The following is a 57671-nucleotide window of genomic DNA, read 5'->3' on the forward strand; positions in this document are numbered from 1 at the left end:
TCGCGCTCATCATGGACAACCTCAAGCAGGTCAAGCCAGACATCGTCGTCATCGACAGCTTCAAGGCCTTTGACGACCTGGCGACCTCCAAGGAGGAGCTCCGGATGTTCGGCTATGAAATCGCCGTGAACCTGATGGCTTGGGAGACCACCGCGCTGCTCCTCGGCGAATACGGGCCCGCCGACTACGAGAGCAATCCCCTCTTCTCCATCGTCGACGGCCTCCTCGTCCTCTCCCAGCGCGTGTCCCAGGGCGAGCAGCAGCGCTTCTTCAGGATCGTCAAGATGCGGGGGACGGACCACAGCCGGGACGAGCATCCCTTCCTCATCACCTCCAGCGGACTGGAGATGTTCGCTCCCCGCGAGGCCATCAAACGCGAGTCGATTCCGGAGAACTCGCAGGAGCGCTGCAGGACTCACATCACCAAGCTCGACGAGATTCTCGGGCCCGGCATCCCCTGGGGGTCCAGCCTCCTCCTCAGCGGCGTCGCGGGCACTGGAAAGACCGTCCTCTCTCTCGAGTTCATCTACCGGGGCGCGCTCGCGGGCGAGAAAGGCATCCTCTTCTCTTTCGAGGAGAGCGAGGAGCGCCTCCGCGCCGCCGCGAAGGGCCTCGGCTGGGAGCTCGACAGGGAGATTGAGCGCGGCATGGTGGAGATCGTCTTCATCCCCCAGCCCGACATCATGGTGGAGGCCCACCTCTTGATGATTCGCGAGCGCATCAAGGCCCTGAAGGCCCGGCGCGTGGTCATCGACTCCGTCTCGGTGTTCCTGGACAAGGTGACGGACCCGCAGCTCAGCCGCGAGAAGGTCTTCCACCTCTGCAGCATCGTCCAGAACGCCCAGGCCGTCGGCTTCTTTCCCACCGACATCCCCTACGGCTCCCATCAGGTCAGCCGAAGGGGCGTCGAGGAGACCGTGGTGGACGGCGTCATCATCCTCAGCTCCACGGAGGAGGGCCTGGAGCGCGAGCGCTACGTCGAGGTGTACAAGCTTCGCAACACCGCTCACCTCAAGGGCCGACACGCCATGGCCATTGGCGCCGGGGGGGTCTCCATCTTCCCTCGTTACGGAGAAGAGCTCCGCGTGGAGGCTCCTCCCCCCGCGCTGGAGGCATCCTCCCGGCTGCGCTCTGGCACTCCCGGGCTCGACGGGCTGATGGGCGGCGGGTTGCTCAGGCGAAGCGCCACCCTCGTCTCTGGCAGCGCGGGCGTCGGCAAGAGCACCTTCGGAATCCAGTTCCTCCTGGAGGGCGCCAGGGCTGGGGAGCCGGGCCTCTATGTCTCGATGGAAGAGGGGCCCGAGCAACTGCTCGCCAGCGCCGAGGCCCTGGGATTGCCGCTGCGCGCGCAGCTCGACGCGGGCCTCATCCAGGTGCTCTACGTCTCCCGGGAGCACCTGCGCGCGGGGCAGTTCCTGACCGTGCTGTCGGACCGGATCATGGCGCTGAAGGCCTCACGCGTCGTGCTCGACGCCGCGACGCAGCTGCTGACCGCACACACGCCCATCGACGAGTTCCGTCACGTGCTCTACAAACTGGTGGTCCGCTTCAAGACCCTCGGCATCACCAGCGTCCTCACGCTCGAGTCGGCCTCGCTCTTCTCCATGGAGCGAGTCACCGACCAGGGGCTCTCCCCCATCGCCGACAACCTGCTCATGCTGCGCTACGAGGAAGCAGCGGGCCGCCTGGCGCCTACGCTGACGGTCGTGAAGACTCGTGGCAGTGAGCATGATCGACGCACGTATTTCATGACGGTCTCGCGGGGAGGGCTGCGAATCGGTTCGTCCGTGAGTGAGCTCCCGACGCCTTCCTGGTCCGCCCCCGAAGACACGAGGCGCTGATGAGCTCTGGTCGGCGAAACAAGGGACCCCACCCTGATTCGCGAGAAGAGACAGGCGGGCAGCGCACGCGGGACCCGCCCCCCGCCGACCCTTCGTTCGCGAGCCTGGAGCAGGCCTATCGGCGGCTCGAGCACCTGTATGAAATCAGCAAGCTCTTCGCGAGCTTCGAGAGCGTCGCGAAGTCCTTCGACCCGGCGCTTGGCATCCTCGCGAAGTCGCTGCCCCTGCGCAGCGCGGTCCTCATCGAGACAGAGAACGGCCGGTCGAAGATGATCGTCTGGCCGTCCGAACTTCAGGATTCCGAACGGCTGCGAGCGGTCAAGGAACACGCGGAGGCAGCCTACGCCTACCTCGTCGGCGCGAAGTCGACCGAGTCCCTCGGACTGAGTGAGCAGCCGGGTGAGACCCTGCTGCCCTGGCAGGAGAAGCTTGAAGGGAACGAAGAGAAGCGGTTCATCGTCATCCCGCTCGTGGTGGCCCAGCACTCACTCTTCGGTGCCCTTCAGCTCGAAGGGGCCATGTCCCTCGACAAGAAGGACCTGATCTTCGTCAATGCCATCGCCAATCAGCTCGCGATCGCGCTCGAGCGCGACCGCGCGTGGCGGCGCGACATCACCCGACGCGAGAACGCCGAGGAGGAGCGTTCCCAGGCGGAGACGCGAGGCGCCGCGGCCGACCGAGACCGCCTCGTCGCCGAGAGTTCGAGTGACAAATACGAGGCGCTCGCCAGGGAGAATGCCCAACTCTACAAACAGGCGCAGGTCGCGGTGAGAGAGCGTGAGCAGATCCTCGGGGTGGTGTCTCACGACCTGAAGAACCCCCTCTCGACCATCATCATGACCGCCGGCGCGCTCACACAGCAGGGAGCCACCGCGAGGCGGCGGACCGAGCTTCCTGTTCCCCTGGGGGTCGAGCGGATCCAACGCGCGGCCGAGCGCATGATGCGGCTCATCGACGACCTGCTCGACTTCGTGAACATCGAGCGCGGGCACCTCTCCATCAAGCGTCAGCCGAATGACGCGGGCGCGATGGTCAACGAGACGCTGGCGAGCTTCGAGCGCGTCGCGCAGGAACATCTGCTGACGATGACCGCGGAGGTCGAGCCGCGCCTCCCGCCCATTCTTTGCGACAGCGTTCGCATCCTCCAGGTTCTGTCCAACCTGGTCGGCAATGCCACCAAGGTCACCGCGGAGGGCGGGAGCATCACCCTCAGCGTCGAGGCGCGTCTGCACGAGTGCATGTTCGCGGTCGCGGACGATGGTCCGGGGATTCGGAGGGAGGACATCAAGCACCTGTTCGACCGGTACTGGCGCAGCGGCGAGACCCGGTACGAGGGGACGGGCCTGGGGCTCGCCATCGCGAGTGGAATCGTCGAAGCACACGGTGGCCGCATCTGGGTGGAGAGTGAGTGGGGACACGGCGCGACGTTCCGCTTCACGGTGCCTTTCGCCGAGGACGTCGGCGTGGCCGCCACGCCGTGACGTCACGCCCAGGGACTCCCTGGGGGCAGTCCTGGCGAAGCGCATCGACTGAGTCATGTCTCGCGAAAGCAGTGTCATTCCCGAGGCCTCGCGGGCTCGCGCGCTATATCGGGCGATTCGGAATGTCAAAACAGTCACCACACCTGGCATGCCCGTCGCGACGTCCCCTGTGACACCCTGGCGTGTCTCCTGAAACAGGGTATTGGCGCTCAACCAGCGGTTCCACGGTTGCATCAGTTACGGCCGTACCGTGGCTCGCGCCGGTTTCCAGCGGAGACAACTCGGATGAGAACGTTATTGATTGCAGCATGTACGCTCGGGCTTCTGGCCTGTGGCGGCGAAGAGGCGGTTGTTCCACAGGAGCCGTCCTCCCAACTCCAGGCCGCCAGCGGCTCCATCGACCTGGATGGCGTCTATCCACCGCGCCCGTGGACGGCGCCAGCGCTGCTCGTGGACAGCAACTTCCCGAATGGCGTCCTGAACTTCGGGACGGCCAGCAACTTCATCGCCTTCTATGCCGCGATGGACTCAGTCACCGGCGGGAGCACCGGCAGCAGCGGCCTCACTCCCTTCAGCGCCTCCGCCACGACGAGCACCACCACCAACTCCCCGAGCTTCCAGGTGCGACTGTACGCCGGACAGATGCTCGAGGTCGGCACCTGCGACCTGGACGGCGCCTCCTTCACCGGAGACACCCTCCTGCGCCTGGCACTCGTCGGGGGCGCCGAGGTCGCGTCCGGCGACGACGCGTGTGGCGGCACGGGCAGCCGCATCTCCTACACGGCCCCCAGCGACGGGGTCTACGAAGTCCGGATGGGCTGCTATTCGGACGGCGCCTGCAGCGGCACCGTCAGCTACTCGGTCCTGTCGCCCGACGCGAACGGGGCGCTCATCGGCGCACGGACCTTCACGGGCTCGAACACGAACAACGCCAGCACCAACTACTCCACCCTGGTCCTCCACCTGACGCAGGGGCAGGTGCTCGACGTTGGCACCTGCGGCCTCGCGGGCTCCGGTCTGGTGGGTGATACGTACCTGAAGCTCATCGACGCCGACGGCAATGTCGACCTCTTCGGCAGTGACGACGCCTGCAGCGACCACGGCAGTCGCATCGCCTACACCGCGGACCGCACGGGTACGTTCGAGGTGCGGCTCGGCTGCTTCTCGACGGGCACCTGCCAGGGAACGGTGGTCTACAACATCACCGCGGCTCCCAGTCAGGACCAGATGCTGCCCGCCGGGTTCGTGAGCGCGAAGACGTATCTGGACAACGCCCGCCCGGGAGAGCAACCGGGTGACGCCATCGTCGACGTCGACTACGCCGAGTTCGTCGACGACCTCAAGGCCTTCCTCGCCGAGGACGACACCCTGCGCCGCCTCGTCGACCAGGAGCTCCAGGTGATGGTCGAAGGCCAGCTCTACCAGCTCACCAACCTGGGCGTGTTCCAGGTCGACGCGGCGTCCATCCCCGCCTATCGCGCCTGGCTCAACACCCATGCCTATGCGATGAACACCGACCCCAATTTCCAGTCGATTCCGGGAGAGGTCGCCCTCCCCAACGGCGCGTATCAGGTCCTGCCGGGCGTCATCCGCAAGGTTGGAAACTTCGGCACGCCGTCGGTGAAGCTGCTCGGCTTCGACGCCGAGGGTGGCGGCGGCGGAGGCACCACGCTGGCCATGGCGGACTTCGCCGACGAGCCCTCCGCCGCGAGTGGGGCCACACAGGTCGCGGACTTCCTCGGCCGGCAGCGGGGCGCGCCCCAGGCAGAGGATGATTCGCGGGTCCGGGCGCTGGGCGGCACGGAACTCGGTCGAATCTCGTACTGGTCCGGCAAGGTCAACGCGCACAAGGCCGCGGGCGGAGCCTGGCTCAAGGACTCCGATTGCACCTCGGGCGCCAGCATCGCGCCGCTCACGTACTGTCGGAAGTTCTTCCCGGGGACGAGCTCGGTCACCGCGGTGTCCGTCACCGCCAAGCCCCCCAACCTGTGGAACGTCGCGGGCTGCGGTCAGACGTACTCCGGCAACGGCCTCCAGGAGTGGATCTGCGATGGCGCCTCCACGCCTCCGCCCAGCTGCAACCTGACGCCGCCCGCGTTCAACATGCCTGCCTATACGGTCGGCTCGAACTTCAGTCGCTCCGAGTCGGTCGGCATGCCCGGCAACAGGCGCTTCGTCTTCAAGGCCCAGTCACCCGGCTTCCAGTTCAAGCTCTTCGGCGTCGAGGTCGGGTTCCACAAAATCGACATCAAGGCCAAGCTGCAGCGCAAGAAGCGCTTCCTGGGCATCGGCTACTGGGGACCGTCCTACGGCGATGAGATTGTCGTCGGCATGGACAACATGAAGCTCGATACCAGCTACATCGTTCCCTATCCCCAGTACTTCAACACCCTCGTCAAGCCGAAGCTCAGCAGCCTGGCTGACTACAAGATTGGCAACTGGGTGGTGAAGGCGGCCAACATCGCCGTGAACTTCAATCCTCCCGGCCCTGGGGGCCCCATCACCACCCAGAACGTCGCGGACTGGATCAGCGGGGCCATCAACACGCTCATCGGAAGTGTCTACACCAACGTCTGGAAGGCCATCGAGCGGAACGTCATGGATGCCATCGACTGGACCTACAACACGCGGTACGCGGCGCACACCAAGATGGTGAGCGACATCAACGAGGCACACAAGCTCCGGTGGGTCTCCGGCCAGGGTGAGAAGCCCCAGTGCTACAGCCACCAGAACACCTGGTGGTTCGACGCGAACGCGGGCATCCGCTACGTCCAGAATGGCGGCGTCGCCGGGCCGCCGGGCACCCCGCCGACCCAGGTCAACTACAAGTACTCGATGAAGGCCGGTAGCTTCTACGGTCGCACCCGCATCGGCGGCTCCTGGTACGGCCTGCGCTTCGTTCGCCTCCCGTAGCGGACCAGCGGGCTGACCCCTTCGCCATGAATACGAGGGCCCCGGCGCACTCAGGCGCTCCGGGGCCCTTGATTCACCACTTCATCGTCGGGGTGGCTCCACTCGAGTGGCGACCCCGGAGCTGCTCCAACAGATCATCTTGCTCTTGAGGCTCGGTGCCCCCTTCGGGTGCCCATCGTAACCACCCATTCAACTTGGATGGTTGCATCCGCCCAGCACCGGGGCTACCTTCATCGAAACCACTTAAATCAATACGACGGTTACCCATCCGTCCGCGGAGTGCCCATGCCACCGCCCATCGCCCTCATCGCCGCGCCCTCTGGCCTTGGACTCAGTCGCCCCGACAGGCGGACGCCTCGGGTGGACCTGCTTCCGGGGGCCCTGCTGGAAGCGGGCCTGGGACATCGGCTCAAGGCCCAGGTCGAGCACACCGTGAAGCCCGGTCCCTATGAGCCCCAGCGCGACAAGGAGACCCGGGTCATCAACCCACGAGGAATCGCGGAGTTCAGCTCGCGGCTCGCCGACGTGGTGGAAGGAGTCGTACGCGACAGGCGCTTCCCGCTGGTGCTCGGAGGCGATTGCAGCATCCTGCTCGGCTGCCTCCTCGGCCTGAAGCGCACGGGCGCCCACCACGGCCTCGCCTTCATGGACGGGCACACCGACTTCTGGCCCCCCGAAGCCTCCGAGCTGGGCGGCGCGGCCGGCATGGACCTCTGGTTCTCCTCCGGGCGTGGCCCCGCGGTGCTGTCCAACCTGGAGGGACGCGGGCCCCTGGTGCGGGATACGGACGTGGCGGTGCTCGGCGTCAGGGATTTGGAGCACTGGGGCGCACAGGTCTCCGCCGAACATGTGCGCGACACCGCCATGGGCTGGATGGACCTGAACACGTTGCGCCAGGACGGCATCGCCGCCAGCGTGGAGCAGGCCCTCGCGAGGTTCCGCGCCTCCGGCGTCAGCGGCTTCTGGATGCACCTGGACGCGGACGTCATGGATGACGACGTCATGCCCGCCGTCGACTCCCGCCAACCCGACGGACTGAGCGTGGAGGAGCTGGGCGAGCTGGTGGCCCACCTCGTCGCCTCCGGGCTCGCGGTGGGAATGGACGTCACCATCTACGACCCGAGCCTGGACCCCGAGCGCCACGCGGCCCGCGCGCTGGTGGACAGCCTGGCCACGGGGCTGGGGGCCCTGGTGCCCACGCCCAGGACGCGATAGGCCCCGGCCATGGCCGATGCGCACAGCCCCGGGCTCCCGACGGATGTCGTGCTGCTGCTCGACTTCGTCAACACGCTGGACGTGGAGAAGCTCGTCGACGCGGTGCCCACCTCGGACGCACTCACCACCTGGTGCCGCGCGCGCGGCCTCCTGTCTTCAGCGGAGACCTTCTCCCCCGAGTCCTTCAAGGCCGCCATCGAGGCCCGTGAGGCCCTGCGCGCCGTGCTGCTCTCCCATACCGGAGAGCCCCTGCCCGCCTCCGAGCCGCGCATCCTGGACCGCGTGGCCGCCTCCAGTCCCCTCACCGTCGGCTTCGGCCCCGACGGCGTGCGGCTGCGTCCCGCCGGCACGGGCGGATGGAAGGCCCTGGGCGGACTGTTCGCCGCCGTCGTCTCCACCCAACGCGACGGCCACTGGCCCCGGATGAAGGTCTGCGCGGCGGGCGCCTGCCAGGAAGCCTTCTACGACACGTCCAAGAACCGCTCCGGACGCTGGTGCTCCATGGCCGTCTGCGGCAACCGCACCAAGCTCCAGCGCTTCCGCACCAGCCCCCCCAAGCGCTGATCCACCGCCACGACACGGCGTGAGCACCAGGCACACATCCGGTGCCCACCTTCGCTCCACGTATGGGTTCCGCCCCGATTTCTCACTCCGTGACAGGGCTCGGCCCGCAAAACCCCACGAACTTCCAGCCCGTACGCAACCTCTCGCTCCTTCTCCCGAGAATTGGGAAATTCGTACGACTTCGAGGAGAGACACCATGGGTACCGAGCGCATTGGTGACGGTGGGGCAGCAGAGGCGGCACGACGTGCGGCGGAAGCGGCTCGCAGGGCCGCGGAAGAGGCGGCGCGTCGGGCAGCGGAAGCCGCTCGTAAGGCGGCGGAGGCCGCCGCGAAGCAGGCCGCCGAGGCCGCTCGCAAGGTGGCGGAGGCGCAGAAGAACAAGTCGACCTTCGAGCCCGCTGGCGCGAAGAACAAGCTGAACCTGGACGGCAAGAGCGCGCCCTCCACGTCGCTGTTCTCGGAGAACAGCAAGGACGGCAAGGTCAACTGCCTCGACAAGGCCGCGGACTTCGTCAGCAAGTCCTCTCCGGAGCTGCAGGGCCGCTCGGACCTGGTGTTCCTCAAGGACTCGCGCCCGGGTGCCGAGGGCCAGTCGGGCCACGTCGTCGTCCGCCAGGGCGAGCGCGTGTTGGACCCGAGCAACGGCAAGAGCTACGAGGACATGCCGGCGTACCTGAAGGAGCAGCCTCACTACAGCGAGGCGGGCACCATCCCCGGCACGTCCGCCGCGAAGATCTTCTCCACCGAGGCGGGCTCGCTCGAGCGCACCCAGGCCCTGGCCGACGCGAACGTGTCGCCCGAGCTGCAGAAGATGATGGTCGCCGACTACCCGGCGGACATCGGCGGCGCGCCCAACCCCGTCACCACCGAGCCGTACGAGACGAAGATTCCGGGCCAGGCGGGTCCGGTGTCCGTCGAGTTCAGCGACACGCTCGAGAAGGACGTGAAGAAGGAGGACGGGTACGTCACCGTCTCCATCAACGCCGAGACGTCCGTGTCCGCGTCCGGGACGGTGGAGTTCACCAAGGCCAAGGTCGGCGTGGGCGCCTCCGTGGAGGGGAGCGTCGAGGCCGGCAAGACGATGACGTACGAAGTGAAGATGAAGGAGGCCGACTACGAGAAGCTGAAGCGTGGCGAAATCGCGCCTCCGCATCCGCTCAACGCCGAGACGATTCCGGACGGCACCTCCGTGAAGATGGAGCAGGGCCAGTTCGCCGGCTACGGCCTGGACGTGGGCCTGTCCTACCACGCGGCCGAGCTGGGCATCTCCGGCGACGTGAAGTCCGGCAAGGGCATGTCCATCGAAGTGAGCCGCGATGGCGACAAGCTGTCGATGACGGCGGGCCCCACGGAGTTCATCGAGAACAACGGCAAGGTGAGCCTGGGCGTGGGCCCGGTGTCGGTGAGCATGGGCCGCTCCGACACGCTGAAGGAGTACAAGCTGCGCACCGCCGAGTTCGACCTGTCCAACCCGGACGGGAAGAAGGCGTACGACGCCTTCGCGAAGGACGGCCGGATGCCGGAGAAGGAAGGCCCGGGCGTGGCCAACACGCTGCGCTTCGACAAGATCAACTACGAGTCGACGGGCGGCAAGGTCGGCATCGACGTGGGTCCCTTCAGCATCGAGTCGGACGGCACGACGAACACGGGCGAGTACCTCATCACCCACCACCCGGATGGGACGAAGTCGATGACGTCCGACATCACCTACGGTGGCGACCACCCGGACGTCACCATCGAGCAGAAGTACGGCACGGACGGCAAGCTCATCCCCGGCTCCGAGAAGTTCGCGATGAAGTTCGACACCAAGGACGACAACGCGCGCGAGCTGCTCGTGTACTCGTACACGGGTGACTCGGCGAAGGCGAAGGCGGCCCGTGAGAACGACAAGCCCATCACGCTCAACCTCACCGCCAGCGACATCCAGGAGATGCAGCGGCGCTCCGGCATCCAGGCGGAGAACGGCGGGCACATGGGCATCAACGTCCTGCTCACCGACTACGACGGCAAGCCGAACGACCCGCTGATGGCGGTGCGCAACATGGCCTGCTCGCCGGCGTACAACGAGTACAAGCTGGCGGAGAGCTACTTCGGGCTGTTCCAGGACGGTGGCAAGAAGCCGCTGCCCGGCGAGCTGGTCATCGGCTGAGCCTGACCGCTTCGCCCAAGGCCCGGGTCCCCGAGAGGAGGCCCGGGCTTTGTTGTGTCTTGAGCGGAACACGCGCGCGACAGGGCGCTCCGCGCACTGGACGTGGGTGACCTCACGGGAGAGGGTCCGACGGGCACTTCATGTTCCTCCTGGAGACACCCGATGGCGCAGGCCCCTGGTTCCGAGCACGGTCAGTTCGTCGAGTACCCCCTGGCGTCCGCGTCCACGGGCCCCTATGGAATCGTCAAGGGAGCGGACGGGGCGCTGTGGTTCACCGAGGTTCACTCGGGCCGAGTCGGACGCGTCGACGTCCAGGGCCAGGTGACGAGCTTCCCGCTGCCGACACCTGAAGCCGGGCCGTCCATCATCACCGCCGGGCCCGACGGCGCGCTCTGGTTCACCGAGCAGAAGGCGAACCGCGTGGGCCGCGTGACGATGAGCGGAGAGGTGACCGAGTTCACGTTGCCGACGCCGCAAGCCGGTCCGTTCGGCATCTGCGCCGGACCTGACGGTGCGCTCTGGTTCACGGAGATGTCCGTGCATCGGATTGGGCGGCTCACACCGGACGGCGGCGTCACGGAGTTCCCGCTCCAGGCCGGTTGTTATCCCTCGTTCATCACCGCCGGGCCGGATGGCGCGCTCTGGTTCACGGAGAATCAGGGCAACCGCATCGGGCGCATCACCGTGGATGGACAGGTCACCGGCTACGACCTGCCCACGGCCAAGGCGGGGCCCGTGGGAATCACGTGGGGCCCCGACGGCGCGCTCTGGTTCGTCGAGATTCTCGCGGACCAGCTTGGACGAATCACGACGGCGGGGAACATCACCGAGTACCCGTTGCTCCGCTCAGGAGCACGTCCCCACGCCATCGTCACGGGGGCCGACGGGGCCCTGTGGTTCACGCAGTGGGGCAGCAATCACCTCGGGCGGATGACGACCTCCGGGGTCGTCACGGAGTACGCCATCCCCACGCGGAAGGCGGAGCCACACGGAATCACCGTCGGCCCGGATGGAGCCCTGTGGTTCGCCGAGGAAGCAGGACGCATCGGGCGCTTCTCTCTCCCCTGAGGACCGCTACGCCCGCTCCGACAGCGCGACGCTCAGGCCGCGACGACCGCTTCCGGCTCGCGACGCACCTTCGCGAGCGCGGCCACGACGACCTCCGGACCCGCGCCCGGCTTGTGCGCGTTCTCGCTCAGGTGCCTGCGCCACGCGCGCGCACCGGGTAGCCCCTGGAACAAGCCGAGCATGTGCCGAGTGACGGCGCTGAGCGGCGCGCCCCGCTGACGGCTGCGCTCGATGTACGGGAGCATGGCCTCCACGACTTCGTGCCGCTCGCGCGGAGCCTCCTGCCCGCCGAAGAAGCGACGGTCCGCGTCCGCGAGCAGGTAGGGGTTTTCGTAGACGGCGCGGCCAATCATCACCCCGTCCACGTGCGCGAGGTGCTCGGCGGCGGCATCCAGCGTCTTGATGCCCCCGTTGATGCTGATGTCCAGGTGGGGCAGCTCCTGCTTGAGCCGGTGGACCAGGTCGTAGCGCAAGGGCGGCACGTCCCGGTTCTCCTTGGGACTCAAGCCCTGGAGCCACGCCTTGCGCGCATGGACGATGAACCGCGTGCAGCCCTCGGCGGCCACCAGGCGCACGAAGCGCTCCAACGTGGACCACTCCTCCATCTCGTCGATGGCGATGCGCGACTTCACCGTCACCGGGATTTTCACCGCCGCGCGCATGGCGCCCACCAGCCGCGCCACCAGCTCCGGCTCCGCCATGAGACACGCGCCGAACCGGCCGGACTGCACCCTGTCGCTGGGGCAGCCCACGTTGAGGTTCACCTCGGCGTAGCCCCACGACTCGGCGATGCGCGCGGACTCGGCCAGGGCCTCCGGCTCCGAGCCACCGAGCTGGATGGCCACCGGATGCTCGGCCGCTTCGTAGCCCAGCAGCCGCTCGCGGTCGCCATGGAGCACGGCGCCCGTGGTCAGCATCTCCGTGTACAGCAGCGTGTGCTGGCTGATTTGACGGTGGAAGTACCGGCAGTTGCGGTCCGTCCAGTCCATCATCGGCGCGACACACAACGGCATGGGTCGGGAAGGCATCGGACCTCCTCTACCCGGCTTTCCCTCCCCTGCCCACCCCCCAGTGACGCCCGGGGGCCCGAAGGGAGAGGAGCCGGACAACCGTCCCGGTTAGGCTGTCCGCGTGCCGCCGAGCCCGCCCCTTCTGGATGACATGCTCCTCTTCTCGGAGGTGGTGACCGCGGGCGGCATCACCGCCGCCTCCACGCGACTGGGGCTGCGCAAGTCCACCGTCAGCCGCCGGCTCTCCGCCCTGGAGGAGCGCCTGGGGGTGCGACTCCTGGAGCGCAACGCCCGACATTTGAGGCTCACCGAGGCCGGGCGCGACTACCACGCCCACTGCGCGCGGCTGGTCGCCGAGGCCCGCGAGGTGAACCGCGCGCTGGGTGAGTCCCGCACCACGCCCCAGGGCACCCTGCGCATCGCCACCCTCTCCCTGCTGGGCGAGCTGCTCACGCCCGTCATCGCCGAGCTGCTCCTGCGCCACCCGCTCCTGCGCGTGGAGGTCTCCCTCGCCGAGGCCCACGTCGACCTCATCGCGGAGGAGTACGACCTGGCCCTGCGCACGGGCCCGCTGGCGGACTCGTCGCTGGTGGCGCGCAAGCTGGGGCGTCTGCGCACCGGCTACTACGCCAGCGCCGCCTACCTCTCCCGGCAGGGCACTCCAAAAAGCCCGGCGGAGCTCCAGGGCCACGCCTGCGTCGTGCTGGCCGAGCCCGGCACCGACGAGGTCTGGTTCTTCGGAGAGGGCCGCACCGCGAGGAGCGTCCCCGTCACCGGAAGGCTGCGGGTGCCCAGCGTGCGCGCGGGACAGGCGGCGGCTCGCGCGGGGCTGGGCGTGGTGAGGCTGCCCGCGTCGCTCGTTGTCGACGACGTGAGGAACGGGCTGCTCGTCCCCGTGCTGGAGGCAGAGACACCGCCGGGCATCCCCATCTTCGCCGTCTACCCCAGCAGCCGGCAGCTTCCCCCCAAGGTGCGCGCCTTCCTGACGCTCCTGGGTGAGCGCGGCACCGCGCTTCCCTGGGAAGAGGCCACCGCGCCGGGCCGCGCCCGTTAGGAGCACTTCCCGCAACGAAGCGTTCCGTCAGGGGCTCTCGTTCCAGGGCCCTGGGGCCACTACACCTTCCCTCCACACGCAAGGCGCGGCCCCACGGGCCGTGCCCCCACGAGGAGGACAGGACATGGCGGCGGACGTCATCGAGCTGGGAGACGCGGAGTTCGACCGGGAAGTACTGGAAGCGAAGGGGCCCGTGCTGGTGGACTTCACCGCCGCGTGGTGTCCCCCATGCAGGTTCATCTCCCCCATCCTCGATGCGCTGGCGGTCGAGTACCGGGGCCGGCTCAAGGTGACGAAAATCGACGTGGACGCCCACCAGGAGGCGGCGCAGCGCTACGGCATCCGCGCCTTGCCCTGCCTGCTCGTGTTCAAGGAGGGCAAGGTGGTCCGCCAGCTCGTGGGCGCGATGCCCCGGGCGCGGCTGGAGCAGGAGCTGCTCGCCTGGCTCTGAGACAGGCCCCGGCTAATGGCTGGAGACAGAGGGGCGCCAGGACGACAGCAGCCCACCCCTGGCGCGCCCGGCCTGTAGCACCGGCCGGGAGTACGGCCGCCCTCTGTGGTGACTGGCTTTCAGTTGCAAGTCAAAAAGGAAGGCTGGCGATTATCCCCAGGTGAGGTAGTCACGGGCGCGCCACGGGAGCGTCACGACCAGGTGACACCCCGGGCATGCCCAACCGGGAGGTAGCCATGCTCGAAAGGCTGATGCCCAAGTCGGACGAGTTCTTCGACGACTTCGACAAGCAGTGCGCCGCGACAGTCCAGGGCGCGAAGATGCTGTACGAACTGTTGAGCGACTATCGCGATGTGCCCGCACGGGTCCGCGCGCTCAAGGACGTGGAGCACCACGGCGACGAAGTCACCCACACCGCCTTCAATCGCCTGCACAAACAGTTCATCACCCCGTTCGACCGGACACAGATTCACTCGCTGCTGTCGCGCATCGACGACGTGCTGGACCTGGCGAACGCGGCCGCGTCCCGGCTGCACTACTACGAAATCCAGAGCAGCCTGCCGGATGCGACGGAGCTGGCGCGCCTGCTGGTCCTGTCCTCGGAGAAGGTGCAGGAGGTGGTGGCGGCGCTGCGGCTCATCAAGAAGCCCGAGCAGATTCTGGCCGGCTGCAAGGAAATCAAGCGGCTGGAGACGCAGGCGGACGAGGTGCTGCGCTCCGGGCTGGGCCGGCTCTTCAAGAGCGGGGTCGACACTCTGACCATCATCAAGTGGAAGGAGATCTACGACCTCATCGAGACCGCCACGGACAAGTGTCAGGGTGTGGCGAACGTCATCGAGGGTGTGGTGCTGGAGCACTCCTGAGATGCTACTCGCCGCCGTCATCCTGATCGTCGGAGTCGCCCTCATCTTCGACTTCATCAACGGCTTCCACGACGCGGCGAACTCCATCGCCACCGTGGTGTCCACCCGGGTGTTGTCACCGAACCTGGCCGTGGCGTGGGCCGCCTTCTTCAACTTCATCGCCGCCTTCAGCGGGGGTGTCCATGTCGCCAACACCATGGGCAAGGGCATCATCAACTTCGACATGCTGCGCGGCGCGGGCCCCTCGGCCGTGCTGTCGGTCATCTTCGCCGCGCTGATGGGCGCCATCGCCTGGAACCTCCTGACGTGGTGGTGGGGCCTGCCCTCCTCCTCGTCACACGCGCTCGCCGGAGGAATGATTGGCGCGACGGTGCCGGTGCTGGGCTTCAAGGGGCTGATGGGCGCGGGCATCGCGAAGATCGCCGCCTTCATCGTGCTCTCGCCCCTCATCGGCACGTTCCTGGGCATGACGCTGATGCTCATCAGCACCTGGGTGGTGCACAAGCAGACGCCCACCTACGTGGACCGGTGGTTCCGCCGCCTCCAGCTCGTGTCCTCCGCCATCTTCTCGTACAGCCACGGCACCAACGACGCGCAGAAGGTGATGGGCATCATCGCGGTGGTCCTCTTCGGCACCATCTGGAAGGACCGCCCGTTCCACATCGACTGGTGGATGATCATCTCCTGTCACGCGGCCATCGCCCTGGGCACGTTCTTCGGCGGCTGGCGCATCATCCGCACCATGGGCCACAGCCTCACGAAGCTGGCGCCCATCGGCGGCTTCAGCGCGGAGACGGGTGGCGGCGTCACCATCATCGCGCTGGCGGAGCTGGGCATCCCCGTGTCCACCACCCACACCATCACCGGTGCCATCGTCGGCGTGGGTTCCACGCGCGGCTGGCGCGCGGTGAAGTGGGGCGTGGCCGGCCGCATCATCTGGGCCTGGGTGTTCACCATCCCCGCCGCCGCGCTCATGGCGCTGCTCGTCTACGGGCTTACCCAGGTGGTCGTCCGGCTGGTGGGTTGAGTCCGGCCTCCCCCTGCCCGCCCGCGCCGGCCACTTCCTTCGGGAGGCCCGCGGGCGGGTGCTAGCATTCCCTCCTCCATGCGTCTCATCCTCAACCCCGGGCGGGAGGGAGAGCAGGAGCTCCTGCTCCCCGAGGGCACCACCACCATCGGCAGGACGGACGAGAGCTCCGTCTGCGTGCTCCACAAGAGCATCTCGCGGCGCCATGCGCGGCTGGAGCGCCAGGGCTCGCGCGTGGTGCTGGTGGACCAGGGCAGCAAGAACGGCACGTTCACGGGAGAGGTCCGCGTCGAGCGGCACGTGCTCCAGGAAGGCGAGGCCTTCCGCTGCGGCGAGGTGTGGTTCCAACTGCTCGCGGGCGACCCCGAGCGCGAGGAGGAGCTGAGTCCGCTGCACACGCGCACGCTGGACACGCGCTTCACCCTGTCTCCCCTGGAGACCCTGCTGGACGCGGACGCGCCCCGGCTGCGGGTGCGACCGGAGCCCGAGGGCGACACGACGCGGGAGCGGCTCCAGGTGCTGCTCGCCGTGGCGCAGCTGCTCGCCTCGCCCGGCTCGCTGGACACGCTGCTGGAGCGCATCCTCCAGCTCGTCTTCCGCATCCTCGGCGTGGACCGCGCGGCGCTGTTGCTGGTGGACGAAGCCACCGGAGAGTTGCGCCCTCGCGTGGCGCGCGCGGCGAGCGGAGAGACGCTCCCGGAGCGCTTCTTCAGCCAGCGCATCGTCGACTTCGTGCGCACCCACGGCCTGGCGTCCCTCTTCGCCAACGCCCAGCGAGACGTGCGCCTGGACAGCTCCGCCTCCATCCGCTCGCAGGCCATCCTCTCCGCCATGTGCGTGCCGCTGCGTCCGCGCGACACCTGGCTGGGCGTGCTCTACGTGGACAACCGCTCGCAGGGCGGGCTCTTCACGGAGCAGGACCTGGAGTTCCTCACCGCCTTCGCCAACCAGGCCGCGGTCGCCATCGACAACGCGCGGCTGGCGCGACGGTTGGAAGAGGAGGCCGTGCTGCGCAACACGTACCTGCGCTTCTTCCCTCCCGCCGTGGTCCGCAGGCTCAACGCGTCACCGGGCGCGTCGCTGGAGGTGGTGGAGACGGAGGTGACGGTGCTCTTCGCGGACATCTCCGACTTCACGCCGCTGTCGGCGTCGCTGCGTCCCCGGGAAGTCGTGGACATGCTCAACGAGTACTTCCCGGTGATGGCGGATGCGGTCTTCCGTCACGAGGGGACGCTGGAGAAGTACATCGGCGATGCGCTGATGGCCGTCTGGGGCGCGCCCTTCTCCCGGGACGACGACGCGGACCGGGCCGTGCGCGCGGCGGTGGACATGCAACGCGCGCTGGTGGCGCTCAACGCACGCTTCCGCGCGAAGGGCCACCCGGAGCTGCGCATCCACGTGGGACTCAACAGCGGCCCCGCCGCGGCGGGCAACATCGGCTCCGGGCACTATCTGCAGTACGCCACCCTGGGTGACGTCACCAACGTGGCCAGTCGCGTGTGCGGCGTGGCGAAGGCGGGAGAGGTCGTCCTCTCGGAGGCCACCCGCGCCCGACTGCGCGAGTCGACCTGGCGCCTGACGACGCTGCCGCCCACCCGGGTCAAGGGCAAGCAGGACGCCCTGACGCTCCACCAGGTGGCGTGGGACTGATGGAGCGACACGGCCCTCGCCCGCTCGTTCGGGAGGGTGGCTTGACTCGCACCGGGGTCATCGGTCAGCGTTCCACTTCGTGAACGGCATGCGCCAGGACTTCGCGTGGACCCGGGGACAGACGTCCTCGTCCTTCGCGCGCGCGGCGACCGCTCCCTCCACTCGCACGACGACGACGACCACTACCACCACGACTCCTCGCGGAGCGCGGGAGGTCTAGCTCGGAATCGGCAGTGCTTCCGACCTGGCCCCGCGCTCCCCGGCGCGGGGCCTTTTTCGTTTTCCTCCACCCACCTGGAACGCCATGCAGACCCAGACCTCGACGACGCCCCGCCAGTCCGCAGTCTCGCGCCGCCCCGCCCTCCACGAGGTGCCGTCATGCGCGTGATGAAATTCGGCGGGACGAGCGTGGGCGGCACCGCGCAGATTCGGCGCGTGGTGGACCTGGTGGAGCAGGCCCGCAAGGAGACACGGGTGATGGTGGTGGCCTCGGCCGTCACCGGCATCACCAACCTCCTGGTGGACACGGCGCGGCTCGCGCAGGAGGGCGGCGCGGTGGACGCCGCGCTCTCCCGCTTCGAGCAGACCCACCTCTCCATCGCCCGGGAGCTGGGGAGCGAGCTGGAGGCGCTCGCGCCGCTGGAGCTGGGGCTCGCGGCCATCTCCACCGAGCTGCGCGGCCTGCTCCAGGGCGTGGGCCTCCTGCGCGAGTGCTCCCCTTCCGTGCTCGCCCACCTGTCCGGCCTGGGCGAGCGCGCCTCCTGTCTGCTGCTGGAGGCGCTGATGTCGGCGCGCAAGCTGTCCCCGCACGCGGTGGAGCCGCGCCACGTGCTCATCTGCACGGGAGACCCGCTCCAGGCCACGCCGCGCATGGACGAGATTCGCGCGCGCTTCGCCCCGCTGCGCGACGCGAGCGGCCCCGGGCTGATGCTGATGCCGGGCTTCTTCGGCGGTGACGAGCGCGGCAAGACGCTGTCGCTGGGACGCGGCGGCTCGGACTATTCGGCGGCGCTGGCCGCGGCCGCGCTGGATGCCCGGCTCCTGGAAATCTGGACGGACGTGGACGGCATCTTCAGCGCCGACCCGAGGCTGGTCCCGGAGGCCTTCCCGCTGGCGGAGGTGAGCTTCGAGGAGGCGATGGAGCTGGCGTACTTCGGCGCCAAGGTGCTCCACCCCAAGACGATTGCCCCCGCCCGCGAGCGCGGCATCCCCGTGCGCGTGTGCAACAGCTTCCGCCCCGAGCACCCCGGCACCCTGGTGACGGACTCCGCCGCGCCGCCGGACCACCCCGTGCGCGGCCTGTCCTTCCTGCGCGACGTGGCGCTCATCAACATCGCCGGCGCGGGCCTCAAGGGCGTGCCGGGCACCGCCGCGCGCGTCTTCGCGTCCATGGCCCGCACCGGCATCTCCGTGGTCCTCATCACCCAGGGCTCCAGCGAGTGCTCCATCAGCTTCTGCGTGCAGCAGTCGGAGTCCGACGCCGCCGTGCGCGCGCTGGAGACCGAGTTCGAGGTGGAGCGCGAGGCCGGCAAGGTGGACACGATTGAGCGCCAGGGCCAGCTGGCGGTGCTCAGCATCGTCGGCGACGGCATGCGCCACCGCGTGGGCGTGGCCGGCACCTTCTTCAGTGGCCTGGCCGACGTGGGTTGCAGCATCGCCGCCATCGCCCAGGGCTCCAGTGAGCGCAGCATCTCCGCCGTCATCACCGAGGCGGACGGCCCGCGCGCCATGGCCCACGTGCACCACCGCTACTTCGGCACCACGGAGGTGGTGGAGCTGCTGGTGGCCGGCGTGGGCAGCGTGGGCGGGGAGCTGATGCGGCAGATTCGTCAGCAGGCCCCCCACCTGCGCGCCCAGGGCGTGGACCTGCGGGTGTGCGCCATCGCCAACAGCCGCAAGGGCGTCATCGAGCCGGCGGGCATCCCCCTGGAGCAGTGGAAGGAGAAGCTGGAGGCGGGCACCGCGTCCGCGTCGCTGGACTCCTTCCGCGAGCAGGCGCGCGAGAAGCGCCCGGGCCGTCCCATCTTCGTGGACTGCACCAGCAGCGAGGACGTGGCGCTCGCCTACCCGTCCCTCCTGGCCTCGGGGCTCCACGTCGTCACCGCCAACAAGAAGGCCAACGCGGGACGCATGGCCCACTGGCGCGCCATCCGCGAGACGGCCTCGCGCCACCAGCGCCGCTTCCTGTACGAGACGAACGTGGGCGCGGCGCTGCCCGTCATCGACACGCTGAAGAACATGCTGCGCACCGGAGACCAGGTGCACCGCATCGAAGGCATCCTCTCCGGCTCGCTGTCCTTCATCCTCGGCCTCACCGAACAGGGCGTGCCGCTGTCACAGGCGGTGGGCACCGCCATGGAGAAGCGCTTCACCGAACCGGACCCTCGCGACGACCTGCAGGGCACCGACGTGGCGCGCAAGGTGCTCATCCTCGCCCGGGAGCTGGGACGCGAGGTGGAGCTGGAGCAGGTGGCGCTGGAGTCGCTCCTGCCCACGGACTTCGACGCGGACGGCCCGCTCGACGCGTTCCTGGAGCGGCTGCCGAGCATCGACGCCGCCTTCCAGCGCCGCGTGGAGCGCCTGCGCGACGAGGGGAAGGTGCTGCGGTACGTGGGCAGCGTCGGACAGGAGGGCTGCGCGGTGGGCCTGAAGGCCGTGCCCCTGGAGAACCCGCTGGCGGCGGTGAAGGGCGGAGAGAACGCGCTCAGCTTCCTCTCCGAGCGCTACAGCCCCACGCCGCTCGTCATCCGGGGCTACGGCGCGGGCGCGGCGGTGACGGCGTCCGGCGTGTTGGCGGACGTGCTGCGGCTGGTGGAAGGCCCGCTGACGTGAGTCCACTGGGGCAGCTCGACGACGAAGCGGGCGCCCCGCCCCGGCTCGCTCTCCACCCACACCCGGCCACCGTGGGCCTCCACGATTTGTCGGGTGATGAAGAGGCCCAGCCCCAGCCCTCCGTAGTTGGGTGAGGCAGCGCGCTCGAAGCGCTCGAAGATGCGCACCTGGGCCTCGCGGGGGATGCCCATCCCCCGGTCCTCCACGCTCAGCCACACCCGCTCGTCGTGGGAGGCCAGCCGCATCCAGATGGGCTGGCCCGCCCCATACTTCACCGCGTTGGTCAGCAGATTCATCATCACCTGCTCCACGCGAAGCCTGTCCCAGCGGCCCGGCAGCGACGGTGGCGCCTCCAACACCAGCTCGCAGCCCGCCTTCTCCAGTTGCTCCCGGAGGTGGGCCGCCACGTCGCGCGCCACCACCGACAGGTCCATCTCCTCCAGGCGCAGCGCGAGCCGCGACTCGTGGATGCGGGAGACATCGAGCAGGTGCTCCACCAGTCGGGACAGCCGGGACAGCTGGCTTTCGCAGACGAAGAGCATGCTGGACAGTCTGGCGGCGAGCGTCGAGTCGGGCCGGGGCCGCGACAGCAGGGCCGCCATCTGCTGCATGCGCAGCTTCATGGACGTCAGCGGCGTCTTCAGCTCATGGGAGGCGATGGAGAGGAACTCGTCGCGGACGCGAATGGCCTCCTGGGACTTGCGGTACAGCTGTGCGTTGTCGATGGCGAAGGCCGCGCGGCGCCCCAGCTCCTCCGCCAGCGCCACCTGGTCCGCGCCGAAGCTTCGCGCGGACCGCGACGTCGACAGGAGCGTCAGCACGCCCAGGCTCCGGCCGCGCGCCTGGAGCGGCACGCTGAGGGAGGGCCGACCGCCCAACGCGCGCACGCGGCGCCACTGCCTCGCATCCAGCCCATCCTTGTCCAGGATGCCCCCAGGCAATCGCGAACACTCCGAGCGCCCCGTCGCCATCACCGCCACCGGGCCCCGGTGGACGTCTGGAAGCAGCGGGTGGGCCGAGAGCAGCGCTCGCACATCCTCGGCCTGCCCGGGCTCTCGGGCCGACACCGCCACCGGACGCAGTCGCCCGCCCTCCCCCGGGATGAAGACGACGCACACGTCCGCCAGCCGGGGCACCGTCAGCTCCGCGACGCGCTGGAGCGTCGTCTCGTAGTCGAGCGACGTGCCCAGCTCGCGACTCGCCTCGGCGAGAAACCGCTGCGCTTCCTCCAGGCGCTTGCGCTCGGTGATGTCCGTGGAGATGCCGCAGACGGCATAGGGCACGCCCAGGGCGTCCATGAGCGGGAACTTCTGGGTGATGTACGTGTGGAGGCCGTCCTCCTGGGGGATGCGCTCCTCCTGGACCAGCGGCATCCGTCGCTGGAGCACCGCGTCGGTCATCCGATGGAAGCCGTCCGCGACCTCCGGCGGGAAGAGGTCGTGGACCTGTTTGCCGATGACGTCCTCGCGGGTGCGGCGGAACATCAGCTCCCACTGCCGGTTGACGAAGACGTAGCGGCCCTGGGTGTCGAGCAGGAAGAAGATGGAGGTGGCGTTGTCCAGGATGGCCCGCAGCTGCTGCTCGCTCTGCAGGAGGGCCTCCTCCGCGCGCTTGCGCTCCGTCACGTCGAGCAGCACCGCCAGCGAGCGGACCCACGCGCCGCTCGAGTCGCGCTCGGCGATGGCGGACAGCAACACGTCGAGGTACTCGCCGTTCTTCTTGCGAAGCCGGTACGGGACGTCCTTGCAGAAGCCCGTCGCGAAGAAGGCGGGCAGCACCTTCTCCCGGGCAAGCCGCGTGGACTCCTCGGACAGGAACTCCACCGAGTCGTGGCCCAGCACCTCCTCGCGCCGGTAGCCCAGCGTGGACAGCCAGCAGTCGCTGACGCTGATCAGCCGGCCCTCGCGGTCGATGGAGTGCATCATCACCGGCGTGTTGTTGTAGAGCGTCCGGTGCTTCTGCTCACTCTCGAGCAGGGCCTGCTCGGCCCGCTTGAACTCGGTGATGTCGGTGAAGACGGCGACCCCGCCGCGCGGTGCTCCGCTCGCGTCCCGCACGGGTCGGCAGCTCACCAGCAGCCAGACGCCCGAGGGCTTCTCGGGGTTGCGAAGGAAGATCTCCACCTGACTCATCGACTCGCCCCGGATGGCGCGCGCCAGCGGCAGGTCCTCCGGGGGATACGGCGTGACCTGGTCCGGCAGGAAGAGGCCGAAGTGCGACGACCACTCGGAGAGCGCCGTGCCCGAGGCGTCCACCCCCATCAACTGCGCCGCGGTGGGGTTGATGAAGACGAACCTCCCCTGCTCGTCCGCCACCACCACGCCCTCCGCCATGCTGGTGACGACGGACTGGAAGAAGCTCTCGCCGCCCTCGACAGGCACATCCCTCCCGACGGGGTGAGGCAGGCTCGGACTGTCGGTCGAAGAGGGCATGGCGAGGAGACGATGGGCCAGGGGGTCGCTCGCCCCCCGCGCGCGCGACGCCTGCGTGAACGATGCGCGCGCCCTGCTCCAACGCCAACCCACACCTGGGTCCGAGGCGAGGCCGGCCTGCCTGCCGAGCCTCGAGGACGGGCCCGCACGCCCGGACGCTCCCGGCCAGAGTGCACACCCTTCCCCGACAATTCGCGGCTCACGGGCCGCATCCGCCCTCCAACGTTTGAAGTTCCAGGAGGACCCGCCGAGAATGCCCGCCACCCATCGAAAGCGAAAGGAAGGGGGAGGACGGAATGTACGTGTCTCGCAAATCGGTCTGGGGCCGCACCAGCGCGATGCTGGCGCTCGCGCTCAGTCTCACCATGTTCGGCTGTAGCGACAACGGCAACGACGACGAGCCCGACGGCGGAGGCAATCCCGATGCGGGGGTGCCCGAACCCGATGCGGGCCCGCCGGTCACCGCCACCCTCAGTGGCAGGGTGACGTACGACTTCGTTCCAGCCATCCTCACGACCACGCCCACCCGTGGCGGCATGCTGGCCTTCGCACAGACGAGCGTGCGGCCCGTGCGCAACGCCACCGTCCAGGTGATGCGGGGCACCACCGTGCTCGGCACGGCGACCACGGACGAGGACGGCCGCTACCAGCTCACCTACACCGCCGGCACCGGCGCCAACCTGACGCTCGCGACCCTGGCCAAGACGACCACGCCCGCCATCCAGGTGGAGGACAACACGGCGCGCAACGCCATCTGGGCCGTGTCCGCCACCATCACCGGCGGCACCACGAGCAGGGATTTGCACGCGGGCCACGGTTGGACGGGCTCCTCCTACAACCCGAGCCAGCGTGTCGCCGCGCCCTTCGCCATCCTGGACAGCATGTACACCGCGTCACGGGCCTTCCTCGCCGTGCGCACGGTCCCCTTTCCACCGCTCAAGGTGAACTGGAGCCCGAACAACATCGCGGAGCGCAACAACAGCGGAGACACCTCCACCGGGCAGATTGGCACCTCGCACTTCTCGCCCTCGGAGAACGAAGTCTACGTGCTGGGCAAGGAGGGCGCGGACACCGACGAGTTCGACAACCACGTCATCGTCCACGAGTGGGGGCACTACTTCGAGTCCAACCTCTCCCGCTCGGACAACCCGGGCGGCCAGCATATCGGCGGCGACGTGTTGGATCCGCGCATCGCCTTCGGCGAGGGCTACGGCAACGCGCTCTCCGCCATCCTCCTGCCGGACCCCCTCTACGTCGACACCTCCTGGGGAGCAGGCCGGCAGACCGCCTTCGGCTTCGACATGGAGACGGCGGCCGCGGACGACCCGACGCCAAGCGTCTTCTCCGAGTTCAGCGTCATGCGGCTGCTCTATGACATCTTCGACGCCTCGAGCGCGGCCGAGGCTTCGTATGACCAGGTGAACATCGGTCTCGGCACGTTGTACGACGTGCTGGTGGGACCGCAGAAGACGACGCCCGCGCTGACGACCATCGGCTCCTTCATCCACGGGCTCAAGGCGCAGCCGGGCGTCAACGCGGCGGCCCTGGACACGCTCGCGGCCCACTACCAGATCGGCTCGATTCGCTCCGCCTTCGGCGAAGGCGACACCCAACTGGCGGCCATGTACACCACGGTGTCGTCGCTGCCGTACAACGCCAACGGCACCCTCACGGGTGGCAAGCCCTCCAACCAGCAACAGCAGAACCGGTACTACGTCTTCAACGGCACGGGCAGGACGGTGATCGTCTCCGCCAACTCGACCGAGGACGTGGGCATCCAGGCCCTCCAGCAGGGCACCCGAGCGGGCTTCGCCGACGATTTCCTCAGAGGCACGGAGTCCTTCCGCTTCTCCAGCCAGGCGGACCGTCAATACGTGCTCATCGTGACGGGCTTCAAGGACAGCACGGGCACCTACAACTACTCCGTCTCCATCACCAGCCCATGAACGGACCTCGCCTCTTTCAGTCTCCCCAGGAGTTCTCATGAATCGCATCGCACCCGCGCTCCTCTCCGGCCTCCTCGCGCTCGTGGCGCCGGTGGCCTGCACGTCTCCCGCGAAGAGCAGCCCCGCCGGGAGTGGCACGGCGGACACCGCGTCGCAGGCGAACGGGGCCACCACCGGCAAGATCAGCGCGCCCGTGGAGGTGGGCGCCAGTCTGGCCGGCGACAAGGCCACCGTCACCCTGCGCTTCCAGGGCCCCGCGGACGACGTCCAGGTGGACATCTCCGGCCTGGACGGGCTGCGCGTGACGAGCGAAACCACGCCCATGCGGGGCGCCCGCTTCGAGCAGGCCACCACCACCACCCTGGACGTGGACTTCACCCCGGGCGACGGGCGCTCGCTCCTCGTCGTCGCCATCAGCGGCACCTTCCGAGGCGCTCCGATGACGAAGGTGGCCACCTTCTCCGTGGGAGAGCCCAGCGTGCAGCAGCAGAAGACCACGGGTGACGTGGTGACGGGCGACGACGGTCAGCCCATCAAGCTGATGCCCTCGTCCGACTCCGCGCGGTAGCTCACGTGCGGCGGGCCTGGACAGGCCCTGAAAAGAACCGCGGGGAGCGCGCCCCCTCGACGCGCTCCCCGCCGTATGGACTGCTCGAATTCGAACTTCCGGTCCAACGTCGGGCACGCCCCTCGGCATGCCCTCCGGAAGCCACGCCCCTCCCCAGGGGCGCCCCCTCATAAGGTCAGAGGCGAGCCCCCCGGCGCGCCTCGTCCCCCCTCGAACGCAGTGCGTTCGAAAACTCGAGTGCCGGCAAACCGCCCGGACACTCCCCCCAACCGCCCTTCAGACGCTCTGCGTCTGAACCCCTTGGACACCCCGGCTCTGCCCGGGTGTCCCCACCTTTCGAAATATCCAAACGCGACGGGTCCAAATCCTTGAGCGCGGGATTTCCGCGGCGATTTTCAGCCCGGGGGGTTCAGTCGCGGCGGCGCTTGGCGCGAGAGACTTCCCAGCCAATCATCGTGCGGCCCTTTTCGAACTTGCGCTGCTCACGCTGCGCGGCGGGGCTCGTCTGGCGCGACTGGAACGCCTTCTCCTTCTGGAGCTTCTCGAAGCTCGAGAGCCGCTCCTCGGGAAGTGTTCCGGCCTTGACGGCGGCGCGCACGGCGCACCCCGGCTCGCCCTGGTGGGTGCAGTCGTTGAAACGGCACCCTTCCGCCAGCTCGAGGATGTCGGCGAAGGTCTGCTCGATGCCTTCCTCCTCATCCCCCATCAGCCCCAGCTCGCGCATCCCGGGGCCGTCGATGAGCAGTGCGCCGTGGGGCAGGAGGAACAGCTCGCGGTGCGTCGTCGTGTGACGCCCCTTGTCATCCTCCACGCGAACCGACTGGGTGGCCAGGCGCTCTTCGCCCAGCAGCCGGTTGACGAGGGTGGACTTGCCCACGCCGGAGGAGCCCAAAAGCGCGCCCGTCTTGCCGGAGGGCAGCAGCGCCCGAACCGCGTCGAGCCCCTCGCCAGTCCATGAGCTCAGCGCGAGCACGGGGACCCCGGGGGCCAGTGCCTCCACGGCCTGGACGAGCGACGTCGCGTCGTCGTGGAGGTCCACCTTGGTGAGCAGCACCGCGGGGGTGGCGCCGCTGCTCCAGGCCAGGGTGAGCGCGCGCTCGATGCGGCGGGGGTTGAAGTTCGAATCCAGCCCGGCGACGAGCAGCACGACGTCCAGGTTGGCGGCGATGAGCTGGCCGCCGCCCTGCTCGCGGCCGACCTCCCGGCGCACGAGCAGGCTTTTGCGCGGCAGGACGGCGTGCAGCATTCCCTCCCCTTTTCCGGGAGGCATGAGCATCGCGACCCAGTCCCCCACGGTGGGCAGCGACTCGGCGCCGGGGGCCTGGTGGAGCAGCTTTCCCGCCGTGCGCGCCCACAGGGTGCGCTCGGCGGTCTGCACGGAGACGAGCCCTCGGTGCTGGCGCACCACGCGGCCGGGGACGAGGGGCAGAGGGGACGATGCGACGACGACGGAGAAAGCCTGGGCCAGCTCGGGCCCCCAACCAAAGGTTTCAAGTGACACGTGGAAAGACTCCGGACAGAGCGGTGCCTGCGGCGCACCTCGGTTCTTCAGGGGCACCCGGGGGGACGTGGACCGCGCTGTGACGGGCCTTCACGCCGGCCTTACCAGGCCCGCGTCCTCCGGGTGAACAGGACTCCCACCGCGGCAAGATGAATGTCGGCGTGCATGGGGCCTCCAGGGGACACGCGGGACGACGACGACCGTCGTCCGGCGCCCCCTGCATATCAACGAGGCCCGCCCCGTGCACGGGGGATGTCGTGGGGGGCGGGTGGTACAAAACGTCCCGCCCGTCGTCTCGGTAGAGAAGGCCGCGGACACACGAGCCTGGGAACGCCGATGCGCGAGGACTACGAGGCGGAGCTGCGGGCGGTGCTCTTCGAGGGCCTGCTCTCGGACAGCGAAGTGGAGGCGCTGCGGGCGGAGGCCCTGCGACGCGAGGCCGCGCCCCTGGAGCTGTTGCGGGAGCGGGGGCGACTGTCCGAGCACACGCTCGCCTCGCTGCGGAGCGCGTCGCGCGCGGCCCTCCAGGGCGCGCTGGTGGGCGCCCCCACGGCCACCGGCCACGTGGGTCCCCCCAAGGCGCTGGAGCCGGAGCCGGAGCCTGCCTTCCCCGTGCCGGGCTGGGAGCGCTACGCGCCCATCCGCTTCCTGGGCCAAGGCGGCATGGGGCGCGTCTTCCTGGTCCAGGACCCGGTGCTGCGTCGCCCCGTGGCGCTCAAGTTCGTGCGGGACGACGACTCGGACCGGGCGCGGCACTTCGTCGCCGAGGCGCAGGCCCAGGCGCGGGTGGACCACGAGCGGGTGTGCAAGGTGTACGAAGTGGGCCAGGTCCAGGGCCGCGCGTACATCGCCATGCAGTACGTGGACGGGCAGCCCCTCCACCAACTCGCGGGCGTGCTCAGCCTGGAGCAGAAGGCGCTCATCCTGGCCCAGGCCGCCGAGGGCGTGCACGCCGCCCACCGCGCGGGCCTCATCCACCGGGACCTCAAGCCGTCCAACATCCTGGTGGAGCGCACGGCCGACGGGCAGTGGAAGCCGTACGTCATGGACTTCGGCCTCGCCAGGGACCCGGGAGAAGGGGCCACCGCCACGGGCTCCATCCTCGGCACGCCGCACTACATGGCGCCGGAGCAGGCGCGCGGAGAGGTGAACCGCCTGGACCGCCGCGCGGACGTCTATGCCCTGGGCGCCACGCTCTACGCGCTCCTGGTGGGCCAGCCGCCCATCCCCGGGGGCAACGCGCTGGAGGTGCTCAGCCGCATCCCCACCGAGGACCCCACACCGCCTCGTGTGCTCGCGCCGGAGGTGCCCGCGGACCTGGAGGCCATCGTCCTCAAGTGTCTGGAGAAGCAGCGCGCGGCCCGCTACGACTCGGCGCGCGCGCTCGCGGAGGACCTGCAACGCTTCCTCGACGGGGAGCCGGTGCTCGCGCGCTCGGTGGGGACGGCCTGGAGGCTGGCGCGGCTGACGCGCAGACACTGGCGTGGGTTGCTGCTCGCGGCGGTGGCGGGCCTGCTGATGTTGCTGGCCGGAGTGCAGGCCGTGCTGGCCCGCCGGGACGCGGACGTGCGCGAGCACCTGGCGCGGCGCTTCTCCGAGCTGGCCGAGCACGTGGAGTCCCGCGCGCGCTACACCGCCCTGACGCGACTGCACGACACCCGGAATGAGCGGCACGTACTGGAGACGCGCCTCCAGGACATCGCGGGGGAGATGCGCGAGGGCGGCGAGCACGCGCTCGGGCCGGGCAACGAGGCGCTGGGCCGGGGCTGGCTGGCGCTCGGAGAACCGGCGCGGGCCCGGGAGCACCTGGAGGCCGCGTGGAAGCATGGCACCCGCACGCCTCGCGTCGCGTGCGCGCTGGCGCTCGCGCTCGGGCAGCTCTACCAGGAGCGGCTGCGCGCCTACGAGCACCTGCCCGCCTCGGAGCGACAGGCGCGGCGGCGCGAGCTGGTGACGCTCTACCGGGAGCCCGCGCTGGCGTGGTTGCGACAGGGCAGCGGCGCCGACCTGCCCCCGGCCGAGTACGTCGCGGCCCTGCTCGCGTACCACGAGGAGCGATACGAGGACGCGCTGGAGCGGCTGGATGCGCTGGGAGACCGGCTGCCCTGGTTCTTCGAGGCCCCGCTCCTGAGGGGTGACGTGCTGGTGGCGCGCGCCACCGGGCACTGGGACGCGGGACGTCGCGAGCGCGCGCAAGAAGACCTGGAGGCGGCGAGGAAGGCCCATGTCCGCGCAGCGTCCCTGGCGGAGAGCCTGCCGGAGTCACACCTGGCCCTGGCCGGCGTCGAGCAGGTGGCCCTGCGCATGGGCTTGTATGGCCAGGGTGACGTGACACCGCACATCGAGCGGGCGCTCAAAGCCCTGGAGCGCGCGCTCACCGCGTCGCCCCGACACCTGCCGTCCCTGGTGCGCAAGGCCCACCTCCATCGCAGGCTCGCCGAGTTCCGGAGCCGACAGGGTGGCGACGCGGAAGCCGCGCTCCAGGCGGCGCTGAAGGCGGCCCGGGCCGCGCTCGACGTGGACCCCGCCAGCAGCGAGGTCCGCCACGCGCTGGGGCTGGTGCTCTGGCAGCGCGCCCGGATTCAACAGGCGCGCAGCGAGGACCCCTGGGAATCGCTGAAGCAGGCCATCGAGGCCTTCGACGGCGTGGCGCTCCAGGAGCGCGGCTACGACTACCACTCCAACCTGGGCCTCATCTTCAAGGTGTGGGCGGACCACGAGGACGCGGTGGGCGAGGACTCGCTCGGCCATCGCAAGCGCGCCATCGACGCGTACCTCACCGCCATCCGCATCGACGAGGCGCTGCCCGACGCGTGGATCAACCTGGGAAGCGCCTGGTTCAAGCGCGCGTCGAACCCTCGCAACCCCGACGCGGACGCGGACCTGGAGCGCGCGCGACAGGCGCTGGAGAAGGCGCGGACGCTCAATCCCCGCAACCTCGTCAGCCACTTCTACGAGGCCCAGGTCCACGCGCTGCGCGCCACGCGACTGCGCGACGGTGGAGGCGACGCGGGCCCTTCCCTGGACACCGCGCTCGCGTCGTACCGGAGCGCGCTGGCCCTCAACGCGGACGTGCCCCAGCTCCACGGGGGCGTGGGGCTGGTGCACCTGGAGCGCGCGCGGGCCGCGTGGCTTCGCGGCGAGCCCCCCTTCCCCGCCCTGGACGAAGCGCATGCATCCTTCAGCCGCGCCCTGGCCCTGGCCCCGAAGCAGGGCCTGCCGCACAGCAACCTGTCGGAAGCCCACGCCACCCGCGCGGCCCATCGCCTGGCCCGGGGAGAAGACCCGCGAGACGACGCCCGCGCCGCGCAACGCGAGGCCCGCGCCGCGCTCGCGCTCCAGCCGGACCTTTCGACGGCCTGGGCCAACCTGGGACAGGCCCACCGGGTGCTCGCCGCCTTCGCGCTGGAGCGAGGCACAGACGCCAGGCCCGAGCTCGACGCCGCCGAGCAGGCCCTGGGTGAGGCCCTGCGACGCAACCCCCGGGACGAGGAAGCACTGCGCTACGCCGCGGAGGCTCGCGGCCTGAGCGCGGCCTGGAGTGTCCTCCACGCGAAGGACTGGGAGGCCGCCTTCACTCGCGCCGAGCAGGCCCACGAGGCGGCCCTCGCCGTCAGCTCCCGTCCCCACGATGACCGGCGCGCGCTGGCGCGGCTCCACCTGGACTGGGCGCTGGCGCGGCGGCTCGCGGACAAGGACCCTCGCGAGGTGCTGGAGCGCGGCCTGTCATGGGTGGCCCCGGTGCTGAAGGCGCGCCCCCACGATGAAGAGGCGCGCGCGCTGCATGCGGCGCTGGAGCTCACCCAGGCCCGGGCCTTCCCGGCCGAGCATCCCGGTCAGCAGGCACGCGCGCGGGAAGCCCTGTCGAGCGCGCTCACCGCGCGCCCCCTGCTCGCTCGGACCTGGGCGCCCCTGCTCACGGAGCCGGGCCGCTCCCGCGCGACGCCTCCGTGAAGAGCTGGAGCGTCACTCCTCCTCGGGCTCGTTGGGATCCCTGACCACTTCCAGGTCCCCGGGCTGGCCCTCGCCCGTGTCGGTCGAGACGACGAAGGGGTAGTCCTTCCAGACCGCATTGCGACGGACCCTGCGGCACCAGCTCGACATGGGCCCCGCCACCAGCTTGATGTCGTCCTTGTTGTAGTTCTCGAAGATGGCGTCGGCGCCCTCTCCATGGAACTTGAGCAACGCCCAGGGGACACCCGGGGCGAGCTGAAACTTGAGCAGGTGTCGCTGCCAGACGCAGCTTCGGGGAGGCGTCACGGGGTCGGCCCCCAGGGAGATGGTGATGAAACACAGCGTCCCCTCCTCGGGCTTGGGGCAATCCCCGTCCACCATGGGACAGGGCACGGCATGGAGCTTGGCGCAGGCGGAGGCGTCGTATTCCGCCTGGGACTGCACGCCCCGCGCATCGACCTCCGCGGGCCCCGACGTGTCGGGCGCGCAGCTCCACCCCAGCGACAACATGACGACGCCCGGCCAATGCTTCAAGTGCCCATCCATGGTGCAAGCCTCCCCGCCACGTCGCTTGGGATGCGCGGGACTGGCCCGACCCGGACGGTGGCCCGTGGAGCTTGCCACGCCCCACGGCTTCATGACTCGGGAGGCTCGAGGCCCAGCTCCCTGACCCGCCGCTGGAGGGCGCGACGGGACACCTCCAGCTTCCGCACCATGGCGTCCAGGTCGCCACCGCAGGCCTGGAAGCAGCGGGTGATTTCCTCCGCGCCCAGGTCCTTCACCGTGCGGATGTGGGGACTGCGGTCGACGAGGTTGTAGAGCGACGCCCGGGTGATGCCGAGCTTCTCCGCCGTGTTCTTCAAGTCCCAGGAGCACTCGCGCAGCGCCTCCAGCAGCTCGGGCTCCGTCACGTCCGAGGGCTTGCGACGGGCAACAAGCGTGGGCTCATGGATTGGCGCCTCCTCGCCCGAGGGCTTCGGTGCCAGCTCCGCCTCCAGCGCGGCGTCCACCTGGAGGCGAGCCTGCCCCCGGCCGCTGATGACGAGCTGGCGGGCCACGTTGCGAAGCTGGCGGACGTTGCCGGGCCAGTCGTGCCGCAGCAGCCGTGACGCCAGGGCGGCCGGCAGCCACGGCTCCGCATAGGGGTCCGTGGGCTCCAGGCGCCAGGCCTCCCCCAGCCCCTCCAACTCCACCCGCGCGAAGTGGTGGAAGAGCAGCGAGATGTCCTCCCGCCGCTCGCGCAGCGGGGGCATCTGGATGGAGTAGCCGGAGAGCCGGTGCAGCAGGGGCGCCCGGAAGCGGCCCTGTTCGATGAGGTCCTCCAGGGGCGCGTCCGTCGCCGCCACCAGTCGCACGTCCGTGGCGATGGGAGTGTGCGCGCCCACCGGGTACACCTCCCCCGTCTCCAGCACGCGCAGGAGCGCCACCTGCACCTCGGCGGGAGCCTCGCCCACCTCATCCAGGAACAGCGTGCCGCCATGCGCGGCGCGGAAGAAGCCCTCGCGGCTCTGGGACGCGCCGGTGTAGGCGCCCCGCTGCGCGCCGAACAGCTCCGCCGCGGCGAGCTCGCGGGCCAGCGTGCCCAGGTTGACGCTGACGAAGGGCCCCTTGCGACGAGGGCCACGCTGGTGGAGCGCGCGCGCGACCAGCTCCTTGCCCGAGCCCGTCTCGCCCCGGATGAGCACCGGCACGTCCAGGTCCGCCACCTGGCGGACGCGCGTGCGCACCCGGCCCAGCGCGGAGCTCTGCCCCACCATGCCCAGCGTGTCCGCGGACCGCTCCTCGTCCACCGCCACCCGGTGCAACAGCAGCACCACGCGCCCGGCCAGCTCCAGCGTCACCCCCGCCGCGAGCGCCTCCGGTCGGAAGTCCCAGCTCACCCCTGGCACCCCGCCCACCATCACCTGGGTCCCCTCGGCATCCCCTTCCAGCCGGACACCGCCCTCCGGACGCGGGAGGAAGCGCAGGGGACGGCGGCTCACGAACGGGTCCGCCAGCGGCCTGCCGATGACTTCCCCCACGCGCGTGAAGAGCGGCTCGTTGCGCGACAGGGCCACCTCCTTGCCGCGCGCCAGGGACTCCAACACGAACCGCTCCCCCACCCGCGAGGCGAGCGGATGGGAGACCAGCGTCAGCGCCGGCAGGTGCGCGGTGGCCTGCGAATCACCGCCTTGCCGCTGAGGACTCGCGGTGGAGACGTCGTCGAGGAGTCTCTGCTTCATGAGGGGGACGCTCTGAGCCAGGGCCCGCGTTCTCCCTCAGGCTACACGAGCCCGAAGCGCGACGGACCGTGGGAGCCCCCAGGCTGGCACACGCTGACATGTCAGCCGACGCCGCTGACATGCCAGCCGAGCACCGCGCCGCCCGCCCCTGCGCCCTTCTCCGAGGGAGCACGCCCCGGCACAGCGGTTGCTCTAGGAGGCGCTCGGAGGGGTTGCCAACGGTGAGAACCCTCATGGAAGCGAAGACGACTGGATTCTGGGAGCTGTGGCTGTGCCACCACCCGAAGCTCCTCGCGAAGAGCCTGCGCCACCTGGGTGGCCACCAGGCCGACGCGGAGGACGCATTGAGCACCGCGATGCTGCGAGCCGCCGAGGCCTGGCCCCGGGAAGTCCAGCGGCTGCGAAACCCCGAGGCGTGGCTGACACGCATCCTCCACAACGCCTGCGTGGACCTGCATCGCATGCGGGCCCGGCGCGCGGAGGAGCCGCCCGAGCAGGACGACGAGGCCCCGTCCGAGGCAGTGCAGCCGGCGCATGCCCCATCGCCGGAGCAGCTCGTCCTGGAGCAGGAGCAGTCCCAGTTGCTGTGGCGCCACGTCCACCGGCTGCCGGAGCCCTTGCGGCGGGCATGCCTGCTGCGCTTCGAGCGGGAGCTGGATGGCCGCAGCATGGCCGTGGAGCTGGGCATCACCCATGTGAATACCCGCCGCCGGCTGCTTCGGGCCTATCAGGTGCTGCGCCTGGCGCTCGGCACCTCGGCGCGCGGCACGGACCTGGAGCCTCCCGTGCGCGGCGGCGCGGAGCAGTCCCTGCCTCCGAGCCGGGCGCCGCGCGCCAGACGGGGGCCGACTACGCGTTGGCGGAGCGGACGAGCGCGCCCACCCCGTCCCGCGCACCGTCGAGTCGGCGGATGAGGCGGCGGCGGACGACCTCGATGTGCTCGCGGAAGAAGTAGAGGTTCTCCGCGTAGGCGAGCGGCATGGGGATGCGGTTGACCTCGCGCTCGGCCTCTTCCAGCCGCTTGAGCATGTCCTCGAGCATGTCCCGCCCGGGGTTCTCATCGAGCTGGATTTCAATCTCCTTCAACCGCGCGTACCAACGGACGATGCGCGAGCGGATGCGCCACTGGTACAGCGCGGGAACGGCGCGGAACAGCGGCACCACCACGGCGATGATGGGCACCAGCATCACCCACAACCGGTCCACCAGGTTCGCCGCCCAGAACGGCAGGTAGCGCTGGAGCAGCGGGATTCCCGCCTCGTAATAGCGTCGGGCCTCGCTGCTGAGGGCGAAGCCCGTCTCGCGCGGCGCGGGGAACTCGCTGGCGCCATCGAGCAGGCCCGCGCTGCCGTGGATTTGGCTGGCCGCGCGCATGAGGAGGTAGGAGAGCGCGGGGTGCAGGGAGTCGCGCGCGACGAGGTTCGCCGTCGGCGCGAGCACCACCACGTCCCGCGCGGGGATATCCGAGGCGAGGTTGAACACGCCGCGCGGCAGCACCAGCCGGGTCAGGTACGGGAAGCGGCGCGCATACGCCTCGCCCCGCGCGAAGCTGAGCAGATTCACACCGGGCACCGCCGCCAGCTTCTGGATGGGGGGCGACTCCGCGGGCGAGATGAGGAAGATGGCGTCGAGGTGGCCCTGCTTGAGCTGCTCGATGGCGGCCTCGCGCTCCAGCGGCAGCAGCTCCGTGGGCGCCTGGTCGATGCCATTGGCCTTCAGCAGCGTGACGGCGAGCGCGCGCGTGCCACTGCCCTCCGGCCCCACCGCGATGCGGCGGCCCTTCAGCTGGCGCACGTCCTCCAGGGGCTCGCCCCGGTAGAAGACCCAGAGGGGCACGTAGGAGAGGCTGCCCAGGGACACGACGCTCGCGGCCTTCTCGCCGCCCGCGGTGCCGCTCTGCACGAAGGCGACGTCGACGTCGGAGTTCTCGTCCGACAGCAGCGCGACGTTCTCGATGGAGCCCTTCGTCGAGCGCAGCTCCAGGGTGACGCCGTGCTTGGAGAGGAAGTCCTGGTACTTGCGCGCGTAGTAGCGGAAGCCGCCCTCGTCGGGCGACAGGGCCAGCACGAGCTTCTTTGGAGGCGCGGGCTCGATGAAATGGAACGCGGCGGCGAAGGCGATGCCGATGAGGAGCACCGCGGGCGCGAGGGTGAACCACAGGTCGCGCCGCAGCGTGCGCCGCAGTTGTTGCTTGAGGGAGTCCGCCGTCATGGTGGGCGCGGAGTATACGCACCTCTCCGCGCCCACTCCCATGCCTGCCTGCGCGAAGGAGGGCTAGCAGTCAGCCGGGCACGCGGCGGGCGACTCCCAAGGCTGGCACACGGCATCCCCGCACGAGGAGTTGAGGAACGTCTCCAGCACGGCCCGGCGGTGCGGCAGGAAGACGGCGTTGAGCGCGGGGGAGATGCGGAATCGCGGGCCGAACGGGCCGGGGGCCGGGTCGAACTGCTCACCCACATGGACGAAGCCGCCCGACGGAGGCCAGACGAGGCCGCCGCCCAGGTTCGCCCCGTTGCTCAGCTCGTGACAGCCGCCGCACGACAGCGCCATCGAGCGCTCCACGATGTCCTGGGGCAGCAGCGGGCTGCCCAGCAGCAGCAGCTCGTTCTGGATGTTGGTGCGGAAGGGGCTGGGGTTGGGGCCGAACTGGAAGCGGTAGTCGTTCTCCGGGCCCTGCGCGTTGCTCTGGCCGCTGTTGAACATGTCCGGAATGGTGTTGTTGAACAGGTTGATGTCGGTGACGGCCAGTGCCGGCACCTGCGAGGGGAACAGGACGTTCTGGAAGGACGGCGCCAGCGGGTGCCCGGAGACGGGGTCGAACAACGTGCCGCCCGGGTTGACCTTCACCGTCACCGGCCGGAAATTCAACTGGCAGGGCACGCTGCCGCACATCGTGCGCCGCACGCTGAACTCTCGCAGCGTCCACGGCGGCTGGATGAACTGGTTGGTTCGCACCTGCCCGGTCGGCACGCTCCCCGTCGTCCGGTTGCCGTAGTTGTCGATGTGGACCACCGGCATGAAGCCCGGCAGGCCCGTGAAGTAGAAGTTCTGCAGCCCGCCGATGCGGGTGGCCAGCGCCGCGCCCGTCAGCGAGGCCCAGAAGTTGGCCACCGGCGCACAGCCATTGAGGCCGGCGCTCGGATTGGGGTTGGGCAGCACCGCCTCGAAGATGAGCAGGTTGCGATTGCCACCGCCGGGGATGCCGGAGCGCTTGCCATAGACGATGCGGTACTCACCGCAGTCCACGCCCGACGCCGGCGCCAGGTCGAAGCGGTTGACGAGCGCCAGCGGGACGTACTCGTCGGGGTTGGTGCCCGGACTGAGGAAGGGATTGACGAAGGCCTGGTTCCCCTCGATGCGAGGACACTGATACTGGAAGCCGTTGAAGAGCGGGCCGCAGTTGGGCGGGTTCGCCGTGTTCCACCAGTCCTGGAAGAGCGCCAGCGGCGTCAGCCCCGCGACACCGGACTGCGTCACCAGCTGACTCATCACCCGCACGAGCGGGAAGTTCCTCACGATGGCGTCGTCGGTGATGATGAGCGACGAGCGCGGGTCCACCGTGACGACCATCGCCGACGGCCCCATGGGTGGCAGCGCCATGGCACCGATGCCGCGGCGCTCCGGGTGCCTCGTCGGGTCCACCGTCACTTCCTCCGCCGGGTCCATCCCGGTCGGCTCCGCCTCCGGCGCCGCGTTGTCACAGCCGGCCGCCAGGGCCACCACCGCGCACACGAGCATCCCGCGCCAGGCCAACTGGCTCTTCTCAACCATGCGTTGCATTCGAGGTCTCACACCCGCGCGGACGGCCGCGCCCCCTGCCAGGGATGAGCACTCCGGCACGTTGCCGGATTCACGGGTCGGCAAGAAATCCCATGATTCCGCGTTTATACATTGTTCACTGACACAAAATCCACAAAGAGGATGAGTCAAACGCAAACATGGGTTTGCGAGCGTCGGCGACAGGGCTTGGGTCTCGATACACCCTTGCGCGCCGTCCCATCCAAGACGTGTGACGTGTGGCGAGTGTTACTCCCCGACGTCGGAGGGTGGACATCGAGGGCGATGCACGCGACCTGGAAGGCAGGATGCGCCCGGGGCACCGAGGACACCGGCCCCACGCGGCGGGAGGACTCGCCACGTCTGTCGCTGGAGTTGGGGGGCAATCAGGGTGGCGAACAGCAGGAGCGTCAGCTCACGCGCACAGCCGGCTGAGCCCGTGAACATCGACATCCCGAGGACTGGCGCATGCCCACGAGGACCGTGCCTACTCCTGCGTCGCCTCCACCATCCGCGGGGGCGGGGACAGCATGAGGATGCTGCTCGCCCCCGGTGCGCTCCGCGCCAGCACGCGGCCGTCGGAAGACACCACCACCGCGATGCCTCCCAGCGAGGCTCGCACCGCGGGCATGTGCAGCTCCACCGCCCGCATCACCACGCCGCCGATGGCCTGGTCCATGGCGAAGCGACTTCCAGCCAGGGGCAGATCACTGGCCAGGACCGCGAGCAGCTCTCCTCCCGCCTCCCGTCCACGCAAGGCGGTGGCGCGGCTGAAGGCCTCGTAGCAGATGAGCGGAATCACCTTCCGCCCCGCGAGGGACAGCAGCGGTCGCGCCTGGCTTGCGAGCAGCGGCTCCCCTCTTCCCTGAAGCCCGAAGATGGAGCGCTCGCCGATGGGGACGAGGATGGACTTCCCTCGGGTCTCCCGCAGACGCCCGTCCGCATCAAAGGCGGCGGCGGCATTGAAAAAACCCTCGGGCGTTCGGAGCATCAGCCCCGCGATGGCGGGGACCGGCAGGCGCGCATCGAAGGCCTCGAGGACCTCCGGCCGTGACACACGCCCCTCGGTCCCCCGCTGGAGCCCCCGGACCGTGGACTCTGGCCAGATGAGCCGCTCCGTGGCCTCGGGCACCGACTCCGGCACCCGCACGGAAGAGGCCATGTGGACCACGCCCGTCCCCTGGAGCGCATCGTCCGCCACGGGCAGCCGGGGCAGCGCGGCCAGGGCCAGCATGACGCCCACGGCCGGCAGCAACAGGCGGCGCGAGCGCAGGGCCACGGCCTCTCCAACGCACACGGCGGCGAGCAGGCAGAGCACCAGGGTGGGCACCCACCCCACGAAGCCCACGGCCCTCAGGATTGGCGGCTGCATCCACTGGGAATGCAGCACGTGCGTCATGGAGAAGCCGCTCCACGCCTCCAGCCCCGCCTCGCCCAGCACCCAGCCCAAAGGCAACCAGTACCTTGGAGGCACCCGCTTCACGGGCAGCGCCGCCAGCGCCAGCAGCGGCACCTGGGACAGCGCCCCCGTGGCCGTCCAGCCCAGAAACGCCACGATGAACGGAGGAGGAAGCCAGGGGGCCGTGTAGAACTCCGCCGTCCCCACCCACCAGTGCAGGGCCACGCCCTGGCGCACCAGCGCGGACAGCAGCAGCGCCGCAGCGGCCTGGCGCCAGCCGTTGGCGCGGTGGAGCGCCCACCCCAGCAGCGCGATGCCCACCCAGGCCAAAGGCTGCGCCCACGTCCACAGGAAGGCGACGCCCAGCGCGACACCCGAGCCCAGGGCCAGGAGCAGGCTCATCGCTTCCGGAACCTCTCGGGCGGAACGGGGACCAGCGCCGTGGCCTCCCCCGGGAGCGCCACCTTCACGAGGTTGGGGTGCTTGCGCGCCAACCGGGCCTCCAGCACCTCGGGCTCCCAGCGCGACACCTCTTCGAGCGCCGTGTCCATGGCCTTCGCATCCAACCGCCACAACTCGAGCGCCTTGCCAGAGCGCGTCCGGACGAAGCGAGCGCGCTGCTCGGGGCTCCCGGCCTGGAAGAAGCCCTCGTCATAGAGCAACCCATCGAGGGGCAGCTTGTACGTGGAGCCCAGCACCCAGGCCCCAGGCGCCTCTTCCGCGAGCGCCGTGAGCAGCGGCGTGGAGAAGCCGTAGCAGGTATCCAGGACGATGAGGTCCGGGCGATAGCACCGAACCACCCGCGCGAGGTCCTCCGGAGACGCGTTGAGATAGCTCGGCGGCAAGCTGTGTCCGCTGAGCACGAGCACCTCGGCCCTCACTCCAGAGGGACAGGAGAAGTCCTCGAGGGCCACATGCGGGCAGCGGGCATCCGAGCACGGCGACTGCTGCAACTCGGCGACATCCACTCGTGAGTAGATCGCCACGACGCGCTCCTGCACTCCGGGGGCCTGCCGACACGCGCAGGCCCCCAGAAGCAAGGCCAGGAGCCAGTGCCTTACCAACACAGTCATGGACGGTTCCAGTTCCTGGCTCGAAACACCGGGAGGCCTGCTAGCAGCGGCACCAATACGAGGCGCACCACGAGCGGCAGTAGTTGCTCAACCCGGTGAGCCTGCAGCCGTTCCGCCGGTACTGCTGGGAGCAGCCGACGGTGGAGCCCACGTACCAGACGCCCACCGCGATGAGGACGACCACCGCCGCGGCGCCGCCCTTCCCATTATTGTCCTCGGGAAGGTACTTGCTGATGACTTCAATCATCGTGAACAGGGAGTACTCGGAGACGGCTTCCAGCGCCCCGGTCTCGAGGAGGATACTGGCCGCTTCCTGCTCGTTGGCGGCCAGCTTGTCACCCACCAGGATGGTCTTGTCCGCGTTGAAGACCATGTGCAGCTTGCCGCCTTCATGGTGGACCCAGGCGTCGCCCGTCTCGTTGTTCACCGTGTAGATGGTGCGCTCCCCGGTCTTCTCGTCATACACCTCGAGGACGGCGTCCTCCGTGCCGCGGACGAGCGTCTGCCGCAGGACGAAGTTCATGAAACGGGGCACCTCGTCATGCATCGCGATGCCCAGCCGGCCAAACCGCTCCAGGCTCCCGTCAACGACTTGCGCGGGCTCCACGGCGCTGAAGACGATGTTCTCGGCCAGGGCCTCGCGCGCCTTGGTCATCGGGTTGGCTTCGGGAGCACGGCTGCAGCCGATCTGAACGGTGAAGACCGCGAGCATCGCGAGCGTTGCCGCGCGCATGCCGTTGGAAGAACCACGGTGTGACTCAGCCGGATGAAACATGTGGGGACACTCCTCTTGCTGTGGGGAACTCGCACCTGGCGCAAGGCCGGGTGCGATGGTTGCTGCACTCCCCGTGAAGGCAGGAAGTAGGCCATCTCTGGCTTCCCTCGGAATCTGGGGTGCTATGCCGGTGCCGTTGTTGCGTCCGCCGCAACAAATCTTCACTCTCCGTGACACCCAGCGCTACAACCCCACTGCACATCCAGTGGGCGTAGCGGCGGCCGCCTCAGTCCTCGTCTCAGTGGAGGAAGCCGTGCGCGTCGCCCTCGATGAAGGGGGCAGATGCTGCTTCCGTTTCTCGCTCGTTGGGCAGGTCCGCCCTGCTCCACCAGTCCTGGGTGCGAAGCTGAACGAAGGCCCTGCCCTCGCGCGCCGTCCCGTCCACGACGTGTGACATGTGGCGAGTGTTACTCCTCGACATCGGAGACGGACGTCAGGGGCCACACCCACGACTCGGAAGGCAGGATGTGCCCAGGGCGCCGAGGACACCGGCCCCTCGCGGCGGAAGGACTCGCCACGTCTGTCTCTGGAGTTGGGGGGTCATTCAATGAAGACGTCTCTTCGCGCCGCGTTCGTCGGCACGAGCATCCACCTCGTCATCCTGGGAGCAGTCCTCGCGGCCTGCGATGGACCCGGTGAGTCGCCACCCCAGGAGCCGCGGACAATGGCCCCCCAGGCCGTCCAGCGTGCGTACCAGGACTATTACAGCGTGGCCCTCGCGCCGGGCGGTCCCACGGGCAGCAGTCAGCTCAGCCGGGGCACCGTCTTCGTCCCCATCCTCCAGCCCGTCACCCATGCGCCGCTCCTGGGTCTGGATGGCACGCCTCTTCGCTACACGTGCGGCGTCACGTTCATCTCCCCACGCAGGGCCATCACCGCCGCGCACTGCCTGGACGACGTCAGCGTCTGGGACCCCGCGAACCAGTCGCTCGAGGTCCGGATGTATGACCCGATGATTGACGCGGAGGTGAACTGGGAGGCCACCGCGGAGAGCCTGTCGGGCACCTTTCCCGGCTTCCACCGGACGCCGCTCGGCGGGGGCTACAGCACGTCGTCCTATTCGTGTCGGGTGATTGCCCGCTGCGGCGACTCGTTCGGCAACTACCAGTGCCCCGCATCGTTCCCCCGGGCCGACACCGCGTTGCTCGACTGCGGCGCCGAGAGCCCCGGCTGTCGTTACGACTACCTGGACGTCGCCGAGTCGGAGGGCCTGGGCGTCCCCGTGTCCATGGCGTGGGCCCACGAGGTCTACTCGATTCCGGAGGACCGGAGCACCGAGCTCTGGCAGCGCTACACGCGCTACATCGACTACGAGCCCGCGCAGAACTACCACTACTACGGGGTGAATCAGCTGCTGCCCCTGCTCTCCAGTCCCTGGAGCAATCCGTCGCGGCCCCGCGTCTCCCTGGGCCTCTCCGGCTTCGGCACCGACGCGCGGCTCACGGAGCTGCATGGCTGCCATGGCTCGTCCGGCTCCGGAATCACGCAGCTCAACGAGCACCTGGGCACCCAGGAGTTGCTCGGGCCCGTCGCGGTCTGGGCCCACTGGGTGTTCCCCGCGCACGACTACGACTTCCTCTGTGAAGACCCCGCGCGCACCGCGCGGCTCCCGGGCGACGCCGGGCTGGGCTATGCCCGGCTGGCCTTCACCCGGAAGCTCGTCGAGTCGAGGAGCCCGGACGATGTCTGCGACACCCTGGTGCCGGGCCTGTTTCCCAATCCCCTGCTCTGGTTGACGCACGACGTGTGGCTCCTGCGCCGGGGCGCGCTGGGCACACAACCCTTTCCCAAGCCCTGGCCGTGCACCGCCTCCTCGTGCTCCGCCTGGGAACGATTGCGCTTTCCCAATGAGCCCCTGGTACCCCTGGCGCGGGGAGAGTCCCTCACGCTGCCCTCGGCGGAGGTCATCGCGGGAATGACCTATCGCGTGACGGTGCGCGTCCGGGCCCTGGAGAGCACTCCGGCGACTGTCACGCTCTCGCTCGGGACTCAGTCCCTCCTGAGCAACGCGAGTCCCGTCGCGCTCCCGGGCGAGGCCGCGGGGCTCATCGCCACCACCTTCGTGCCGCTGTCCGGCGCGGCGCAGCCCTTGCGGCTCGCCCCAGGCGAGGACTCGGGGGCCTTCGCCGTGACGGAGGTCGTCGTCGTCGCGGACCCGCTGGCCAACGGCTTCGAGTATCGCTCGCAGCGCGTGGGCATGGGCATCCTCGAGCCCGGCGCTCGCACGCCCGTCCCGGCGACCTGGACGCGACTCCCTCCCTCGCGCTTCGCGGCCCTCCTGCGTGGGGGCCAGCGGTTCGTCGTGACACGACAGGCTTTCGTGTCGGGCCGCGCCTGGACGGTCGAATTCGACACGTCACGCGACACGGTGGGAGTGTCCTGCGGCTTCATCACCGCTGACGGGCGGGAGCTGCGCACGCGCTGCAACGCGGTGCGTGGACGCGTCCGCACCCACTTCCAGCTCGGCGCGGCACAGCCCGTGGCCTTCTTCGTCGACCTGCCGGCCGGACAGCCCGACCTCATCCTGGACAACCTCCGCCTCGTGACCCGCTGAGCGACGAGCCGGAAGCCACATCGCGCCTCCGCCCGGAGTCAGACCCCTGGCTCCGGGTGGAAGCCGCGTTGGGCGCTCAGTCGCGCACGTCGCACGAGCCGGCATCGGAGAGGAGCCGGCCGACCTGGACGTGGAAGAGGTCACTGGGGAGGAACGGCTCATACTGGTGCCGCACGAAGTAGAGCGTGCGGTGGTCCGGCGAGAGCGTCGGATGGTACTCGTCCAGCGCGGTGTTCACCGTCGGCCCCAGGTTGCGGGCCGGCTGCCAGCCGCGCCACGTGCGCGTGGCCACGTAGAGGTCGCCGTAGCCGTAGCCCTCCGGACGACCGATGGAGGCGAACAACAGCGTGTCGCCGTCCGGCAGGACGTTCGGGTTGAACTCCCACAGCTCGGTGTTGACGGCGGGGCCCACGTTCTCCGCGGGCCCGTAGCTGCCATCCGCGCGGAGCTTCGAGCGCCACACGTCCCAGCCGCCGAAGCCGCCCTCACGGTCCGAGCCGAAGTACAGCGTGCCGTCCTCGTCCACGCTGGGGTACAGCTCGTCACCGAGGCTGTGCACCGCGGCCCCCAGGTGACGCGGCGCACTCCAGCCGCCGTCCCTGCGTCGCTCGACGACCCACATCTCCACATCCTCGCGCGGCGCGCCGTTGACGGGACGGATGGAGGAGAAGAACAGCCGACGTCCATCCGGCGAGACGAACGGGTCGATGTCCGAATACACGCCCGAGAACGACGCGGGGCGGGGCTCCGTCCATCGGCCATGGCGCAGCTCGGAGAAGACGATGGTGGCCTGGCGCGTCTCGGGGAAGAAGCCGGGGCTCACGCCCCAGAAGGCCGTGCGCCCATCCGGAGTGAAGGCGATGCGCCACTCCTCCTGGCCCGGAAGGGAGACGAACCCCGGGGCGAACACCTCGGGCGTGCGAGGCGCGGAGGCCGAAGCGGACATGGCGGCGCACAGCACCAGCGCCGCGAGCACCACGGGGATGCGACGAAATGACGATGACATGACGGATTCCTCTCGAGATGTGGCGGGAGGAAGTGACGTCGTTCCCGCCATGGCCCAAGAGGTACGCGCGTTGCCCGCCGCTGTCCGGGAAGCGGGGATGAAGCGAGAGGGACGCGGGACGGACGGGAGCCCCTCGGGGACGCGCCTCAGCGCGCTCCGTCCGAACCTGGACCCAGTCCGAGCGCGGACTCCACGCGAGCGCGATGGCTGCGCCCGGTGCGCACGGCGGTGCCGCCAGGGCCCAGCACCAACAGGTATTCGCCCTGGGACAGGGGCTCCATCTCCCGCACCTGGTCCAGATTGACGAGTACGGAGCGATGCACGCGGAGGAAGCGACGTGGGTCCAACCGCTCCTCCAGATGCGTCAGCGTCTCTCGCAGGACGTGCTGCTCGCCCCCGACGTGGACGCGGACGTAGTTGGCCTCGGACTCCACGTGGGTGATGGTGGAGCAGTCGACGAAGCGGATGCGCCCGTCGACCTTGATGGGCAGCCTGCGCAGAGGGGCCTCCGCCATCGCGAGCCCCGACAGCAGGGCCTCCTGGCGCGCCACGGCCTCGCTGCGCCGCACGAGGCGCACCTGCTCGCGTGCCCGGACCAGCGCGGCGCGAAAGCGCTCCTTGTCATAGGGCTTGAGCAGGAAGTCCAACGCCTGCGCCTCGAACGCACGCACGGCGTGCTGCTGCCACGCGGTGACGAAGACGACCACGGGGAGCGACTCTGGAGGCAGCGCGCGGAGGACCTCGAAGCCGTCACCCGCGGGCATCTCGACATCCAGCAGCAGCACGTCCGGCGACGTGTGGAGCACCGCGCGCACCGCCTCCGCGCCGCTGGTCGCCTCGGCCACCACTTCGACGTTCTGCTCCGCCGCCAGCAGTGCGCGCAGCCGGGAGCGCGCCAGCGGCTCGTCGTCAGCGAGCGCCACGCGAAGCAGCGTCGACTCCACCGGTTCCACGCTCATGCCGCCACCCGAGCCCCCTCGGAGCCCGCGTCGAGCGGCACGCGCAATTCCACCACCGCGCCCCGGGGCGTGCCCTGCCGCAGCTCCAGCCCCGCCCTGCCCCCGTAGAGGGTCGCCAGTCGCGCTCGCAGGTTGGACAGGCCCACGCCTCCACCGCGAGGCGGGCCTCCCACGGGCGGCCCCATGCCGTCGTCCCGCACGAACAGCCGCAGCACGTCCCCTTCCCGCTCGGCGGAGATTTCAATCCGCCCCGGCTCCGCGCGCGGCGCCAGTCCGTGACGGATGGCGTTCTCCACCAGGGGCTGCAACGCCAGATAGGGCACCCGTGCATCCAGGACGTCCGGAGCCAGCCGCCACGACACCTCCAGGCGGGGCCCGAAGCGAATCTGTTCGATGTCCAGATAGGGAGCCAGCGCCGCCTGCTCCTCGCGCAGCGTCACCTCCTGTCGTGCATGGGACTCCAGGCTGTGGCGCAGCAGGTCGCCCAGTCGCGCCAGCATGCGCTCCGCGGCATCCGGGTCCGCGTGGACCAGCGAGGCCACGGCGTTGAGCGCGTTGAACAGGAAGTGTGGCCGGAGCTGCGAGGCGAGCGCCTGGAGCCGAGCCTCCGCCAGCTGGGCCTGGAGCTGGTCCGCGCGACGCTGACGCACATGCGCCCGGCGGGCGAGGCCCAGGGCGTGGGCGCCCGCCGTCAGCAGCACGAAGGGCAGCAGGTTGTTGACGACGCTCTGGGCCAGCACGTCGAGCACGCGGGGCTCGCGCTCGTACCAGCCGATGAGGTCCTGGGTGAGCACGACGAAGGTCGCCCTGCCGAACACCACCAGAAGCAAGGCCACCAGATGGAAGCCCAGGGCGGAAGGCAGGCGCCCGCACGCCAGGGGGACACGCTCCGACAGGCGCAGACACATCACGGTGATGGGCACCCACAACAGGGAGCTGGCCAGGGACATGCGCCACAGCGCGCCCCCGGCGACCTCCGCCTCGCCGATGCGCTGGAGGAGCTGGACCTGGCTCACGGAGATGAGCGCGTCCGCGAGCCACCAGCCCAGGGCGCCCGGCCACACGGCCCAGGATGGCAGGGGCGCCACCTCACCAGCCCGGAGTCTCGCCGTCTCCTCTTCGCGCATGACGGGCAAGGGTAGCGGGCCCCGGGGATGGCTTCCACGAGGCCTGGGACAAACCGCTCGCGGACAGGGACGAACGGAGCGTCGCTCAGCCGCCCTGGCTCGACAGCCACTGCCGCCACTGCTCGGGACGCTCGAACTTCTCACCAGAGAGCAGTTGGAGCACCAGCACCGCGGGCTCGCGATTGATGGGCTGCTGGTAGGCCGACATGTCCACGAGCAGCGTGCCGACCTTCTGGAGCACCTCCGCGCGGCGGGCCTTCAGCTCGTCGGGCGAGAGCTTCTGGAGCACCATCTCCAGCAGGTAGGTGCCTTTGTTCCGGTCCGACACGTCCGGCATCGTCATCGCCTCGAAGACCTTGGACAGGTCGACGACCGGCCGGTCCAGGCCCTGCTGGAAGGCCAGCACCGAGCGGACGACGTTGTTGCGCACGCCAGAGTCCGGGTCCTTGAAGAAGGGCAGGAGCCACCCGATGACCTGCTCCGGCGTGCCGGCATAACCCAGCACATAGGGGACCGCCGAGCGGCGGTTCGCATCGGCGTCCTCGCGCAGCACGCGCAGCAGCGCCTCCCGAGCGGCGGGGGCCTTCTCGACGAAGCGCGGCTCGTAGGGAGCGAGCTCGGGGTGACCGAACCCGAACGAGCAGTGGGCGACGCGACAGGACGGAGGCTGGTCGGTGTTCAGCGCGCCGGAGCGCATGAGGCGCACCACCTTGTCTTCGTACTCCAGCCAGTGCGCGATGAGCCCCTCCGGGTCCTCCACGTGTCCGGTGGGTGCGGGGAGGAAGCTCAAGCGGTGCGAATCCTCGGCGTCCACCAGGTCCACGCTGGCGAAGGCCTGCCCCTTCAATTCCTCCGCGAAGAACGCGATGACGCCCACGTGGGTGTAGGCGAGGTTGAAGCGCTGACGCAGCGCCTCCTCCCGCTTCTTCATGAGATGACGGCTGCGGACGATGGGCTTGCCCACCTCCAGGCCGAGCATCTTGATGACCTCGGCCGCGGTGGCGCGACGCGAGCGCGACACGTCGATGGTCGCGAGCACGGGGATGGGCATGGGTGGGGTGCCCGCCTTGTCCAGGTTGGCCTGGACGCCCGCCACCACCTGCGCCCAGCCCGGCAGCGAGTGGAGCGAGGCCAGCTCGGGGTCGAACTGGAGCTGATCCACGGAGGGGAAACCACTGTCGGCCGCGCGCTTCAGGAAGGCCATCGCGTCCTCGGTGCGCCCTCCGAGAGAAGCGCAGCCGGCTGCGGAGTAGTACTCCTCCGCGCGAAGGTCGGGGTCCGTCAGGGCCTCCGCGGACTGGCGCCGCAAATCGGCGCAGGTGGCGAAGTCCTCGGCGTCGTAGGCCTTCTCCGCGCGCAGGGACAACTCCTGCGAGGTCATCGCGCCCACGGTGGACACCACGTCCTGGGGCTTCCCGGACGAGTGCGCGCAGCCCAGGCCCAACATCAACCACAGACTCAGTCCGACGGACTTCCTCATGAGCGCCTCCCCTTCGAAACCCCGCACTGTGGCGCGACAGTGGCCCCGGGTTCAATGTCTCACGGAACGCCCTGTCTTGAGCCCCAACCCCTGCCGGCATACCGCAAACAGTTGCAACTCAACAGCGCCTGTCATCTGGAGGCACCAGGGACATATCCAGCCACACGGCCCCAACAGCCCCTACTGGGGCGTCGGGACGACGTCGTGCGAGGAGACGTGCGTCTTCAAGCGCTCCACCACCGGTACCTACTACCGCAAGCACGTCCGGTTCCGCGTGACGGATGCGACGGGCGTCACCTCCGCCCCCGCGGAGACCGGTCAGTTCTGCTGGAGCCCCAACTGAGCACGGGGCCCCAGCGCGCGCTCGTTCACTCCGCCTTCTTCGGAGCCGGGGCGGGGCTCACCACGCGGTGCACGGGGTAGAGCCCGCCCACCTCCAGCATCGTGTCCAGGAACTGCCACCGGCAGAAGCCATCGTCCGAGTGCGGCTCCAGCAGGTACACGGCCAGCGTGCCCGCGCGCTGCGCCGTGGGCACGTAGAGCGTCCCCTGGGCGAACTCGCGCTTCGTCCGCTCGGAGGACACCGTCAGCACCGTCTCGAAGCGCACCGGCTTGGGCTTCAGGCTCAGCGGCACCTCGGCCTCGCCGGGCGCGGGCACGTTCGCCGCGACGTCGGGGCTGAAGGTCTCCTCCCGCCGGGCAATCCGGTAGCTGTCCACCAGGAAGTGGCGCGCCTTCGGGAGCACCTCGAACCGGATGCCCTGCCCTTCCAGCCGGGGCGCCAGCTCCGCGGGCACCAGGTACGCCTCCGGCGTGCTCACCGCCTGCGTCGGGATGAACGTGCGGTAGTGCGGCACGCGGTAGACGCGGCGCTTCTTCCCGGGGAAGCGATGCTCCGCGATGCTCTTCTCGTCGAACGCCTGGATGCGCGCCAGGTCCCCGTCCTTCGCATAGGCCGGGTAGTCGAACGTCAGCGCGCCCTGCGCGTCCCGGGTGGCGACGCCGTAGTTGATGCCCACCAGCGACTGGAGGTCCGGCGTCTTGCCGCGCGCGATGATGGCCGCCTGCTGGGCCTCCGTGACGGAGAGGAACGCCTTCGAGCTCCGGGCCGCCTCGCGGAACAGCTCCAACAGCCACGCGCGCGTCACGGCGCAGCGGCGCGGGAAGTCGATGTAGCTGTACGTCTCCAGCAACACGTCGAGCCGGCCAAGCAGGCCCCGGTAGTGACTGCCGAAGCGCGGCAGCGCCGGGTACGTGTGCCAACCCGAGGCGGGCACGTCCTCCTCGCGGTAGTTGCCGTACCAGAAGCTGTCGAACCCGTGGCGCTTGCTCACCGATTCGGAGACGCGCTCCAGCATCGCCCGGTTGTAGTCGCGCAGCTCCTGGAACAGCGGCTCGTTCGAGTGAGACGTGTCGAACGTCAGGTCGAAGGCGTGGATGCTGCCGTCCGTGGTGTGGCAGTCGATGAACAGCTCGGGCCACCACGTCTGGTGCAGCTTCGCCATGGCGCGCGTCTCCGGCGCCTCCTGCTTCGTGCTGTCGCGGTTGAGGTTCCACCCCTCGCCCGTGTAGCGCGTGCCCACGCCGCCCTCGGGATTGACCTGCCCCTCCAGGCTCTTGAGGTTGAGCTTGCGGTTGTTGGGGCTGATGCGGTCATTGCCGTCCGGGTTGAAGTTGGGGACCAGGACCAGGCACAGCTTGTCGAGCAACTTCGCGCCCAGCTTCGTCAGCGTCAAATCCCGCGCGAGCGCGAGCAGCGCCTCCTTGCCCTCCACCTCGCCGGCGTGGATGTTGGCCTCCACCAGCACGACGACCTTCTTCTGCTTGCGCGCCAGCTCTGGCGTGAAGCAGTTGCGGTCGCTCACGACCATCGCCACCAACGGCTGACCCTCGCCGCTGGTCCCGAAGTCCACCCGTCGGGCGAGCTTCGTGCGGCGGCAGAGTTCATCGATGAAGGCGAGCACGTCGGAATGACGCGAGGTTTCGGCGTAATTCGAGGCTTCAGCGCGGGTGAGCAGCTCGGACATGGGCGCGCATCCGAGCGCCGCGCTCCCGCGTCGTCAAGCACTTCGTCCGCAACGGGGCAACGTTCACTCCGGGTCGCCGTCATCCAGTGAGCGCTCGTCGACGCACTGCACGGTCCACGCCGAATATTCCGGAGCACCGCGCCGTGAATCCACGCGAGGATGCGGGCCGCATGAAAATCTGGGTCGATGCCGATGCCTGTCCGGGCCCCGTCCGGGAAATCCTCCTGCGCGCCTCACAGCGCCTCAAGGTGCCCCTGGTGTTCGTGGCCAACCGGGCGATGAACCTGCCCCGCGCGGAGTTCGTCTCCACCGTGCAGGTGGGTGCGGGGCTCGACGTGGCGGACCAGCACATCGCCACGTCGGCCCAACGCGGGGACCTGGCCGTCACCCAGGACATCCCGCTCGCGGCGCTGCTGGTGCCGCGAGGCGTGGTGACGTTGGACCCTCGTGGGGAGCTGTTCTCCGAGGAGAACATCGCCGAGCGACTCTCCGTGCGGAACTTCATGCAGGAGCTGCGGGAGAGCGGCGTCGTGACAGGCGGCCCGAGCGGCTTCAACGCCCAGGACCGCCAGCGCTTCGCCGCGGCGCTGGACCGCGAGCTGGCCCGGCTGCTCCCGAAGCGCGGCTGATTCGTCGCGCGCTCCGGGAGCCCCTGGGCTCAGGTCCCGTCGATGAGGCGGATGGCGATGTCGGGGCTGAACTGGCCCGCTGGAGTCGTGGGGGCGATGCCGCAGTTGCCGTCGGAGTCTCCGGGCACCTTCACCCACAGGAGCATCTCCGCGCCCCCACCCACCTGTGACAGCACGCCCAGCTTGCGGCCCGCCGGATTGCACCACTCGCCATTGTGGCCATTGCCGTTGCGGCTGGTGTCCACCACGAAGGGCTTCGTGTAGCCGTAGCGCGTATTGAGCGCGCCGTTCACCGCCGCCCCGTATGTGGTCGACTGGGCCGTGGTGTAGAAGTTCGACACGTTCAGCGCGAAGCCCCGGATGTTGCGGACGCCGGCGGACTCCAGCCGCTGCGCCATCGTGTCGGCGGCAATCCAGTTGGCATTGCCACCGTCCAGGTAGGCCCACGTGTTCGGCGCACGATCTCTCAGCTGCTCCGTCGCGTAGCGCAGGAGGCCGAGCCGCGTCTGTCGCTCCGCATCATTGGGCAGACAGTCGAGCTGGGCGACCGCGTCCGGCTCGATGATGACGATGGCCGGGCGGTTGCCCAGGCCGGTGGCGAAGGCGGAGATCCACGTGCGGTAGGCCTCGGGACTGCCCGCGCCTCCGCCGGAGTGACTGCCGCAGTCGCGTCCGGGAATGTTGTAGGCCACCAGCACCGGGAGCTTGTCCGCCGTGTCCGCGGCGGCGACGAAGCTGGACACCGCCGAGGCGATGTCTCCACTCCAGTTGCCGAACCAGCGCGCCCCCGCCTTGCTCGCGATGGACGACTGGATGCGCGCCGCGCGGGAGTCCCCACCGTTGTTGCGCACCCAGACGGCGGAGTTGGAGTTGGGGTCGACGTAGAAGCCGCTCGTCATCCCCACCGGCCCGGTGCCACCCCCGCCGTCCTCCGTGGTGAGGGAGATGTTGTCCAGGAAGGCCGAGAAGGCGCCCACGCCGCCGAGCTGGAACGTCACCTGCCCCGCCGTCGTGGCCAGGTTCGAGGTGAAGGGGAATGTGAAGGTGCGCGTGGTGCCATCCAGGGTGATGTACTGGTCCAGCGGCGCGGTGTACGGCGCGGCCCCCAACTGCACCGTCACCCGCACCCGCACGGTCGCCGACGCGGACGCCGTGAAGGACAGGGTGTACGCCCGGCCATTCACCAGGACGATGTTGTCCTGTCCCGAGGGTGCATCCCAGGGATTGGCGGGGGTCCCCGTGACGTTGATGCGCAGCTTCCCGTTCTCCACCACCGACTGGGAGTTGGCACCGCTCCACCACGGCGCCACCGTCCCGCCACTGAAGGTTCCATTGACGACCAGCTCCGTGAGCGGCGAGGACACCTGGCCCTCCGACTCCGGCTCGGGCGCGGGAGCTGACGGCGCGGCGGGGCCACACGCGGCCACCAGGGATGCACCCAACACGACGGCTACCCAACCCACATGTCGACGCAGTTGCACGAAACGACTCCTCCTGCCCGCTTCCGGATGACAGGGAATGACGTCCGGCCTGGCGCGGGACCTTGGCGCGACGGTGAAAGTCCTTCTTCGCCGCGTCGCGGCATACTGGCAGGTTTTCCCTGTTTTACCAGCTCAAATACACACAAGCCCTGGCGGACGACTGCAATGGCAAAATTGAAAAGGAGCTTGAAACAGCGTCGTCCATCAGGATTGTAGACATCCACGCCCGGCGGCGACGCCAGGAGATACCGGACACTCCGTCATGCGGGCTCACACACGGGGCGCGCGCATCCAGGAGAACGCGGCTCACTCGGGCTCGGAGGACTCCGCGCCGTCGAGGCCATGCCGGCGCAGCAGCCGTCGAAGCTGGGTGCGGTGCAGGCCGAGCGCGCGCGCCGTCGCGGAGACATTGCCTCCCTGCTGGCGCAGGGCCTCTTCAATCCGGGCCCGTTCCTGGACATCCCCCTGGGCGCGCTCCGTCGCATCCGCGCGAGGCTCGGGGCCGGCGCGCACGGTGACGCTTCCGGGGCCAAAGGCTGTTCCCGCGCTCGGGCTCAGGTGTCGAGCCTCCACCCGGGTGGCGCCCTGAAGCAGCGCGGCCTGGACGGCGCTGCGCAGCTCCACCAGGAGTTCGCGGATGTTTCCCGGCCAGGGCCGCAGGAGACACTGCTCCACCAGGGAGACGTGGAGCCCGAGCCCCGGCGCCACCCGCTCCGCTTCGCGTTGGAGCAGCAGGGGCAGCTCCTCGGGGCGCTGGCGCAGCGGAGGCACCACCACCTCGGGCCGGCCCATGCGGAAGTACAGGTCCTCGCGCAGCCCGCCCCGGGCCACCAGGGCGCGCAGGTCCTTGTTGCTCGCGGAGCACAGGTGCAGGTCCACCGTCTTCGGCCGGGAGGCGCCCAGGGGCAGCACCTCGCGCGTCTCCAGCGCGCGCAGCAGCTTGGCCTGGACGGCCAGGTCCAGCTCCACCACTTCATCGAGGAACAGCGTGCCGCCATCCGCGGCCTGCAGGTATCCCTGGGCGTCTGCCTCCGCGCCGGAGTACGCGCCGCGCCGGACACCGAAGAGGAGCCGCTCCGCGATGCCCTCGGGAATGGCCGCGCAGTTGACGGCGACGAAGGGGCCCTCGCGCCGGGGACCGTGTTGGTGGAAGGCGCGCGCCATGCCTTCCTTGCCGGAGCCGCTCTCTCCATGGATGTGGAGCGAGAAGCCCAGCTCCGCGGCGCGAATCACCTCCGCGAGCAGCCTCTGGCCACCGGGCCCCCGCACGAAGCCGTCCACCAGTCCGACGCCGTGTTCTTCCAGGGGCCGCACGTCGACGCTCGGCACGAAGAGGGAGTCTCCCATCCGGAGCACGGCGCGCACCTCGCGAGGCGCGCCGGGCGCGAGCGGCTCTCCATCCACCCAGGTTCCGTTCTGGCTTCCCAGGTCGACGGCCCAGAAGTGCTTCCCGTCGAAGCGGACCTGGGCATGGCGCCGCGACATCCTCGGGTCCTGGACGTCGCCGAGTTGGGGACCTCGCCCCAGCTCCAGCCCCTCCAGCGGGAGCCGGAGAGCCACTGCCAGCGCCGCCCCTCCGCCAAACAGGCGCACCAGCCCGGGAACGCGCGCCGCGTCCGAGACCTCCATCCCTCGTCCATCACCACTCGGCCGGAGCGTCGACCCATCGTGTTCCATGCCGGGTCATCATACGCGCCGGGCGGTGGCACACGGCACGGTGCCAGCGCTTGTGCCATTTCCGGAGCGACTCGGGCGCCTCGCGAGGACAGGCTCCCGCTGGCGACGGGAATGTCGGGGGCGCGTTCAACCGTGGCACGGCGCTCGCTATGGGGCGCACGCATCACGAGGCACCAGGGGACACCACCATGAGGAACATGACTGACGACATCGCGGCGCCCGTGCGGGGAGCCCACCGGACCACCGGCCCCATCCTGCTGGCGACACTGGCGCTCCTCGGCGCGAGCGCCTGCCTCAAGCCCCTCCAGCTCCCGCCGTCACCTTCAGACCCGAACCCCCGGCAGCCCGACGTGGGCGACAAGTACGTGACGGACTCGGAGACCCAGTTGCCCGTCACACCTTGCAAGGGAAAGGACTGCCCGCCCCTGGAGCCCACGGCCCAACCGCTGGCGCCGCTGGAGTGTCCGACGGGGCAGTGCATCCCGGACAACTCGAACGGCCAGGGCATCTACATCGTCGAGGGCAGCGACTTCTGCTTCACCCAGGGGACGGAGTTCCGGTTCTGCCCGGAGGCCTTCGTCAACCGCGCGCCCGGGGACGTGGTGCTCAAGGGGAGGGACCGCCTCATGGGCACGCTCTTCTACACCGCGACGCTCCGGGGGGTATTGCCGGGCCAGCTCGGTCGCACGCCGCAGGGCGCTCCCGCGAGCTTCGTTGCGATTCACAGCGTGCAGGGACAGGGGGACCAGCTCGTCGTCAATTACTGTCAGTCGCGGACGAAGTGCAGCAAGCCAGAGGACATCCAGACGCTCCAGGGGCCGGCGCTCGCGGGCTTCACGTTCGACGTGCTCTTCCGGAACGTGCCGGATGAGGAGACTTTCTTCGAGTTCCAGCTCGTCCCTCTGGGAGCCGACCAACTCCTCCCGCCGTTCCAGCTTCAGAAGTACGAGGTGCGACACCGGTTGCGAGACCCCAATGGCAACCATCCGGCCTGGACGAATCCGTGCGGCGGGTCCGCGCGGGGCCGGGTGGGCATCCTCCCGGGGCGGGTGGTGGATGACATGAATGCCGCCGTCACCGCCGACGCCAACGTCACGACGCTTGGTTGCGAGTCCGGCGCCATCGTCACGTGCCTGGATTGGGGTTACAGCCCCTGGAATCCCCAGACAGGGGTGTCGGACCCGAATCGGGAATATGTCTATGGCTCCTGTCTCCAGGCGAAGCGCGCGGCGTACTTCGTGGGCAAGGGCGACCTCAAGAGCTACACACTGACGGGCACTCGCATCGTCAAACGGGATGAGTATGGGTTTGGGCGAGACGCGGAGGGTGGCATCGAGCGCACCGACTTCCTGGAGGCCCTCTGGAGTCCCGAGGGCGCGGTCTGCCTCAATCCCGAGCACCGGCGTCACCCGGAGATTCCCCTGCATCCGGAACATGGCCCCCGAATCGAGCGCTGTGAGGCACCGTCGGGACAGCTCATCCTGTGGCGGGACAACGGCAAGCTCGCGACGGGCCTGCCACCGCGACACTAGGGCGTGCCCAGCAGGTCAGGGCCAAGGCGGAGTGTAACCACGTCCAGGTGCCCCAAGGACGTCAGCAGGCCTCGAATCTCCTCCTCCAGCAGCAGGCGGGCTCTTTGTTCAGGGGCCGGGCGACGCGGCGACCACCAGGAAGGCGATATCGCAATAGGGACAGACGCGCTTGTCTCCGGGACTTGATTCGCCGAGGTCCTGTGGAGCGTTGCACGAAGGGCAGCGGTGCTCGAGGCGCCGAGTTGAGACAGTGACGTTTTCTGATGAAGCGGATGCATCTGTGCTCACGTTGCCGAGGGAAACAGCGCTCGACAGGAAGCCGGCGGAAGTCCGCCCCGGGGTGAAGGAGGAAACAACGTAAGCCCCCTTCTGGGGTTCGAAGACTCGGTTGATTTCACCGGCGGCGATGAGCTTCAGGATGAATTGTTCAGCCTTCTCTTCCGACACCTGACAGAAGATGGCCACGTCCTTGACGGTGACATCCCCCTTGTTGCGGATGAAGTCAGCCAGCTCAGCCATGGGGTCACGGCTCTCCACTGTCGGCGTTACCCAGTGAGCGGGCTCGCGCTCTTCTTGGGACGAACGCCCCTTCTTCCACAGAAATTGGCCGAGCAGGAAGGGGAGTACGACCATCACCCCCCACAGGGCGGCAACCATTTTGGCCGGCTCCTGTATTTTCCCGTGCGCGTGGGCGACGAGCAGGGCGATTACCCAACAGGCTGACCAGAGCTTGAGTGCACCCCCAAACAGCACCGCTAGACAGCCGAAGCCCTTCACCAGCCCCCTCCTCTCTTCGTGGCGACATCCGACAGAAAGGGCGTCACGGCTGCAGGCGGCTGCGGTAGTGGACGACTGTCAAAGGCTGGGGACGCATTGACGGCGGAGGCGTTCATGAGGATTTGGTGACGGTAGAAAGAGCTGAATATTTGATACCTAGCATCCAGGTGAGCCAGACGGAAGAGGAGCCTCCTCTCATCGATAACTGCAATGGCGCGGGTCACCCTGGTTCTCTGGTTGCTGCTCACACCCGGGTACTGCTTCTGTTCGAAGGCCCCGAGGGCAGCGGCTGCGCCGAGCGCTTCATTCGCACCCTCAAGGAGCACCTGCTCTGGGTGAGCATCTTCTCCCCCGTGGAGTACCTCCGGACGGCCCTGCTGGAGTGGGCCCACCGATACAACGAGCACCGGCTGCTGGAGCGCCACAACTTCCTCTCTCCGAGTCAGGCCCGGCGAGCGCTGCCGCAGCTGAAACAAGCGGCCTGATTACGACCGCCTGGGTGTCTCGACAATCCGGTGCGGTACAGGTCCACCGTGTCCGCGTTGCGCTCGCTCACCAGGAGGATGCGGCTATATCCCGATCAGCCCTGGCACCGGGGTGGAGCGCTTGCTCGTGATGCCCTCCCCCACCTCGCCGAATGCGTTGTAGCCCCAGCCCCACGCAGTGCCGTCTGAGCGCAGCGCCAGCGAATGGGAATCGCCAGCGGCGATACGGGCTTGAGCCTGAGCCCCCGACAGAGCAGCGCCTGTCGAAACCTGCGCTCCTGGCGCGCCGGTGGGCTGTCCACGGCTGACCCATGGAAACAATCCCAGCCAGAGCGCTGCTGGCCTTCCGAACCGCCGCCCTGCATTGTCTTTCATTCCGTTACCCATATCCATGCGCAATGATGTCAGGGTCACCGCTGACGGGGCTTCACGCCTCGCTGGGTGTCGAGCAACCGTTCACCGCCGGGTGCCTGGAGGTGGATGACCCCTGGATGTTCTACGGGGGCCAGCCACTTTGCAGGTCCTGCGACGGGGACCTGGACCATGGCGTCCAGGCCTCGTATCAGTTCGATGTACTCACGACGAAGCAAGGGGTTGAGTTCCAGGGCTCGCGCGAGCGCGGCTTTCGCCTGACGGACACCTTCCTCCTGCGTGGAGCCCACCCGCGCCTCCATGAACAACAGCCCGGCACGCAGCGCATGTGCCTGCGCCTGATTCGGGTCGAGCCGCATCGCCAGCTCCACCTGTTTCAAGCCCTCGGCCAGCGCGACTCTCGCCTCCGCGAGGGGCTGCGCCTCCGCCAGCTTCCACGAAGCCCGCGCGAGCGACACGTGGGCCTCGAGATACGGATAGAGCGCCACGGCGCGACGGGCCTCGGCACGGGCTCGCAGGAGCGTCTCCACCGCGCTCCTCCCCTGCCGCTGGGCCCACTCCGCGCCCATCAACTCGAGACTCGAGCCCACGACGCGACAATCCGCGCAGCGCGCGTCCACACGCAACGCCTCTTCCAGCGCCCGGCGCCCATCCGCCAGCGGAGTCTCGGGAGACTTCCCGTCACGCACCGCCTGGGTCGCCAACAACAAGTGCGCCGACGCGACATGGAAGTGGGTGCGTCCCGCCGTCGCATTGATGCTCAGCGAGCGGGCGAGTGCATCGAGCGCCCGGGTCAACGTGGGACTCGCGTCACCTCCCACGTCGATGAGGTACGAGGCGTGGGTCAGCTCCGCCAGCGCCACCTCGTTCAGCGCGGAGTAGAAGCGACCATCCAACGCGAGCGCGCCTTGTCCCGCCTCCAATGCGCGTTCCACGTCCGGGCTCGGGTCCTCGCCTCGTGAGAGCGAATACGTCGCCAGCGCGTTGTGCAGCTCCGCCAGGTTCGAGTGCGCGAAGAGGTACCGGGGGTCCGTGCGCAGCGCGAGCCGCAGGTGCTTCCCCGCAGCCTCATATTCGGGGCGCGGATCCAGGCCGTGCTCGCGCTGATGGTTGCCCTTCCAGCGATGCACGAGCGCCAGGTCATTGTGCCCCCAGGGATAGGCCGGCTCCAGCTCCAGTGCCCGGGTGAGCTGGGCCACGGACTCGTCCCACGACGCCCCGGGGTCTCCGCCCTCGCGCGCGACTTGAAGCCCCCGCAAGAAGAGACTGAAGCCCAGCGTGTCGTACGCCAGGACCTCCCGGGGTTCGAGCTCGATGGCTCGCGAGGCGGACGCAATGGCTTCTCCCAGGAGCCGCTTCGGCTCCTCGTTCCCATCCAGGGGATTCGCCGCGCGATAGGCATTCATCAACACCAGCGCCCGCTTCGTGTGCGCGGACGCGCGCATGGGCGATGCGACGAGCGCCCGCTCACTCGCCTCCAGCGACAGCGACAACGAGTCCTTGCGCGAGCGGCCCTGCTTCCGGTCCAGGTCCGCCTGCTGGAGCCAGACCTCCGCGAGCGCCTCGTGGCCCCGCGCATCGCTGCGTCCCAGCTCCAGCGCCCGTTCATAGCGACGCGCTGCCTCCAGGAAGTCCGCGCGCGCGGCTTCGTAGTCTCCACGCCCCAGTCGCTCCATGGCCCGCGCATGAGCCACGTCCGCCGCGAGCATCCGCGGCTCCAACATCCACGGAGTCTCGGCCTCCGCACCCGACGCGGCGGCCTCCGCCCCAGCCAGGTCCTGGCGATAGAACGCCATCCAT

At 69.4% G+C, this 57671-nt stretch carries 43 protein-coding genes and 1 pseudogene (2 of these 44 cut by a window edge); 23 read left to right on the forward strand and 21 right to left on the reverse strand.

All coding sequences use genetic code 11. The features are described from left to right. The 7 genes from HUA74_RS37635 to HUA74_RS37665 form a co-directional block, all read left to right on the forward strand. Positions 1–1841, forward strand: partial view of an ATPase domain-containing protein gene (locus HUA74_RS37635; protein ID WP_141646602.1) — the 3' portion only. The gene continues 325 nt to the left of window position 1, outside the view; the window shows 1841 of its 2166 coding nt (coding positions 326–2166); its start codon lies off the left edge, out of view; its stop codon occupies positions 1839–1841. Further along, positions 1841–3322, forward strand: coding sequence for a sensor histidine kinase KdpD (locus HUA74_RS37640; RefSeq protein WP_174458449.1), 1482 nt, complete (start codon positions 1841–1843; stop codon positions 3320–3322). The genes HUA74_RS37635 and HUA74_RS37640 overlap by 1 nt, the downstream gene beginning before the upstream one ends. Positions 3323–3619: 297 nt before the next feature. Then, on the forward strand, positions 3620–6235 hold the full coding sequence (locus tag HUA74_RS37645) for a hypothetical protein (RefSeq protein WP_174458450.1): 2616 nt from the start codon (positions 3620–3622) through the stop codon (positions 6233–6235). Between the two features lie 285 nt (positions 6236–6520). Beyond that, positions 6521–7450 (forward strand): arginase family protein, encoded by a 930-nt coding sequence (locus tag HUA74_RS37650; RefSeq protein WP_174458451.1) that lies wholly within the window; start codon positions 6521–6523, stop codon positions 7448–7450. Between the two features lie 9 nt (positions 7451–7459). Beyond that, positions 7460–8014, forward strand: coding sequence for a CGNR zinc finger domain-containing protein (locus HUA74_RS37655; RefSeq protein WP_174458452.1), 555 nt, complete (start codon positions 7460–7462; stop codon positions 8012–8014). Positions 8015–8210: 196 nt separating this feature from the next. Continuing rightward, positions 8211–10163 carry a hypothetical protein gene (locus HUA74_RS37660; protein ID WP_174458453.1) on the forward strand — a complete coding sequence of 651 codons (1953 nt, stop codon included), beginning with the start codon at positions 8211–8213 and terminating at the stop codon, positions 10161–10163. A 162-nt stretch (positions 10164–10325) separates the two neighbouring features. Beyond that, complete coding sequence (locus tag HUA74_RS37665) at positions 10326–11231, forward strand: Virginiamycin B lyase (protein WP_174458454.1); 906 nt, start codon at positions 10326–10328, stop codon at positions 11229–11231. A 32-nt stretch (positions 11232–11263) separates the two neighbouring features. Here the strand turns inward: HUA74_RS37665 and dusA are convergent, their stop codons facing one another. After that, positions 11264–12259, reverse strand: coding sequence for a tRNA dihydrouridine(20/20a) synthase DusA (gene dusA / locus HUA74_RS37670; protein WP_141646607.1), 996 nt, complete (start codon positions 12257–12259; stop codon positions 11264–11266). 133 nt (positions 12260–12392) lie between these two features. On the opposite strand from dusA, the gene HUA74_RS37675 reads away from it, so the two are divergent. The 6 genes from HUA74_RS37675 (at position 12393) to thrA (ending at position 20118) form a co-directional block, all read left to right on the forward strand. Then, positions 12393–13295, forward strand: coding sequence for a LysR family transcriptional regulator (locus HUA74_RS37675; protein WP_174458455.1), 903 nt, complete (start codon positions 12393–12395; stop codon positions 13293–13295). Positions 13296–13419: 124 nt separating this feature from the next. Continuing rightward, positions 13420–13746, forward strand: coding sequence for a thioredoxin (gene trxA, locus HUA74_RS37680; RefSeq protein ID WP_141643836.1), 327 nt, complete (start codon positions 13420–13422; stop codon positions 13744–13746). Positions 13747–13982: 236 nt separating this feature from the next. Continuing rightward, the gene (locus HUA74_RS37685; protein ID WP_174458456.1) at positions 13983–14609 is read left to right on the forward strand and encodes a DUF47 domain-containing protein; all 627 of its coding nucleotides are present in this window, start codon (positions 13983–13985) and stop codon (positions 14607–14609) included. Between the two features lies 1 nt (position 14610). Then, positions 14611–15636 (forward strand): inorganic phosphate transporter, encoded by a 1026-nt coding sequence (locus HUA74_RS37690; RefSeq protein ID WP_141643834.1) that lies wholly within the window; start codon positions 14611–14613, stop codon positions 15634–15636. Positions 15637–15714: 78 nt separating this feature from the next. Continuing rightward, positions 15715–17286: an adenylate/guanylate cyclase domain-containing protein gene (locus HUA74_RS37695; RefSeq protein WP_174458457.1), complete on the forward strand. Its 1572-nt coding sequence runs from the start codon at positions 15715–15717 to the stop codon at positions 17284–17286. A gap of 378 nt (positions 17287–17664) precedes the next feature. After that, entirely contained in the window at positions 17665–20118 is a 2454-nt protein-coding gene (thrA, locus tag HUA74_RS37700) for a bifunctional aspartate kinase/homoserine dehydrogenase I (RefSeq protein ID WP_174458458.1), read from the forward strand. On the opposite strand, the gene HUA74_RS37705 is transcribed toward thrA, so the two are convergent. Continuing rightward, positions 20040–22499, reverse strand: coding sequence for a PAS domain S-box protein (locus HUA74_RS37705; protein WP_371817372.1), 2460 nt, complete (start codon positions 22497–22499; stop codon positions 20040–20042). The two genes, thrA and HUA74_RS37705, sit on opposite strands and share 79 nt — an antisense overlap. A gap of 347 nt (positions 22500–22846) precedes the next feature. Here HUA74_RS37705 and HUA74_RS37710 point away from each other — a divergent pair, with 347 nt between their 5' ends. Both HUA74_RS37710 and HUA74_RS37715 read left to right on the forward strand, forming a co-directional pair. After that, positions 22847–24496, forward strand: a complete 1650-nt coding sequence (locus HUA74_RS37710) for a hypothetical protein (protein ID WP_174458460.1) — start codon at positions 22847–22849, stop codon at positions 24494–24496. Positions 24497–24533: 37 nt separating this feature from the next. Next, positions 24534–25064, forward strand: a complete 531-nt coding sequence (locus HUA74_RS37715) for a hypothetical protein (RefSeq protein ID WP_174458461.1) — start codon at positions 24534–24536, stop codon at positions 25062–25064. Positions 25065–25473: 409 nt separating this feature from the next. On the opposite strand, the gene rsgA is transcribed toward HUA74_RS37715, so the two are convergent. Further along, positions 25474–26565, reverse strand: coding sequence for a ribosome small subunit-dependent GTPase A (gene rsgA, locus HUA74_RS37720; RefSeq protein WP_174458462.1), 1092 nt, complete (start codon positions 26563–26565; stop codon positions 25474–25476). 336 nt (positions 26566–26901) lie between these two features. Between rsgA and HUA74_RS37725 the strand changes: the two genes are divergently transcribed. Continuing rightward, the gene (locus tag HUA74_RS37725; protein ID WP_174458463.1) at positions 26902–30519 is read left to right on the forward strand and encodes a serine/threonine-protein kinase; all 3618 of its coding nucleotides are present in this window, start codon (positions 26902–26904) and stop codon (positions 30517–30519) included. 12 nt (positions 30520–30531) lie between these two features. Here the strand turns inward: HUA74_RS37725 and HUA74_RS37730 are convergent, their stop codons facing one another. After that, on the reverse strand, positions 30532–31065 hold the full coding sequence (locus HUA74_RS37730; protein WP_174458464.1) for a hypothetical protein: 534 nt from the start codon (positions 31063–31065) through the stop codon (positions 30532–30534). An 89-nt stretch (positions 31066–31154) separates the two neighbouring features. Next, complete coding sequence (locus tag HUA74_RS37735; RefSeq protein WP_174458465.1) at positions 31155–32741, reverse strand: sigma 54-interacting transcriptional regulator; 1587 nt, start codon at positions 32739–32741, stop codon at positions 31155–31157. A gap of 233 nt (positions 32742–32974) precedes the next feature. On the opposite strand from HUA74_RS37735, the gene HUA74_RS37740 reads away from it, so the two are divergent. Further along, positions 32975–33655 (forward strand): RNA polymerase sigma factor, encoded by a 681-nt coding sequence (locus tag HUA74_RS37740; RefSeq protein WP_174458466.1) that lies wholly within the window; start codon positions 32975–32977, stop codon positions 33653–33655. Here HUA74_RS37740 and HUA74_RS37745 read toward each other — a convergent pair. Both HUA74_RS37745 and HUA74_RS37750 read right to left on the reverse strand, forming a co-directional pair. Further along, positions 33591–34952 carry a TAXI family TRAP transporter solute-binding subunit gene (locus HUA74_RS37745; protein ID WP_174458467.1) on the reverse strand — a complete coding sequence of 454 codons (1362 nt, stop codon included), beginning with the start codon at positions 34950–34952 and terminating at the stop codon, positions 33591–33593. The two genes, HUA74_RS37740 and HUA74_RS37745, sit on opposite strands and share 65 nt — an antisense overlap. A 63-nt stretch (positions 34953–35015) precedes the next feature. Then, positions 35016–36521, reverse strand: coding sequence for a hypothetical protein (locus tag HUA74_RS37750; protein ID WP_174458468.1), 1506 nt, complete (start codon positions 36519–36521; stop codon positions 35016–35018). 282 nt (positions 36522–36803) lie between these two features. Here HUA74_RS37750 and HUA74_RS37755 point away from each other — a divergent pair, with 282 nt between their 5' ends. Further along, positions 36804–36953 carry a hypothetical protein gene (locus HUA74_RS37755; RefSeq protein ID WP_174458469.1) on the forward strand — a complete coding sequence of 50 codons (150 nt, stop codon included), beginning with the start codon at positions 36804–36806 and terminating at the stop codon, positions 36951–36953. A 52-nt stretch (positions 36954–37005) separates the two neighbouring features. Here HUA74_RS37755 and HUA74_RS37760 read toward each other — a convergent pair whose 3' ends face one another. The 4 genes from HUA74_RS37760 to HUA74_RS37775 all read right to left on the reverse strand — a co-directional run bounded on the left by HUA74_RS37760 (position 37006) and on the right by HUA74_RS37775 (position 40162). Next, complete coding sequence (locus HUA74_RS37760) at positions 37006–38319, reverse strand: nitrilase-related carbon-nitrogen hydrolase (RefSeq protein ID WP_174458470.1); 1314 nt, start codon at positions 38317–38319, stop codon at positions 37006–37008. Then, entirely contained in the window at positions 38316–38903 is a 588-nt protein-coding gene (locus tag HUA74_RS37765) for a hypothetical protein (RefSeq protein ID WP_174458471.1), read from the reverse strand. The genes HUA74_RS37760 and HUA74_RS37765 overlap by 4 nt, the downstream gene beginning before the upstream one ends. A 127-nt stretch (positions 38904–39030) precedes the next feature. After that, positions 39031–39765: a hypothetical protein gene (locus HUA74_RS37770; protein ID WP_141643819.1), complete on the reverse strand. Its 735-nt coding sequence runs from the start codon at positions 39763–39765 to the stop codon at positions 39031–39033. A gap of 238 nt (positions 39766–40003) precedes the next feature. Next, positions 40004–40162 (reverse strand): hypothetical protein, encoded by a 159-nt coding sequence (locus HUA74_RS37775; protein ID WP_174458472.1) that lies wholly within the window; start codon positions 40160–40162, stop codon positions 40004–40006. A 150-nt stretch (positions 40163–40312) separates the two neighbouring features. Here HUA74_RS37775 and HUA74_RS37780 point away from each other — a divergent pair, with 150 nt between their 5' ends. Beyond that, complete coding sequence (locus tag HUA74_RS37780) at positions 40313–42319, forward strand: hypothetical protein (protein WP_174458473.1); 2007 nt, start codon at positions 40313–40315, stop codon at positions 42317–42319. A 76-nt stretch (positions 42320–42395) separates the two neighbouring features. On the opposite strand, the gene HUA74_RS37785 is transcribed toward HUA74_RS37780, so the two are convergent. The 4 genes from HUA74_RS37785 to HUA74_RS37800 form a co-directional block, all read right to left on the reverse strand. Continuing rightward, entirely contained in the window at positions 42396–43325 is a 930-nt protein-coding gene (locus HUA74_RS37785) for a PD40 domain-containing protein (RefSeq protein WP_174458474.1), read from the reverse strand. A 146-nt stretch (positions 43326–43471) separates the two neighbouring features. Beyond that, complete coding sequence (locus tag HUA74_RS37790; RefSeq protein ID WP_141643816.1) at positions 43472–44284, reverse strand: LytTR family DNA-binding domain-containing protein; 813 nt, start codon at positions 44282–44284, stop codon at positions 43472–43474. Continuing rightward, positions 44281–45411: a sensor histidine kinase gene (locus tag HUA74_RS37795; RefSeq protein ID WP_174458498.1), complete on the reverse strand. Its 1131-nt coding sequence runs from the start codon at positions 45409–45411 to the stop codon at positions 44281–44283. The genes HUA74_RS37790 and HUA74_RS37795 overlap by 4 nt, the downstream gene beginning before the upstream one ends. Positions 45412–45496: 85 nt before the next feature. Beyond that, the gene (locus HUA74_RS37800) at positions 45497–46891 is read right to left on the reverse strand and encodes a HEAT repeat domain-containing protein (protein WP_174458475.1); all 1395 of its coding nucleotides are present in this window, start codon (positions 46889–46891) and stop codon (positions 45497–45499) included. Between the two features lie 76 nt (positions 46892–46967). On the opposite strand from HUA74_RS37800, the gene HUA74_RS37805 reads away from it, so the two are divergent. Continuing rightward, a complete protein-coding gene (locus tag HUA74_RS37805) occupies positions 46968–47234 on the forward strand; it encodes a hypothetical protein (RefSeq protein ID WP_174458476.1) in 267 nt (88 codons plus the stop codon). Between the two features lie 25 nt (positions 47235–47259). Here the strand turns inward: HUA74_RS37805 and HUA74_RS37810 are convergent, their stop codons facing one another. After that, positions 47260–48918, reverse strand: a complete 1659-nt coding sequence (locus HUA74_RS37810) for a M14 family metallopeptidase (protein WP_174458477.1) — start codon at positions 48916–48918, stop codon at positions 47260–47262. Between the two features lie 170 nt (positions 48919–49088). On the opposite strand from HUA74_RS37810, the gene HUA74_RS37815 reads away from it, so the two are divergent. Continuing rightward, on the forward strand, positions 49089–49547 hold the full coding sequence (locus tag HUA74_RS37815; protein ID WP_141643811.1) for a YaiI/YqxD family protein: 459 nt from the start codon (positions 49089–49091) through the stop codon (positions 49545–49547). A 29-nt stretch (positions 49548–49576) separates the two neighbouring features. On the opposite strand, the gene HUA74_RS37820 is transcribed toward HUA74_RS37815, so the two are convergent. Then, entirely contained in the window at positions 49577–51028 is a 1452-nt protein-coding gene (locus HUA74_RS37820; RefSeq protein WP_174458478.1) for a glycoside hydrolase family 6 protein, read from the reverse strand. 306 nt (positions 51029–51334) lie between these two features. After that, positions 51335–52657: a sigma 54-interacting transcriptional regulator gene (locus tag HUA74_RS37825; protein ID WP_254625438.1), complete on the reverse strand. Its 1323-nt coding sequence runs from the start codon at positions 52655–52657 to the stop codon at positions 51335–51337. 236 nt (positions 52658–52893) lie between these two features. Between HUA74_RS37825 and HUA74_RS37830 the strand changes: the two genes are divergently transcribed. Beyond that, on the forward strand, positions 52894–54237 hold the full coding sequence (locus tag HUA74_RS37830; RefSeq protein ID WP_174458480.1) for an ADYC domain-containing protein: 1344 nt from the start codon (positions 52894–52896) through the stop codon (positions 54235–54237). 108 nt (positions 54238–54345) lie between these two features. On the opposite strand, the gene HUA74_RS37835 is transcribed toward HUA74_RS37830, so the two are convergent. Continuing rightward, the gene (locus HUA74_RS37835) at positions 54346–55014 is read right to left on the reverse strand and encodes a hypothetical protein (RefSeq protein WP_174458481.1); all 669 of its coding nucleotides are present in this window, start codon (positions 55012–55014) and stop codon (positions 54346–54348) included. A gap of 275 nt (positions 55015–55289) precedes the next feature. Between HUA74_RS37835 and HUA74_RS37840 the strand changes: the two are divergent. Beyond that, positions 55290–55499, forward strand: a pseudogene (locus tag HUA74_RS37840) (integrase core domain-containing protein); the annotation flags it as partial. Positions 55500–55583: 84 nt separating this feature from the next. On the opposite strand, the gene HUA74_RS46505 reads toward HUA74_RS37840, so the two are convergent. Beyond that, complete coding sequence (locus HUA74_RS46505) at positions 55584–55892, reverse strand: RCC1 domain-containing protein (protein ID WP_174458500.1); 309 nt, start codon at positions 55890–55892, stop codon at positions 55584–55586. 17 nt (positions 55893–55909) lie between these two features. Then, on the reverse strand, positions 55910–57671 hold the 3' portion of the coding sequence (locus HUA74_RS37850; protein WP_174458482.1) for a serine/threonine-protein kinase. Its footprint extends 1538 nt past the window's final position; 1762 of the gene's 3300 nt are visible here — the last part of the coding sequence; the start codon falls outside the window, past its right edge; its stop codon occupies positions 55910–55912.

The sequence above is a fragment of the Myxococcus sp. CA051A genome (assembly GCF_013336705.1).
Taxonomy (GTDB): Bacteria; Myxococcota; Myxococcia; order Myxococcales; family Myxococcaceae; genus Myxococcus; species Myxococcus llanfairpwllgwyngyllgogerychwyrndrobwllllantysiliogogogochensis.

Excerpts from the sequence above, each read along its gene's own strand:
- HUA74_RS37690 (WP_141643834.1), top strand. The coding sequence starts at position 14,611 with ATGCTACTCGCCGCCGTCATCCTGATCGTCGGAGTCGCCCTCATCTTC.
- HUA74_RS37825 (WP_254625438.1), bottom strand. The coding sequence starts at position 52,657 with ATGGAGGTCTCGGACGCGGCGCGCGTTCCCGGGCTGGTGCGCCTGTTT.
- HUA74_RS37650 (WP_174458451.1), top strand. The coding sequence starts at position 6,521 with ATGCCACCGCCCATCGCCCTCATCGCCGCGCCCTCTGGCCTTGGACTC.
- HUA74_RS37815 (WP_141643811.1), top strand. The coding sequence starts at position 49,089 with ATGAAAATCTGGGTCGATGCCGATGCCTGTCCGGGCCCCGTCCGGGAA.
- dusA (WP_141646607.1), bottom strand. The coding sequence starts at position 12,259 with ATGCCTTCCCGACCCATGCCGTTGTGTGTCGCGCCGATGATGGACTGG.
- HUA74_RS37745 (WP_174458467.1), bottom strand. The coding sequence starts at position 34,952 with ATGACGGCGGACTCCCTCAAGCAACAACTGCGGCGCACGCTGCGGCGC.
- HUA74_RS37660 (WP_174458453.1), top strand. The coding sequence starts at position 8,211 with ATGGGTACCGAGCGCATTGGTGACGGTGGGGCAGCAGAGGCGGCACGA.
- HUA74_RS37750 (WP_174458468.1), bottom strand. The coding sequence starts at position 36,521 with ATGCAACGCATGGTTGAGAAGAGCCAGTTGGCCTGGCGCGGGATGCTC.
- HUA74_RS37770 (WP_141643819.1), bottom strand. The coding sequence starts at position 39,765 with ATGTTTCATCCGGCTGAGTCACACCGTGGTTCTTCCAACGGCATGCGC.
- HUA74_RS37695 (WP_174458457.1), top strand. The coding sequence starts at position 15,715 with ATGCGTCTCATCCTCAACCCCGGGCGGGAGGGAGAGCAGGAGCTCCTG.
- HUA74_RS37725 (WP_174458463.1), top strand. The coding sequence starts at position 26,902 with ATGCGCGAGGACTACGAGGCGGAGCTGCGGGCGGTGCTCTTCGAGGGC.
- HUA74_RS37715 (WP_174458461.1), top strand. The coding sequence starts at position 24,534 with ATGAATCGCATCGCACCCGCGCTCCTCTCCGGCCTCCTCGCGCTCGTG.
- HUA74_RS37730 (WP_174458464.1), bottom strand. The coding sequence starts at position 31,065 with ATGGATGGGCACTTGAAGCATTGGCCGGGCGTCGTCATGTTGTCGCTG.
- thrA (WP_174458458.1), top strand. The coding sequence starts at position 17,665 with ATGCGCGTGATGAAATTCGGCGGGACGAGCGTGGGCGGCACCGCGCAG.
- HUA74_RS37640 (WP_174458449.1), top strand. The coding sequence starts at position 1,841 with ATGAGCTCTGGTCGGCGAAACAAGGGACCCCACCCTGATTCGCGAGAA.
- HUA74_RS37665 (WP_174458454.1), top strand. The coding sequence starts at position 10,326 with ATGGCGCAGGCCCCTGGTTCCGAGCACGGTCAGTTCGTCGAGTACCCC.
- HUA74_RS37800 (WP_174458475.1), bottom strand. The coding sequence starts at position 46,891 with ATGAGGAAGTCCGTCGGACTGAGTCTGTGGTTGATGTTGGGCCTGGGC.
- HUA74_RS37775 (WP_174458472.1), bottom strand. The coding sequence starts at position 40,162 with ATGTCACACGTCGTGGACGGGACGGCGCGCGAGGGCAGGGCCTTCGTT.
- HUA74_RS37735 (WP_174458465.1), bottom strand. The coding sequence starts at position 32,741 with ATGAAGCAGAGACTCCTCGACGACGTCTCCACCGCGAGTCCTCAGCGG.
- HUA74_RS37830 (WP_174458480.1), top strand. The coding sequence starts at position 52,894 with ATGAGGAACATGACTGACGACATCGCGGCGCCCGTGCGGGGAGCCCAC.
- HUA74_RS37740 (WP_174458466.1), top strand. The coding sequence starts at position 32,975 with ATGGAAGCGAAGACGACTGGATTCTGGGAGCTGTGGCTGTGCCACCAC.
- HUA74_RS37675 (WP_174458455.1), top strand. The coding sequence starts at position 12,393 with ATGCTCCTCTTCTCGGAGGTGGTGACCGCGGGCGGCATCACCGCCGCC.
- trxA (WP_141643836.1), top strand. The coding sequence starts at position 13,420 with ATGGCGGCGGACGTCATCGAGCTGGGAGACGCGGAGTTCGACCGGGAA.
- HUA74_RS37755 (WP_174458469.1), top strand. The coding sequence starts at position 36,804 with ATGCACGCGACCTGGAAGGCAGGATGCGCCCGGGGCACCGAGGACACC.
- HUA74_RS37655 (WP_174458452.1), top strand. The coding sequence starts at position 7,460 with ATGGCCGATGCGCACAGCCCCGGGCTCCCGACGGATGTCGTGCTGCTG.
- HUA74_RS37760 (WP_174458470.1), bottom strand. The coding sequence starts at position 38,319 with ATGAGCCTGCTCCTGGCCCTGGGCTCGGGTGTCGCGCTGGGCGTCGCC.
- HUA74_RS37810 (WP_174458477.1), bottom strand. The coding sequence starts at position 48,918 with ATGTCCGAGCTGCTCACCCGCGCTGAAGCCTCGAATTACGCCGAAACC.
- HUA74_RS37710 (WP_174458460.1), top strand. The coding sequence starts at position 22,847 with ATGTACGTGTCTCGCAAATCGGTCTGGGGCCGCACCAGCGCGATGCTG.
- HUA74_RS37685 (WP_174458456.1), top strand. The coding sequence starts at position 13,983 with ATGCTCGAAAGGCTGATGCCCAAGTCGGACGAGTTCTTCGACGACTTC.
- HUA74_RS37780 (WP_174458473.1), top strand. The coding sequence starts at position 40,313 with ATGAAGACGTCTCTTCGCGCCGCGTTCGTCGGCACGAGCATCCACCTC.
- HUA74_RS37790 (WP_141643816.1), bottom strand. The coding sequence starts at position 44,284 with ATGAGCGTGGAACCGGTGGAGTCGACGCTGCTTCGCGTGGCGCTCGCT.
- HUA74_RS46505 (WP_174458500.1), bottom strand. The coding sequence starts at position 55,892 with ATGGATATGGGTAACGGAATGAAAGACAATGCAGGGCGGCGGTTCGGA.
- HUA74_RS37795 (WP_174458498.1), bottom strand. The coding sequence starts at position 45,411 with ATGCGCGAAGAGGAGACGGCGAGACTCCGGGCTGGTGAGGTGGCGCCC.
- HUA74_RS37785 (WP_174458474.1), bottom strand. The coding sequence starts at position 43,325 with ATGTCATCGTCATTTCGTCGCATCCCCGTGGTGCTCGCGGCGCTGGTG.